Below are 53,071 nucleotides of genomic sequence, written 5' to 3' on the forward strand. Positions count from 1 at the left end.
CGGAAACGTCGCCCTCCCAGGTGCGCTGCACGTTGCCGTCGTAGTTCACGTAGAGCTTGCCGTCGACGATGCGCCAGAAGTTCGGGTCGCCCGGCGCGCGATAGCCCTCGGCGGCGGCCCAGGCACAATAGCCGCCGTACTGGGGCGCGTAGGCCTCCGGGTCGGCCTCGAAGGCGGCGAGGTTGTCGGCGCTCGCGAAGCGCCAGGTCGCGCCGTTCCATTCGGTCTCGTGCGCGCGGGTGCCCTCCACGGGGCGCCCCTCGCGGAAATACGCGACCGGGTCGTAGCCGCCGAGCGCGAGGCTCGAGAAGCGCCCGGTATAGACCGGGTCGGCATCGGCACGCGCCGGGCCGGTGCGCAGGAGGGCTGCGGCGCCCAATGCGAGGGGCAAGGCGAAGAGGGTGCGGCGGGTGAGGTCGGTCATGATCGTCTCTCCTCGATGTCGGAGCGATGGTCGTCAGGTCCAGCGCTGCAGGAAGCGCACGACCTTGCGCGTGCGCTCCGAGAACAGGCTCGGGGTGAAGTGCGCGCCGGCGGCGCGCTTGGAGACTTCCGACAGGGTCGGATAGGGCGCGATCGCGCTCGCGACCGCGGCGATCTTCAGCTTCTGCGTGACGGCAAGCACCCAGGGCAGGATCAACTCGCCCGCATGCGCACCCACGATCGTCGCGCCGAGCACCCGCCCGCCCTTGCCGACGACGACCTTGGCGAAGCCCTCCGTCTCGCGCTCGGCGCGGGCGCGGTCGTTCTCGGCGAAGGTGAAGCGCGCGACCGTGTGCGGCACGCCGCTTTTCTCGGCCTCCGCCGCCGTGAGCCCGACATGGGCGAGCTCGGGATCGGCATAGGTGACCCATGGCACGGCGGAATGGTCCGCCTTCGCCGGCAAATGGAAGAGCGCCTGGCGCACGACGATGCCCGCGTGATAGCCGGCGACGTGCGTGAATTGCGGGCCGCCGGCCACGTCGCCGATGGCGAAGACGCGCTTGTTCGTGGTGCGCAGGCGATCATCGACCGTGACGCCGCGGGGCGTGTAGGCGATGCCGGCGGCGTCCAGATCGAGCCCGGCGACGTTGGCGCGTCGCCCCGCGGCGACGAGGAGGTGCGAGCCCTCGATGCGCGTCGTCTCGCCGCCTTCCAGAATCGTCACCGCGACGCCGTTGCCGGCGCGCTCGACCCGCTCGATCTTCACGTATTCGCGGATGTCGACGCCCTCGGCCCCGAGGCGGTCGCGCACGATCGCCGCCGCCTCGGCGTCGTCGCGCACGAGGACGCGGCCCGCGTCGAGCACGGTCACGGCGGAGCCGAGCCGGCGGTGGGCCTGCGCCATCTCGAGCCCGATCGGCCCGCCGCCGACGACGATCAGCCGATCGATCCGCTCGGCGTTGTCGAACAGGGTCTCGTTGGTGAAGTACGGCGTCTCGGAGAGGCCGGGGATCGGCGGCACGGCGGGCGAGGAGCCCGTCGCGACGACGAAGCGGCGCGCCACGATCCGCCGCCCGCCGGCCTCCACCGTGCGCGCGTCGAGGAAGCGCGCGGGCGCCTCGATGACGGTGACGCCGAGCCCGCGGAAGCGCTCGGGGCTGTCGTGGGGCGCGATGCCGGCGATGACGCCCTGGACGTGATCGCGCACCTTCAGGAAGTCGATCGCCGGCTCGTGGCCGTTGACGCCGAAGCGTCCGGAGGTGCGCACCGCCTGCGCGGCGTGCGCCGCGGCCAGCAGCGCCTTCGACGGCACGCAGCCGTAGTTCAGGCAATCCCCGCCCATCTTGTGCTTCTCGACGAGCACGACGCGCGCGCCCATCTGCGCCGCGCCGGCCGCGACCGACAGGCCGCCCGAGCCGCCGCCGATGACGCAGATGTCCGCGTGCAGGATGTCGGAGGTCGCTGCGCTCATGATCCGTCTCCGCTCGTCGTCGCCGCGGATGGTGCGGCCCTCGTCGAGCGGAGAATGACGCAATCGGCCGCGCGCGCCAGAAAACCCTCGTTCACGCGCGGTGCCTTTTTCGTGATGCGTCCGCGAGGACGGATCACATCGTGTCGAGATCGTCCGAATTCGCGATCTTCACGTCGAGAAGCGCCGGTCCGTCGCGAAACGACAGCACCTCCTCGAGCGAAGACGCCATTTCGTCCAGCGTCTGCGCCCGCCGGCCCATGCAGCCGAGGCCCTCGGCGGCGCGGTCGAACCGTGTCTCGGCGAGCTCGGCCGGCACGCCCTCGCCCGTGGCATCGGCCGCGCCTTGCGCCGCGCTCGTGTCGGCGACGACGAGGTTGATCGGCACGCCCAGGCGCCGCGCGCTCTCGAGAATGCCGATGGCACGCGTCGCGCCTCGTTCGCCGGCGAGAGCCACGACGACCCGGCCGGGCACCGCCAGCGCTGCGCCGAGCGCCGCCGGGAAGGCGGCGCCCTCGGCGGCGGGTCCGCGCGCGACGAGGAGGCCGCGCCCGCAGCGCTTGACCGTGAAGCCGCGATGCGCCGCTTCCGCCACCGCGCCGGGCTCGACCAGGAGGAGCCCGTCGGCGGGCATGTAGGCGTCGAGAAGCGCGACGAGCCGCGCCAGCGACGGCGCCTCCGGCGTGCTCGCGAGCCGCGCGGCATGCGCCTCGCGCTCCTCGGCGCGCGCGGCGGCGAGCGATGCCGCCCAAGCGGCGCGCGCCTCGGGCACACCCGCCTCGCGCTTGTCGAGCACGTGCGCCAGCGCCTCGATCCCGGCGCGGGGATCGCCCCAGAGCGGCACGTCCACCGCCCGCACCCGCCCGATGGCTTCGGCCTGCGCCTCGAGCGCGATCACGCGCGCGGGAAAGCCGACGAGCTCGGGATGGCGCGCGGCGAGCTCGTCGAGGGCGCCGCCGATCGCGATCACGAGATCGGCCTCGGCGAGGGCCTTCGCCGCGACGCCCCCCGGCCGCACGAGACCGGCCGCGATCTCGCCCGTGCAGGCGACGGCGCCGATCCCGCCGGGCGTGTGCGCGACGGGCAGCGATTGCGCCTCCGCCAGCTCCTGGAGCGCCTTCGCGGCACGCGAGACGTGGACGTCCGGTCCCGCCAGGACGAGAGGGCGCTCGGCGCCCGCCAGCCGCTCCGCCGCCTCGTTCAGCGCCTCGAGATCGGGGCGCGCGCGCAGCGCCGAGGCGGCCTCGAAGCGCCCGTGCTCGACGAGATCGTCGGTGGCGACGTCCGCCTCCTGCGCGCGGACGGCCTCGGGCACCACGAGGGCGACGGGCCCGGGCCGTCCGGTCGTCGCCGCGATGAAGGCGCGACGCACGAGGCCCGGCACGTCGGCCGCGCGCGCGACGCGGATCGTCTCCTTGCAGCTCCCCGCGAGAATCGTCGCGTCGAGCGCGTCCGGCTCCGGCAGGATCGCCAGCACCGGCGAGCCGGCCTCGCGGGCCGCGAGGAGGCCCGCCGACGCCTCGGCGACGAGCGCGGAGCGTGCGAGCGAGACGAGCCCGACACGGCCGGAGGCCTGCGCATAGGCATCCGCCGCGAAGGCGGCCGCGCGGGCGTCGACGATGGGCGCGTGCGCGAGGCCGAGCTCGACGAGCGCGCCGTCGAGCGGAGCGCTGGAGAGCCCGCCCGACAGGAAGATCGGTCCCGCCCCGTGCGCCTGCAGCATGCGCGCCAGCGCCTCGGCCCCGCTCAGGCGCTCCATGGCGCGCTCGTCCTGCATCGTCCCGTGCCCTCGGTCATTGTCGAGGTCGACAGGTTTGGACCGGGAGGGGACCGGGTTCAAGGGGGGATCTCCCGGGCATGCCGGCCTCTTCCCTCGCCCGCGCCCCTCTGCTAGGTCCGCCCATCCTTCCAGACCGGACCTCGTCCACCATGCGCCCTCCCCCGCCTCGCCGCATCCTCTGCCTCGGCGGCGCGGCCGTGGATCGCACGTACGTGGTCCGCGATGCGGTGCGGCTCGGCACCTCGAACCCGGCCGGCGCGGGCGTCTCGCACGGCGGCGTCGCGCGCAACGTCGCGGAGAATCTGGCGCGCCTCGGCTCGCGCGTCGCCCTCGCCAGCGTCGTCGGCGACGACGCGCCGGGCGGGGAGATCGCGGAGGCGCTGGCGCGGCTCGGCGTCGACCTCTCGGGCATCGAGCGCATCGCGGGCGCGCGCACGGCGGAATACGTGGCCGTCCTGGCGCCCGACGGCGCGCTTCATGTCGGGCTCGCCGCCATGGACGTCCTCGCCGGGCTCGATGCCGGCTTCGTCGCCCGCGCGGCCTGCGACGACGCGGGCCTCGTCTTCGCCGACGCGAATTGCGGCGCGGACGCCCTCGGAGCGCTCCTCGCGCGCGCGCGGAGCGCGCCCTGGCGCCTCGCGATCGACGCCGTCTCCGTCGCCAAGTCCGCGCGCCTGCCGCGCGATCTGCGCGGCATCGACGTCCTGTTCTGCGCCCGCGACGAGGCGCAGGCGCTCGTCGGCGATAGCGGCCCGCCGGAAGATCTCGCCCACGCCCTCGTGGCGCGCGGCGCGGCGGCGGCGATCGTCACGCTGGGCGCCGACGGGCTCGTCCAGGCCGATGCGCAGGGCGCGATCCGGTGGCCTGCGCCGGCGGCTCGCGTCGTCGACGTCACCGGCGCCGGCGACGCGCTCATCGCCGGAACCTTGCATCGCCTCGCCTCGGGCGCGACGCTGACGGACGCGCTCGCGGCCGGCCAGGCGCTCGCCCGCCTCACCATCGCCCGCCCCGGCGCCGTGCGCGCCGACCTCTCGCCCGCCCTCCTCGCGGAGGCTTTGGCCGACGGAGCCCCGACATGACCGCTCGCCACCACGCCACCAATCTCCCGGCCTGCCTCGACGTCGCGCCCGAGGTCGAAGAGGCGCTCGCTGCCGGGCGGCCGGTGGTCGCGCTCGAATCGACCATCATCACCCACGGCATGCCCTGGCCGGCGAACCTCGAGACCGCGCGCGCGGTAGAGGACGTCGTGCGCACGGGCGGCGCGGTGCCCGCCACCATCGCCGTGATCGCGGGGCGCGTGCGCGTCGGCCTCGACGGCGCGACGCTCGAGGCGCTCGCTCGGAAAGCCGACGTGATGAAGCTCTCGCGGGCCGATCTCCCCTTCGCCGTCGCCACCGGGCGCGACGGCGCGACGACAGTGGCCGCGACCATGATCTGCGCCGCCCTCGCGGGCATCCGCGTCTTCGCCACCGGCGGCATCGGGGGCGTGCATCGCGGCGTCGAGGAGACGATGGACGTCTCGGCGGATCTGGAGGAGCTCGCGCGCACGCCGGTCTGCGTCGTCTGCGCCGGCGCCAAGGCGATCCTCGACCTGCCGCGTACGCTGGAAGCGCTGGAGACCCGCGGCGTGCCGGTGATCGGCTACCGCACCGACGATCTGCCCGCCTTCTGGAGCCGCTCGTCGGGCCTGCCGGCGCCGCTGCGCCTCGACGAGGCGGGCGCCATCGCGGCCATGATCGAGGCCAAGCGCGATCTCGGCCTCGAAGGCGGCGTGCTCGTCACCAACCCGGTGCCGGAGGAGGCGGAGATCCCGCGTGCGGAGATCGACGCGCACATCGCCACCGCGCTGGCGGAGGCGAAGGCGCAGCGCATCGCGGCCAAGGCGGTGACGCCCTTCCTGCTCGGGCGCCTCGTCGAGCTGACCGGCGGGCGCAGCCTCGCGACGAACGTCGCGCTGGTGAAGAGCAACGCGGCGCTCGCGGCTGGGATCGCGAGCGCGCTCTCGACCGGCGGCTGAGGGCGGGGCGCCTCAGCCCTCTCCGCGCGAGACGCTCGCCTGCTCGAACGTCGCCATGTCGGTGTGGCAGGCGCAGGCCGCCTTGATCACGCCGATGGCCATCGCCGCGCCGGAGCCTTCGCCCAGGCGCATGTTGAGCGCCAGCAGCGGCGTCTTGCCCATGCGCTCGAGCGCCTCGCGATGGGCGCCCTCCGCGGAGAGGTGACCGGCCACGCAATGGTCGAGCGCGCGCGGATCGAGAGCGTGCAGCACCGCCGCGGCGGCGGAGGCGACGTAGCCGTCGATGACGACGGGCACCCGCTCGGCGCGCGCCGCCAGGATGGCGCCGGCCATGGCGCAGATCTCGCGCCCGCCGAGGCGCCGCAGCACCTCCAGCGGATCGGACAGCGCTTCCCCGTGCAGCGCCAGGGCCTCCTCGATGACGCGCACCTTGCGCGCGAGGCCCTCGTCGTCGACGCCCGAGCCGCGGCCCACCCAGCGCGCCGGCTCGCCGCCGTAGAGCGCGCTGTAGATCGCGGCCGCGGAAGTGGTGTTGCCGATGCCCATCTCGCCGATGCCGAGCAGGTCCGTACCGCCGGCGATCGCCTCCATGCCGAAGGCCATGGTGGCGACGGCGTCCTTCTCGCTCATGGCGGGCTCGGCGCTGAAATCCTTGGTGGGAATGTCGAGGGCGAGGTCGAAGACCTTGAAGCCGATGCCGTAGGCGGCGCAGATCTGGTTGATGGCAGCGCCGCCCGCGGCGAAGTTCTCGAGCATCTGCCGGTTCACGACGTCCGGAAAGGCCGAGACGCCGCGCGCCGTGACGCCGTGGGCGCCGGCGAAGACCGCGACGAGGGGGCGCGCCACGCTGGGCTTGGGCTTCGCCTGCCAGGCGCCGAGCCACTCCGCCAGCCATTCGAGGCGCCCGAGCGAGCCCGCGGGCTTCGTCAGCTCCGCGTCGCGGGCGCGAACGGCGGCGACCGCCGCCTCGTCGGGCCCGGGCATCGCGGAGAGCAGCGCGCGAATGTCGTCGAAGGGCGAGCCGGAGGTCGGAGCGGGCGTGTCGGTCATCGAGCGTCTCCAGCAGGTGATCGAGGCGCGAAAGGCGGGGACGACCGCACGCGCCGGGTGAATCGGATCGTGCGCCGTCCTATAAAGGAGGCGCCCGGGCGGGTGAAGCCGCCCGTTCCGGAAGATTGCGTCTCCCATCGCCATGCACGCACCACGTGACGACCAGAGCGCCCCCGAGGAGGGGCCGATCAAAGGCGCGATCACCGACGTCGCGCGGGCGCTGCGCTTCTATTCGCGGCTGCCCGTGCCGGCCCTGCCGTGGGAGGCGGACCCGCACGCCATGCCCTCTTTCGCACGGATGGCGCGCGTTCTGCCCGTCGCCGGCGCGATCCTCGGCGCGCTCGCGGCATTCGTCGTCGCCGCCACCGCCCTCGCCGGCCTGCCGCCGCTCGTCGCCGCCACGCTTGGCATCGCCGCTCTCGCCGCGATGACGGGCGCGCTCCACGAGGACGGGCTCGCCGACGTGGCCGACGCCTTCGCCGGCGGCGCCACCCGCGAGCGCCGGCTCGAGATCATGAAGGACAGCCGGGTCGGCGCCTTCGGCGCGCTGGCGCTGATCCTCGCGGCGATCCTGCGCGTCGCCGCCCTCGCGGCGCTTCTCGAGGGGGCGGGCATCCTCGGCGCCGCGTGCGCCGTGATCGCCCTTTCCTGCCTTTCGCGCACCGCGACGCTCGTTCCTCTCGCGCTCGCGAGCCCCGCGCGGCGCGAGGGCGCCTCGGCCAGCGTGGGGCGCCTGCCGATGGCGACGCTGCTCTTTGCGAGCGGGCTCGCGGCGGCGATCGCGCTCGCCCTCGCCGCGGCGGGCGGGCTGTCCCTCCTCGGCATGGCGGGGGCGCTCCTCGCGGCGGCCCTCTCAGCGATCCTCCTCACCCGCTGGTCGGTGGCGAAGATCGGCGGCCAGACCGGCGACGTCGCCGGCGCCGCCCAGCAGGTCGCGGAGATCGCCGCCGCCTGCGCCCTCTTGATCGCGCTCGCGCGCTGACGATCTATGCAGCCATGACGACAGCCGCCGCTTCCACCCCCTGCATCAAGGTCTGCCTCATCGACGAGGAGACCGGCCTGTGCGAAGGCTGCGGGCGCACCCGCGCCGAGATCGCCACCTGGGGCCGCAAGCCGGAGGAGGAACGCCTCGCCATCATGGCCGGCCTGGAGCGGCGCATGCGCATCGCCTTCCTCGGCGAGGACGCGGACAGCGCTGCGAGCGGCCGATCGGGCGGGGCCGGCTGATGCCGGGCGCCATCGGCCTCGCGCTCCTCGCCTTCGGCATCGCCGCCCTCGTGTGGACGCACGGCGAGCGCGAGATCCTGGGCCTCGCCCCCGAGGACTTCGCGCGGCTCACGGCGCTCACCGCCCTCGTCCTGTTCATCTCGGGCTCGCTGTTCTCGCGCTATCGCGGCCGCTTCGCCGCCTTTGTCGGCCATCTGGTCTCGTGGGTGGTGATCTTCGTCTCGATCATCGCGCTCTACACCCACCGCTTCGAGCTCGAATCGGTGGCGATGCGGGTGATGGCGGAGCTGCGGCCCGGTAGCGCCGTGACGATCGCGCCGGGCGAGGTGAGCGTGCGGCGCGGCTTCGACGGCTCCTTCGTGCTGCGCGGCAGCGCCGAGGGGACGCCCCTCGACTTCATCTTCGACACCGGCGCGAACGTCGTCGTGCTCACCGCCGAGGCGGCCGAGCGGCTCGGCTATGCCGGCGAGGACCTCTCCTACCGCGTGCCGGTGCTCACCGCGAACGGGCGCACCATGGCCGCCCCCATCGTCCTCGACACCCTCGCCGTCGGCGACATCGTCGAGAGGCGCGTGCGCGCCCTCGTCGCCCGCCCCGGCGCCCTGCCGCAGAACCTTCTCGGCATGACCTTCCTCGACCGGCTCGAGTCCTACGAGGTGCGCCGCGACGAGCTGGTGCTGCGGGGGCGGGGGTAGAGGGGACCTCGACCAGCAATCGCCATGATATCCCTGAGCCCTTCTTGACATCATCGATCTCAGGCATAATCTCCGTGGACGGGTTCCGTCCGACGACGAGGGCATGATGGGCGAGCAGGCGCACTCCTACGCGATCGAGACGCTCGATCTCGCGCGTGAGGACTCACGGATCCTGCCGGCCGGCCACACGCTGATCGTGCACGCGGACAACGAACGGGATCTCGCTCTCGCGCGTCGTGCGATCCAGGCGCTGGACCGTGGCGCCGTTCCCGGGCGTGCAGCCCGCCGTGCGGAGCGAATCGAGCGTCTCGTCGAGGTATTGATTGCCGAGGAGCCGCTTTCCCAGGTCGAGGCCGACCTAGAAACCGACAACGCCGCTCTGCGCGCGCGCTATCTCGAAACGGTCCCGACGCTCACTGCCGCAGACCTGCATCTAGTGGCCGGCAGCGAAGCGGCCAATCGGAGCGCGCTGGCTGCGGGCTGGAAGAAGGACGGGCGCGTCTTTGCCGTCTCGCACAAAGGTGTCGACCGGTTTCCCGCTTTCCAGTTTTCCGACGGCCGCCCTCGTCCCGAGATCAAGCGCATCTTGCTGGCTCTGCCGCGAGAGCTGACCTCCTGGCAGATCGCTCTGTGGTTCGCATCCGGCAACGGCTGGCTCGGGGATAGAACACCGCAAGAGAGTCTTTCCGACATCGAAGCGGTCGTTCAGGCCGCCGCACGGATGCGGGAAGCGACGGTCGGGTGAACGGCGAGGTTCCTGCGCCTCCCGCGGATCTCGCCGCACCCAATACGGTGCGTGTCGCCGCAGAGAGCCGCTTCCACCGCATTCACCTATCGCGCTTCGAGGGGGCATCTTTCAACCCCTGCCTCGGCCGTCCGACCCGCTTCGCGCCGATCGTCGACCGCGAAGGATGCTGCGTTCCCTCGCTCTATGCTGCGACGACGCTCGAAGCGGCGATCTTCGAAAGCTTGTTTCACGACATTCCTGCTTCGTCGGGGTTCAGGACGGTTCCGCTCCATGACGCGCGGGATCGTAGCCACACAGAGCTCATGACGACACGCACGCTCGTGCTGGCAGAGCTCCGCACGCCCGACCTGGCGAAATGGGGCCTGACGCATCGCGAGCTCGTCTCGGCTCCCGCCAACATGTATGAAATGACGGCACAGTGGGCGCAGGCGCTTCACTGGCGCTTCACCGACCTCGACGGGCTCCTTTGGACATCGAACCGGTGCGATCCAGCCAGCGCGCTCGTCTTGTTCGGAGATCGCGCCGCCGACGCCGTCGCGGTCGTCTCGTCACGCCGAGCAGCGGACGACGACAGCTTGCTCTCGGACATGCGCGCAGCAGGCGCGAGAGCCGGAATCACGCTGACGTTCTGACGAGCGCAGCTCAACGAAAAACCGCCTTTTCGACCCCTCACATACGCCCCCGGCGAAAGCCGGACTTCCCCACGCGCGCCCTCCGGGCTATGACGCGCGCCGGAAGGGGGACGCGGAGGCGTTCCCATAGGTCACACACCGCGAAAGGTCGCACGATGGCGAAGATCAAGGTCGCAAACCCGGTGGTGGAGCTCGACGGCGACGAGATGACCCGGATCATCTGGGCCTACATCAAGGACAAGCTCATCCACCCCTATCTCGACATCGACCTGGAATATTACGACCTCGGCGTCGAGCATCGCGACGCGACCGACGACCAGGTGACCATCGACGCGGCCAACGCCATCAAGAAGCACGGCGTGGGCGTCAAGTGCGCCACGATCACCCCCGACGAGCAGCGCGTCGAGGAGTTCGGTCTCAAGCAGATGTGGCGCTCGCCCAACGGCACGATCCGCAACATCCTGGGCGGCGTGATCTTCCGCGAGCCGATCATCTGCAAGAACGTGCCGCGTCTCGTGCCCGGCTGGACGCAGCCGATCATCGTCGGCCGCCACGCCTTCGGCGACCAGTACCGCGCCACCGACTTCAAGGTGCCCGGCAAGGGCCGCATGACCATCAAGTTCGAGGGCGAGGACGGCACCGTCATCGAGAAGGAGGTGTTCCAGTTCCCGGGCGCCGGCGTCGCGATGGCGATGTACAATCTCGACGAGTCGATCCGCGACTTCGCCCGCGCCTCGATGAATTACGGCCTGAACCGCAAGTACCCGGTCTATCTGTCCACCAAGAACACCATCCTCAAGGCCTATGACGGGCGCTTCAAGGACCTGTTCCAGGAGGTCTACGAGAACGAGTTCGCCGATAAGTTCAAGGCGGCCGGGATCACCTACGAGCACCGCCTGATCGACGACATGGTCGCCTCGGCGCTGAAGTGGTCGGGCGGCTACGTCTGGGCCTGCAAGAACTACGACGGCGACGTCCAGTCCGACACGGTCGCGCAGGGCTTCGGCTCGCTCGGCCTGATGACCTCCGTGCTGATGACGCCCGACGGCCAGACCGTGGAGGCCGAGGCCGCCCACGGCACGGTGACGCGTCACTACCGCGAGCACCAGAAGGGCAAGGAGACCTCGACGAACTCCATCGCCTCGATCTTCGCATGGACGCGGGGCCTCGCCCACCGCGCCAAGCTCGACGGCAACGACGCGCTCGCCCGCTTCGCCGACACGCTGGAGAAGGTCTGCATCGACACGGTCGAGGCCGGCCACATGACGAAGGACCTCGCCCTCCTCGTGGGCCCGGATCAGCCCTGGCTGACGACGACGGGCTTCCTCGACAAGGTCGACGAGAACCTGAAGAAGGCGATGGCCGCGGGCTGAGCCGCTCGCCCCGTCTGCGTGATCCGAAGGCCCGGCCGGAAATCGGCCGGGCCTTTTTTTCGCGCGAGGACCTTTAAATCGACACGATTAGCGCGTATGTCAAAAGGATCGAGTTTAGGCCGGACGACTTGGCCAGACAGCGCATCACGATGCGCGGCTGACGACCCTTCCTCAAGACATCGATATCCCCATGGGTGGGCGCCTCGCGGCGTGCGCCCGACTGAAACTGCATGCCTCGAGAGGGAACGTCATGCATACCGGTACCGTGAAGTGGTTCAACGCGACCAAGGGCTTCGGCTTCATTCAGCCCGACGAGGGCGGTGCGGACGTGTTCGTCCACATCTCCGCCGTCGAGCGCGCGGGTCTGCGCGGCCTCAACGAGGGCCAGAAGATCTCCTACGAGATCGTCGCCGACCGCCGCACCGGCAAGTCGGCCGCCGACAAGCTCGCGCTCGCGTGAGCCAGAGCTGATCCGGCCGGGGCCGCTCGCGAGAGCGGCCTCGGACCTGGAACGCGAAAGGGCGCCGGCCGCGAGGCCAGGCGCCCTTTTTCGTTCATCGGAGGTCGGCAGGCGATGGTGCAGCGTCATCCACGATCGGCCAAAGACGCGCGGTGTGGACGATTGCGACGATCCAGACGATATCGCCATCCACCTCGTAGACGAGGCGATAGCTCGGATGAGGTATCGTTTCGCGAGTGCCGGGCACCCGACCGGCTTGGCCTGAAAACGGATGCGATTTCAAGCGTGATACGGCTCGAGAGAATCTCTGGTCGAGCCGGCGCGCAGCGCGAGGGTTGTGCTGCGCGATGTGCTCCAGGATGCGAGATCGATCGTCGGTCGCGTCATTCGTCCAGCGGACGATCAAGCCGAATCAGCCGCCAAGCGGCGCCTTCTCTCGGCGAACTCGGCCTCGACGTCCTCGTTGGAGCGCCACCTGCCGGCGTTGATAGAGGCGCGCGAACGTTCGACCTTCGCGCGCAGAAACGCGTCATATTCGGGCGGAACCTCGTCTCGGCACTTGCGCCGATCATCGACGTAGCTGCGAACGAGCTCACGCAAGATGTCTGCGGGCGGCACGTCCTGAAGCGCCGCCTCGCCGAGAAAAGCGTCACGGAGATCCGCATCCAGCTGGATCGTCAGCTCTGCCTCGTCCGGCATCTCGGCCTCCTTGCAATTCTCCCCGACGCTAGCTCATGACCGTCTTCGAGACCAGCCGATACCGTCACCGCCGGCGGGGGCCGCCGGGACGCGAGCCGCCGGGGCGCGGGCCCATCGGGCCGCGGTCGTCCTTGTGGCGGAACACGAGGCGCCCCTTGTCGAGGTCGTAAGGCGACATCTCGACGGTGACGCGGTCGCCGGCGATGGTCTTGATGCGGAACTTCCGCATCTTGCCGGCGGTGTAGGCGATCACCTCGTGGCCGTTCTCGAGCTCGACCCGAAACTTCGCGTCGGGGAGAACCTCGGTCACGATGCCCTCGAAGGTGATCAGCTCCTCTTTCGCCATACGGTCATCCTTTGATCAGCCAAAACGACCGTAGCGCCCCCGCGGGCGCCGGTCGGAAAAGTCATCTGCGCTTTAAACCCACGGCCGCGCAAGGTCAAACGCGTCGGGCTTCGCAAGCCCGAGCGGAGAGAGGCGGCCGCGCGCCCGCGGGCGCGCCGTTCGACATCACATATGGGGTGCGGGGAACGTCTGCGCAACCCTGCGAGCGGCGGGGCCTCGGAGCGGCTTGATCGAACGCACCAGCATCTGCAATCGTGGGCCGACAATTCGTCGACAAGCACGCGAGGAGAGCGGGTGATGGGTGATCTGGACCAGGTCCTGGAGAAGAGCCATCGCGCGCGGCTCTTCCCCGTCCTCGCCGAAACCTCGAAGGAGGGCCGCGCGACGTCGATCTATCTCGCCTGCCTCGCGAGCGTGAACGAGTTCGGTCGCGTCATGCTGGCGAGCCTGGGCCAGCGCGTCGGCAGCCGAGCGCAGATCGCGGCTTATACGGAGGTCGCCTTCCCGATGGGCAAGGGCGAGAAGGCGGCCCGGCCCGACGGCCTCGTCGTCCTGCGCGTCGGCGCGCGGCGCTGGACGGCGCTCGTCGAGGCGAAGGTCGGCAACGCGGATCTCTCGGTCGCGCAGGTGGAGCTCTATTGCGAGGTGGCGCGGCGCTACGGCATCGACGCGGTCGTCACGCTCTCCAACGAGTTCGCCTCGCTGCCCGCGCACCATCCGCTGGAGATCTCGGCGGCGGCGCGCAAGAAGGTGGAAGTGTACCACTGGTCCTGGATGAACGTGCTCACCCAGGCGACGCTCCTCATCGACGGTGCGGGCGTCGAGGACGCCGATCAGGCCTTCATCCTCGCCGAGCTGGTGCGCTTCCTCACGCATCCGAGCACGGGCGTGAAGGGCTTCGACCGCATGCCGGCGCCGTGGCCGGACCTAGTGGCGAAGGCGCAGGCGGGTGCGCCGATGTCGCCTGCGAGCGAGGCGGTGCGCGAGGTGGTCGGCGCCTGGCACCAGGAGGTGCGGGACCTGTGCCTCATCCTCAGCCGCCAGCTGACGACGGAGGTCGACCCGCATCTGCCGAGGGCGCAGCGTGCGGACGCGGAGGCGCGGCTGAGAGCGGACGCGGAGCGGTTGTGCGCCGAGCATTGCCTCGGCGCGAGCCTGCGGGTGCCGGATGCCGCGGCGCCCATCGAGATCCGCGCCGACCTGCGGGCGCGCGCCATCGTCGTCTCCATGAAGGTGCGTGCGCCGGAGGACCGCAAGAGCAACAAGGCGCGCCTCGGCTGGCTGCTGCGCCAGGTGGAGGCCAGCGATCCCGCCGGCATCCACGTGCGGCTGCACTATATCGGCCGCGCGCCCTCGCGGCAGGCGAGCCTCGCGGAGGCGCGAACCGACGCGGAGGAGCTCGCGGGCGGGCGGGACGCGCCCGAGCTCGTCTCGATGGAGATCCTGCTCGTCAGCGATCTCGCGGCGAAGTTCGCCCAGCGCAACAAGTTCATCTCCGAGCTGGAGGCCGCGGTGCCGAGCTTCTACGAGCGCGTCGGCCAGCACCTGAAGGGCTGGCAGCCCCGCCCGCCGCGCCTGCGCGAGGACCGCACGGAACCCGAGAGCGTCAGCGTGGAGGCGTTGGCGGAGGAGAGCGAGGAGGAGGCGTCCGCGACGCAGAACGTCTGGTTCGTTCCCGAGCCCGAATGAGAGAGTGTGACGACCCTCGAAACGAGAACGGCGGGCCCCTCTCCAGGACCCGCCGCCTCCATCTACATCGCCGAGGTCACGCGCCTCGGCGCGGCGCTCACTCGCCGCCGCCCAGCGTGTGGACGTAGACCGCCAGCGCCTTCACCGTGGCATCGTCGAGGCGCTCGCCGAAATGCGGCATCATCCCGCCGCGGCCGTTGACGAGACCCTCGAGGATCACCTCGCGGTCAGAGCCGTAGAGCCAGATGCCGTCGGTGAGGTTCGGCGCGCCCATCTCGCGGATGCCCTCGCCGGTCTCGCCGTGGCAGGCGGCGCAGTTCGTCGCGAAGAGCTCGGCGCCCTGAGCCGCGTCGAAGCCGGCCGTCGTCTCGAGACCCGAGAGCGAGCGGACATAGTCGGTGAGCACCACGGCGTCCTCCCGGCCGAACCAGCCGTCGCGGACGAAGGCCGGCATGTCGCCGATGCGGGTCTCCATGGGGGTGGAGCGGATGCCGTGGGTGATCGTCTGGTGGATGGCGTCGATGGAGCCGCCCCACAGCCAATCGTCGTCGACGAGGTTGGGAAAGCCCGTCGCCCCGCCGCCGCCAGCGCCGTGGCAGGCCGAGCAATTGTCGCCGAACGCCGCGCGACCGTAGGCCTGGGCGAAGGCGAGGAGCTGGGGATCCTCCTCGATGGCGACGAGCTCGACGTCCCGGAGCTTGGCGATCTCGCCGCCGCGCGACGCGTCGAGCCGCTCGAGATCGCTCACGACGGCCGAGCGCGAGTTCCAGCCCAGCAGGCCGCCCGTCGCCGAGTTGACGAGGGGGATCGCCGGGTAGAGCAGCACGTAGATCACCGAGAAGGCGATCGAGATGTAGAAGAGGTTCAGCCACCAGCGCGGGAGCGGGTTGTTGAGCTCCTTGATGCCGTCCCATTCGTGACCGGTCGTCGTGACGCCGGTCACCTGATCGATGTCCTGCTTGTTCTGGGCCATGGCCTCAATCCTCTTCGATCGGCGTCCGCGCGGCCTTGTCGAAGGTCGAGCGGTTGGACGGCATCAGCGCGTAGGCGAGGACGAGGGCGAACCCGAACACGAAGATCAGGAGGCCGCCCGTCTGCGCGAAGGAGGCGAGGATGTTGTACGTGTCCATTCTCCCCTCCTCAGCGCACGTTCGCCTGGCCGTCGTAGGTCGAGAAATCGACCAGCGTGCCGAGCGTCTGCAGGTAGGCGACGAGGGCGTCGCCCTCGGTGATGACGCCGTCGGAGCGGCCCGAGAACGAGCGCGCCTGCGCCTTGGGATAGCGCTCGAGGAGGTCGCCCTGCCCCGCATCGTCCGTCGTCGCCTGGGCGATGACGTCCGAGCGGGCGTTGAGGATCATGTCCTCGGTATAGGGTACGCCCATCGCCGCCTGGACGGAGAGGTCGCGGTCGATCGTGTCGAAATCGAGCGGCGTCTCGAACAGGAAGGGGTAGCCCGGCATGATCGAGGCCGGCACGACGGAGCGCGGATCGACCAGGTGCGCCACGTGCCAGGCGTCCGAATACTTGCCGCCGACGCGCGCGAGGTCGGGCCCCGTACGCTTCGAGCCCCATTGGAAGGGCTTGTCGTACATGGATTCCGCCGCCAGCGAGTAGTGGCCGTAGCGCTCGACCTCGTCACGCAGCGGACGCACCATCTGGCTGTGACAATTGTAGCAGCCCTCGCGGACGTAGACGTTGCGCCCCGCCAGCTCGAGGGGGCTGTAGGGCCGCATGCCCTCCACCTCCTCGATCGTGTTCTTGAGGTAGAAGAGCGGGGCGATCTCGACGAGGCCGCCGATGGCGACCACGCCCAGGATGCCGGCGACGAGGACGACCGAGTTCTTCTCGAAGATCGCGTGCTTGTTCCAGAGAGACATGTCTCGCCCCCCCCTTACTCGGCCGCGACCAGCGGCGACTTCGGCTCGGCCTCGGCGACCGGCTTGACCGCACGAACTGTCATGACCAGGTTGTAGACCATGATGAGAGCGCCCGCGAGGAACAGCAGACCGCCGAGCCCGCGAATGACGTAGTAGGGATGCATCGCCTCGGAGGTCTCGATGAACGAGTATTCGAGGAAGCCCAGCGCCGTGTACGCCCGCCACATAAGGCCCTGCATGATGCCGGCGACCCACATGGACGAGATGTACAGCACGATCCCGAGCGTCGAGATCCAGAAGTGCCAGTTGACCAGCTTGAGCGAGTAGAGCCGCTCACGGTTCCACAGCCAGGGCACGAGGCAGTAGATCGCGCCGAAGGAGATGTAGGCGACCCAGCCGAGCGCGCCCGAATGCACGTGGCCGACGGTCCAGTCGGTGTAGTGCGAGAGCGAGTTCACGACCTTGATCGACATCATCGGGCCCTCGAAGGTCGACATGCCGTAGAAGGCGATGGACACGACCATGAGGCGCAGCACTGGATCGGTCCGCAGCTTGTCCCAGGCGCCCGAGAGCGTCATCAGGCCGTTGATCATGCCGCCCCAGGAGGGCATCCACAGCATGATCGAGAACACCATGCCGAGCGTCTGCGCCCAGTCCGGCAGCGCCGTGTAGTGCAGGTGGTGCGGGCCGGCCCAGATGTAGAGGAAGATCAGCGCCCAGAAGTGGATGATCGAGAGGCGGTAGGAATAGACCGGCCGCTCCGCCTGCTTCGGGACGAAGTAGTACATGATCGCGAGGAAGCCGGCGGTGAGGAAGAAGCCGACCGCGTTGTGGCCGTACCACCACTGCACCATGGCGTCCTGCACCCCCGACCAGACCTGGTAGGACTTGGCCGAGAACAGCGACACCGGGATCACGGCGTTGTTGCCCAGATGCAGCATCGCGATCGTGACGATGAAGGCCAGGTAGAACCAGTTCGCCACGTAGATGTGGGGCTCCTTGCGCTTGCGCAGCGTGAGCATGAACATCAAGAGGTAGGCGACCCACACGACCGTGAGGAACAGGTCGGCGTACCACTCGGGCTCGGCGTATTCCTTCGACTGCGTGATGCCGAGCAGGTAGCCCGTGCCGGCGATCAGGATGAAGAAGTTGTAGCCCAGGACCACGAACCAGGGGGTGATGTCGCCGGCGAGCCGCGCGCGGCTCGTGCGCTGCACCACGTAGAGCGACGTCGCCAGCAGCACGTTGCCGCCGAAGGCGAAGATCACCGCCGAGGTGTGCAGCGGGCGCATCCGGCCGAAATTCAGGAAGGCGAGGTCGAAGTTCAGCGCCGGGAAGGCGAGCTGGAAGGCGATGAGAACGCCCACCGTGAAGCCGGCGATGCCCCAGACCATGGCCGCGACCGTCGCGAACTTGACGGGGCCCATGTTGTAGTTGGGCTTGCCGTCGATCTCCTGCGGCGGCAGCGCCGCCGGGCGATCGTTGTAGCGGTTCATGATCGCGAACACCGCCGCGACGGACCCCGCCGCGAACAGGTAGGCGTGGAAGGCGTAGGCCGCTTCGTAGGCCTTCGCGGCGACGACGATGGAGAGGAGGGCGAGCGCCGCGAGTGCGAGCGCGCTTCCCCCCTCGCCGAGCGTCATCCGCTTGGCCGGAGCGACCGGAGATGCGCCGATTGAGGCCATGGAAATCCCCTGGGTGAGCTGCCGTGTACTGACGTGCGCCCGGGCTTGGCAGTCCGGGCCTTGGCGGCACCATCGACGCATCGGGCCCCATCCGGCCTTGATCTCGGTCAACGAGCGGCCATTGTGGGAGCGGAAATCACAGGCAGATCGAGCGCTCATCCGTGACGTACCGGACCCTTCGCACGCGGCTCGCCGCTCCCCTCGCCGCGGCGGCGCTTCTCGCCCTCGCTCCGGCCGGCGCCGAGGCGCAGGTGCGCATCGCCGTGGTCGGCCCGCAGACGGGTCCGCTCGCGGCCTTCGGCGCCATGATGGAGACGGGCGCCGCCCTCGCGGCGGAGGCGATCAACGCCCGCGGCGGGATCGCGGGCGAGCCCCTCGAGATCCTGGTGCGCGACGATATCGGCGATCCCGCCCGCGCGCGCACGGTCGCGGGCGCTCTCGTCGCGGACGAGCCGGAGCTTCTCGGCGTCATCGGCCATCTCACGGCGGGTCCCTCGCTGGAAGCCGCGCCGCTCTATGCGGATGCGGGCATCCCGATGATCACGCCCGCCGTCACCGAGCCGCGGCTCACGGAGGAGCCCGCCTGGAACGTGCTGCGCCTCGCGCCCTCCGACCAGGTGCAAGGCGCGCTCGCGGCGCAGGCGGTGGCGCAGGCCGCTCCCGCGGCGCGGGTCGCCATCGTCCACGACAAGACGGGCTTCGGCAAAGGCGCCGCCGACGTCTTCCGCGCCACGCTCGAGGAAGCCGGCATCGTCGACGTCCTCTACGAGGGGCTCGACGCCGGCGAGCCGAGCTATCGCGGCCTCGCGGCGCGGGTCGCGGCGGCGGAACCGGACTTCGTCTATCTCGGCGGCCTCGCGCCCGAAGCCGCGCTCCTCCTGCGCGACCTGCGCGCGGCGGGCTCGCGGGCGCGGCTGGTCGGCACCGACGCCCTCGCCTCCCCGGTCTTCGCCAACCTCGACGCGGACGTCGCCGGCGGGACCTGGATGACGGCGGCGCCGGCCGCGCTCGACAACCCGGCGGCGACCACGATCGCGGGGGTGATCCTCTCGCAGGCCACGGCCACCGGCGAATCGGCCGAGAGCACCGCCGCACCGTCACCGGCGAGCGTGCTCCCGATCCTCGCCGCCGAGGACGTCATCGAGACGCTCCACCCCGTGGCCCTGCGCGCCTACGCCGCCGTGGAGGCGCTCGCCGACGCCGCGAGCGCAATCGGCACGACGGACGGCGAAGCCATCGCCGCACGCCTGCGCGAGGCGCCGGTGGACACGGCGCTCGGCCCCGTCCGGTTCGACGCCGCCGGCGAGGTCGAGATGCCGCTGATGGCCGTCCACGAATGGCGGCCGGGGCCGCTCGGCGCGCTGGATTACGTGGGGAACCGGGTCGGCGGGGACGAGTGAGCGTCCGAGAACATCAATAGGTGGCTACAAGCCGTTGCACGGGCTGGCGAATTCGGCGAAGAGGGCGACATCGTCATCCGCGAGCGGGGCATTGGCATGGACGCGTGGCTTCGTCGCCTGAGAGATGCGGTCGGCACCGATCTGCTCATGATCAAGTCCGCCGCCGGCTGGATCGAGGCCGAGGACGGGCGCGTCCTCATGCAGAAGCGACGGGAGCCCGAGGGCTCCTGGGGCTTTCCCGGGGGGATCGTGGACCTCGGCGAATCGGTCGCCGAGGCCGCGATCCGGGAGATCCGCGAGGAGACCGGCCTCGACGTCGTGCCCACCCGCCTCGTCGGGATCTACAGCAAGTATCTCGTCACCCTCGCGAATGGCGATCGCTGCCAGACGGTGACCTCGTTCTTCGCCTGCCGGCCCGTTGGCGGCCGGCTCGATCGCGAGAACGCCGAGAGCGCTGCGCTCAGATGGTTAGCGCCCGATGCGCTGCCGCCGCTCTATTGCGAGCAGCACCGTGACATGGCCCGCGACGCCGCGGCGGGCGCGACGGGGGTGTTCCGCTGACGGTCGGGGGTGCCTGTGCGCGAGTCTCGTTTCGCTTAGAAGTCTGTGTCCAAGGCCACGTCGAGCGTACCACGTGACGCCTTGAAATCTTCGAGCCATGCGCCGTCCAGCGCGACGTGCGCGAGGGCGAAGCGGATGAGTGTCTCGTCGTCCTCGATCCCGGTCTGGCGGCGGACCGTCTCCAGAAGCGTTCTGTCCACCTTGACGGCAAGCCGCGCCGCATCGGCTCCGACGAGACCGTCGCGTGCGGCGTTGCGCAGCACGACGGGAACGCGCTCGGCCAGCACGGCCCTCCCACCATCCTCCCAACCCTCGGCCCGATCCTTCACCGACCCGTCCATGTCCGCCTCTCCCGGCTGCGGAACAGTCATTGCCCGACCTTACGCTCGGCGCCGCCCCGTCGCAATCCGGTATTCGATCAGAAAACGTACATCCCCAGCGCGAACCACCCCCAATGCGCAGCCAGGATGGCCATGCCGACGACGAAGATCGGGCCGCGCTTCCTCACGTCGTTGGAGGTCACGAACACCGCCGCGTGGGCGATGCGCGCGGCGACGAAGGCCCAGGCGAGGACGAGGTCGACCATTCCGCCCTGCCCCGTCGCCAGGAGGAGGCCGATCAGGACGTAGAACAGGACCGGCAGCTCCAGCTGGTTCCGGTAGCAGTTCATCACCTTCAGGATGCGCGTCGGCCAGGCCGGCTCGCGCAGGGCGATGTCGCGCATCTTCACCTCGCCGCGGCCGACGGCGGCGAAGCGCATGCGCCCGCCCCAGAGCAGGAGCGCGAAGGTCATCGCGATCATGACGAGGACGGGCGCGACGAGCGCGCCCGAGGAGACGGCGCCCACCCGCTCAGACCCGCGAGGGGTAGTTCGGGCTCTCGCGCGTGATGGTCACGTCGTGGACGTGGCTCTCGCGAAGCCCGGCATTGGTGATGCGCACGAACTCGGCGCGCTCGGCGAAGTCGTCGAGGGTGCGCGAGCCCGTGTAGCCCATGGCGGCGCGCAGGCCGCCGGCGAGCTGGTGCAGCACGGCGCCCACGGGGCCCTTGTAGGGCACCTGGCCCTCGATGCCCTCGGGCACGAGCTTCATCTGGTCCTTGATGTCCTGCTGGAAGTAGCGGTCCGCCGAACCGCGCGCCATCGCGCCCACCGAGCCCATGCCGCGATAGGCCTTGTAGGAACGGCCCTGGTAGAGGAACACCTCGCCCGGCGCCTCCTCGGTGCCGGCCAGCAGCGAGCCGACCATCACCGTCGAGGCGCCGGCGGCGAGCGCCTTGGCGACGTCGCCGGAGAACTTGATGCCGCCGTCGGCGATGACGGGCGTCTTCGTGCTCTCGGCCGCGCGCACCGATTCCATCACGGCGGTGAGCTGGGGCACGCCCACGCCCGCGACGATGCGCGTCGTGCAGATCGAGCCCGGCCCGATGCCGACCTTCACCGCGTCCGCGCCCGCGTCGATCAGCGCCTTGGCGCCGTCGTAGGTCGCGACGTTGCCCGCGATGACCTGGACGTGGTTCGAGAGCGTCTTCACGCGGGTGACGGAGGCGAGCACGCCCGCCGAATGACCATGGGCGGTGTCCACCACGATCACGTCGCAGCCCGCCTCGACGAGCCGCTCCGAGCGCTCGAAGCCGGAATCGCCCGTCGTCGTCGCCGCCGCGCACAGGAGGCGTCCCTGCGCGTCCTTGGCGGCGTGCGGGTAGGCGACCTGCTTCTCGATGTCCTTGACGGTGATGAGGCCCGTGCAGCGGTAATGGTCGTCGACGACGAGCAGCTTCTCGATGCGGAACTGATGCAGGAGCCGCCGCGCCTCGTCCTGGGAGACGTCCTCGCGTACGGTGATGAGCCGATCCTTCGTCATCAGCTCGGCGACGGGCTGGCTCATCCGGTCGGCGAAGCGCACGTCGCGGTTCGTGAGGATGCCGACGAGCTTGCCCTTCTTGCCCGCGGGCCCGCGCTCCACCACCGGGATGCCGGAGATGTGGTTGCGCTTCATGATCTCGAGCGCATCCGCCAGCGTCTCGTCGGGATGGATGGTGATCGGGTCCATGACCATGCCCGACTCGTACTTCTTCACCATCCGCACCTGGCGCGCCTGCTCGTCGGGCTCGAGATTGCGGTGGATGACGCCGATGCCGCCCATCTGGGCCATGGCGATGGCCATGCGCCCTTCCGTCACCGTGTCCATCGCAGAGGCGACGATGGGCATGTTGAGCCGGATCTGGTTGGTGAGCCGGGTGCGGATGTCGACGTCGGAGGGCAGCACCTCCGAATGGGCGGGGCGCAACAGGACGTCGTCGAAGGTCAGCCCCTCGCTCAGTCGGTCTTCGATCAATCGGGCCATGGGAGCCAACTCTCCTGCGGGCGGATGGCCGGGAGATGCCGGCCACGAGTTGGCGTGGGTCCGTAGCACGCCGACCGGGGGCGGTCGAGAGGCTTGTGCGCCGCGGCATCGGAAGCTTGCGGGGGAGCGCGGCAGGCTCTACCTCGATTGGATGGACACCGACGCGCGCGAGCCGCCCGAGGCGGGGCGGCGCAAGAGCTATCATCACGGCAACCTGCGCGAGGCGCTGGTCGAGGCCGCGCGGGTGCTCATCGAGGAGAAGGGCCCGCTCGGCTTCACCATGGCGGAGGCGGCGCGCGCGGCGGGGGTGAGCCCGGCGGCGCCCTACCGGCATTTCGCGGGTCGCGAGGAATTGATCGAGGCGGTGGCGCTGCAGGGCTTCACGCTCTTCGCCGAGCAGCTGGAGCGGGCCACCGAGGGCGGCGAGCGCGCCCCGCTCGCGGCCTTCACGGCGGCGGGCAACGCCTATCTCGATTTCGCCCGGACCTACCCCGGCTACTACGTCGCCATGTTCGAATCGGGCGTCGCGATCTCCGCGAACGCGCAGCTGAACCGCATGGCGGATCGCGCCATGGCCGTCCTGCGGCTTTCGGCCGAACGGCTCTCAGCGCATCTACCGCCGGCGAAGCGCCCGCCGGCCGGCATGGTCGCCAACCACGTCTGGGCCTTCAGCCACGGCGTCGTCGAGCTCTTCGGGCGCGGCCGCCCGGGTTCGCGCGCCCCCTACTCCGCCGAGGAGATGCTGGAGAGCGGCACCGCGATCTACCTGCGCGGCCTCGGCCTCATCCCCTGATCCTCGCCGCGCGAGCATCACGGCGCATCGCGATTTTTCATCCACCGCGGCTTGACAGTTCGCGACGCCCAGCTCATCTATGTGAATGTGAATAACATTCACATAGAAAGGTGAGCTATGCAGACCGTGACCATGAGCATGAGCTCGGCGACGGATTGGATCGTCCGTTGTCGCGATTGGCTCGACGAACGCGGAAAAGGCGCCTGGATCGCCGCCATCGTGGCGGGCTTCATCGTCTTCTGGCCCATCGGCCTGGGCCTTCTTCTCTACATGATCGGGAGCAAGCGTATGGGCAAGGGCTGGGGCCGGCGGAACCGGCAGACGGTCTCGGGCGCGACGGGCAACGCCGCCTTCGACAGCTATCGCGCCGAGACCCTCAAGCGCCTCGAGGAGGAGCGCGACGCGTTCATGTCGTTCCTCGACGAGCTGCGCCAGGCCAAGGACCGCGCCGAGTTCGACCAGTTCATGGCGCGCCGCAACGGCAGCGGCACCAACGCCGCCTGACGAGCGACCGGCCGGCCGGTGAGCATCGAAAAAGGGGCCGCCCGCTCTCGCGGACGGCCCCTTCTCGTACTGAAGCGCTATCGGCGTGGCGTCGATCTCAGAAGTCCATGTCCGGCGCGCCGGCGGGCGCGGCGGCGGCCTTCTTGGGCTTCTCGGCGATCATCGCCTCGGTGGTGACGAGGAGGCCGGCGACGGAGGCGGCGTCCTGCAGCGCGGTGCGCACGACCTTGGCAGGGTCGATGACGCCGAACTTGAACATGTCGCCGTACTCGGCCGTCTGGGCGTTGAAGCCGAAAGCGTAATCGGCCGTCTCCAGCACCTTGCCGACGATGACCGAGCCGTCCTCGCCCGCGTTGAGCGCGATCTGGCGCGCCGGCGCCTGGATCGCGCGGCGCACGATCTCGATGCCGGTCTTCTGGTCGTCGTTGGCCGGCGAGAGCGCGGCGAGCGCCTTCGTCGCGCGCAGCAGGGCCACGCCGCCGCCGGGGAGGATGCCCTCCTCCACCGCGGCCTTCGTGGCATGCATCGCGTCGTCGACGCGATCCTTGCGCTCCTTCACCTCGACCTCGGTCGCGCCGCCGACGCGGATCACCGCGACGCCGCCCGCGAGCTTGGCGAGGCGCTCCTGCAGCTTCTCGCGATCGTAGTCCGAGGTGGTCTCCTCGATCTGCGCCTTGATCTGCGTGACGCGCGCCTCGATGTCGGCCTTGGAGCCGGCGCCGTCGACGATCGTCGTGTTCTCCTTCTCGATCACGACCTTCTTGGCGCGGCCGAGCATGTTCAGCGTGACGTTCTCGAGCTTGATGCCGAGATCCTCGCTGATCGCGGTGCCGCCGGTGAGGATCGCGATGTCCTGCAGCATCGCCTTGCGGCGATCGCCGAAGCCCGGCGCCTTCACGGCCGCGATCTTGAGGCCGCCGCGCAGCTTGTTGACGACGAGCGTGGCGAGCGCCTCGCCCTCGACGTCCTCGGCGATGATGACGAGCGGCTTGCCGGACTGGACCACCGCCTCGAGGACGGGGAGCAGCTCCTGGAGGTTCGAGAGCTTCTTCTCGTGGATGAGGACGTAGGCGTCCTCGAGCTCCACGCGCATCTTCTCGGCGTTCGTCACGAAGTACGGCGAGAGGTAGCCGCGGTCGAACTGCATGCCCTCGACGATGTCGAGCTCGGTCTCGAGGCTCTTGGCCTCCTCCACCGTGATCACGCCCTCGTTGCCGACCTTCGCCATGGCCTCGGCGAGGAATCGGCCGATCTCGGCGTCGCCGTTGGCGGAGATGGTGCCGACCTGGGCGATCTCGTCGTTGTTGGCGATCTTGCGGGCGTTGGCCTTGAGATCCGCGACGATGGCCTCGACCGCCATGTCGACGCCGCGCTTGAGGTCCATCGGGTTCATGCCGGCGGCGACCGCCTTGGCGCCCTCCTTCACGATGGCCTGGGCGAGAACGGTCGCGGTGGTGGTGCCGTCGCCGGCGAGGTCGTTGGTCTTGGACGCGACCTCGCGCACCATCTGGGCGCCCATGTTCTCGAACTTGTCGGCGAGCTCGATCTCCTTCGCCACCGACACGCCGTCCTTCGTGATGCGCGGGGCACCGAAGGACTTCTCGATCACGACGTTGCGGCCCTTCGGGCCGAGCGTGACCTTCACCGCGTCGGCGAGGACGTCGACGCCGCGCAGCATCTTCTCGCGCGCGTCGGCCGAAAACTTGACTTCCTTGGCAGCCATCTTCGTCACTCCGTAAGAGACATGACCTTGCGAGACGAGGGGATCAGGCGGCCTTCTTGGCCGCCTCGGCGGCGTCGAGCACGCCCATGATGTCGCTCTCCTTCATGATGAGGAGATCCTCGCCGTCGATGCGCACCTCGGTGCCGGACCACTTGCCGAACAGCACCCGGTCGCCGGCCTTCACGTCGAGGGCGACGAGCGCACCCGTCTCGTTGCGGGCGCCCGGACCGACCGCGACCACCTCGCCCTGCTGGGGCTTCTCCTTGGCGGTGTCGGGGATGATGATGCCGCCGGCCGTCTTCGTGTCGGCCTCGATGCGGCGAACGACCACCCGGTCGTGCAGGGGACGGAACTTCATGGCTTCTCAGTCTCCGTATGATGCGAGATCGTCATGATCCTCACGCGGCGGGTGCGCGCGGATGTCGCGCCGCTCCCGTCCGAGCGCGGAGGTAATCCGCCCATGGCCGCGCTTCAAGAGGGGTCCGCGAAAATTTTGGCACTCTCTCGGATGGAGTGCCAGACCGGGGAGCGGCAAGCGTGGCAGCACTCCTGAACCGATGCTGCCAAAGCCTTGTTTTCATGCATGAATCTTGTTTTGCAGGCTTGCGTGCGTCGCCCGCTGTGGCATCATTCCATAGCCGGCGCACGCGTCGGGTGTTGCGACCTGCGGGTGGCCGGCGGATGTCGCCACACGCATGGAGGCTACCCGATGGCGTGCACCGCGTTCGCGAAGCAGCTCGAAGGCTACGGCCTGACCACGGCTCATATCCTCTACCGGCTGCCGGACCACCCCGGCATCCTCCAGACCTACGTCTGGCAGGATTACGACCTCGCCCCGACCTTCCCCGAGCTCAACGACTTCCTCGCCTTCTGGCGCCGCGAGCTCGAGGGGCCGCTCCATTCCGTGCGCGTGGCGCATCAGGGGCTGATCCGGCCGGCGGAATTCAAGGCGGTGGACGGCATCGTGACGCTGCACTGACGCGCTGGCGCCGGGGGCGGCGGCCCCCTATCTGAGGGGCGTCTCGAGACCCTCGACCCCCGGCGGGAAGCGTGCAGCGCACATCGGAAATCCTGGAACGGCTCGTCGAGAACGAGACCGCCCCCACCCTCACGCTCGGCGAGATCGTCGCGCGGCTGCGGGCGCGCTCGTTCGGCGTGCTGCTGATCCTGTTCGCCGCGCCCATGCTGATCCCCACCCCGCCGGGCTTCTCGACGGTGGCGGCGCTGCTCATCGTCCTCGTGGCGCTCCAGTTCGTCGCCTTGCGTCGCGCGCTCTGGCTGCCGCGCCGCCTCGCCCGCCGGCCGGTGCAGACCGCCTTCCTCAAGCGCGTCGTCGGCTGGACGACGCCGAAGCTGCGGCGCATCGAGCGCTGGTCGGAGCCCCGCGCGGTGTCCTTCACGCGCCTGCGCGCGCGCCGGCCGCTGGGCCTCCTCATCCTGGTTCTGGCCGCCATCATGGCGCTGCCCATCCCCGTCATCGGCAACACGCCGCCGGCGATCGCCATCGTGCTGATGGGCTTCGGCATGATCGAGCGCGACGGCGCCTTCGTCGGCGCCGGCGTCGCCGTGGGCCTCCTCGCCATCGGCCTCATCGCGGGGCTGGGGCTCGGCCTGACGGCGGCGGTGGAGGCCTGGGTGCCCGCGAGCTGGCTGGCGATGCTGCCGTTCGCCGGGTGATGGGCGCCCAGTAGCGGCCGCTGGTTCGATCGAACCGGATGCGGTATATGACTATAATGATGGTCAGCAGCGCGGAGGGGACCACGATGGATTCGGTCAAGCTGGCTGACGCCAAGGCGCATCTGAGCGAGCTCATCGACCGCGTGGAAGCGGGCGACACGATCGAGATCACCCGCCGCGGGAAGCCTGTCGCGCGGTTGATCGCACCGACGCCCCCGCGCAAGCCCATCGATCGCGATCTGCTACGGTCGGTGACGGACGCGACGCCACCGCAGACGATCAGCGCCGCGGATCTGGTGCGATCGATGCGGGACGGTGACCGCTATTGATGCTCTATCTGGACACGTCCGTGTCCGTGTCGCGGTGAGGCCAGCGCCGCCCCGCTCCTTCCCTGTAGGGGAAGGTGGCTCGGCGCAGCCGAGACGGATGGGGCGCGGCGACAGCCGCGTTCCGCGAAGCGGAAATCTCGGTGTCAGGATGGAGCCGTCGGTTTCGGCTACGCCGAACGCGCGTCGCGCGCCCCATCCGTCACGCCGCTCCGCGGCGCGCCACCTTCCCCTATAGGGAAGGAGATCTGGTGCCGCGGACGGCGTCGACGCGATCCCGGCCGGCGAGGATCTTGGAGCGGGTGGCCGCGACGAGCTCGGCGAGGCCGTTGCGATCGGGGCCGTCCAGGGTCTCGACCGCCATCTGGAGCGCGACCAAGAGATTGAGCCCGCGATTCAGCTCGTCGATGGCGTCCAGCAGCCCGAGTGGGCGCGAATCATCGTGCGCGCCGGCGGGCGGCGCGGTATGGATTGTGCCGGGCACAGCAGGGTCCCCCGTCCTCGATAATTCTTCGTATACGAGAAATATGGCCGACAAGTCAATTCCCGTAGAAGGAAAAAAGCGCGGCCGCCCGCCGGGCAGCGCCTACGCGGACCCGATCCCCGTGCGCCTCACCCCCGAGCAGATCGCCGAGATCGACGCATGGCGGGCACGCCAGGCCGGCGAGCCGTCGCGATCGGAGGCGATTCGGCGGCTGGTGGGGCTGGCGCTGGCAGGCTCGCGCTGAGGCCTCTCCTTCCCTGTAGGGGAAGGTGGCTCGGCGCAGCCGAGACGGATGGGGCGCGGCGGAAGCCGCGTTCCGCGAAGCGGAAACCTCGGTGTCAGGATGGAAACGGCAGTTTCGGCTGCGCCGAACGCGCGTCCCGCGCGCCCCATCCGTCACGCCGCTTCGCGGCGCGCCACCTTCCCCTACAGGGAAGGAGGTTGGGTGGTCGTTCCGCTGGCGAAACGCGGCCGACGCCCCTATCCTCTTCGCAGAACGTGTATTTGCATGGAGGGCGCTGCCATGACCGCCGTCACCATCCACGACCTCCCGGAGGAGACGCACCGCGCCCTGGAGCGTCGCGCCGCGCAGAACAATCGCAGCATGGAAGCCGAGATGCGCGCCATCCTCGAAGCCGCGGTGCGCCCCCGAGACGAGGTCGGGCTCGGCACCATGTTGGCGGAGATCAGCCGCAGGATGGGTCTCACCAACGCGGACGTCGAGGCGCTGGAGCAAGTCCGAGATCGGAAGCCCGCCGAACCAATGCGTTTCGAATGATTCTGCTCGATACGAACATCGTCTCGGAGGCAATCAAGCCGCAGCCGCAGGCTTCGGTTCGGACCTGGCTCGACTCACAAGCCGAGGAAACACTTTTCCTGTCGAGTATCACGGTCGCCGAGCTCCTGTTCGGCCTCGGCGTGCTGCCCGAGGGCAAGCGTAAAGCCATTCTGGCATCCCGGGTCGACCGTCTGCTGGTTCAGTTCGCAGCCCGTATCCTGCCCTTCGACACTAGGGCTGCCGAGCGATACGCAGAGCTCGCAGTCGCTGCCCGCACGGCCGGGAGGGGCTTTCCGACACCCGACGGCTACATCGCCGCCATTGCCGCGGCACACGGTTTCGCTGTCGCAACGCGTGACGCGAGCGCATTCAAAGCTGCTGGCTTGACGGTGATCAATCCTTGGACGGCGCCGCACTGAAGCGCAGGATCATCGAGGAAGAGCCCCCCTCACTCCCACTCGATCGTCCCAGGCGGCTTGCTCGTCACATCATACACAACCCGATTCACCCCCCGCACCTCGTTGATGATGCGCGTCGCCACCTTGCCGATGAAGGCCATGTCGAAGGGGTAGAAGTCCGCCGTCATGCCGTCGACCGAGGTCACGGCCCGCAGCGCGCAGACGTATTCGTAGGTGCGGTAGTCGCCCATCACGCCCACCGTGCGCACGGGCAGCAGCACCGCGAAGGCCTGCCAGATGTCGTCGTAGAGGCCGGCGCGGCGGATTTCCTCCAGGTAGATCGTGTCGGCCTTGCGCAGGATGTCGAGCTTCTCGGGCGTGATCTCGCCGGGGCAGCGGATGGCGAGGCCGGGGCCGGGGAAGGGGTGGCGGCCCACGAAGCTCTCGGGGAGGCCGAGCTCGCGGCCGAGCGCGCGCACCTCGTCCTTGAAGAGCTCGCGCAGCGGCTCGACGAGCTTCATGTTCATGCGCTCGGGCAGCCCGCCCACATTGTGGTGGCTCTTGATCGTCACCGAGGGGCCGCCGGTGAAGCTGACGCTCTCGATCACGTCCGGGTAGAGCGTGCCCTGGGCGAGGAAGGCGGCGCCGCCGACCTTCTTGGCCTCGGCCTCGAACACGTCGATGAAGAGCTTGCCGATGGTCTTGCGCTTCGTCTCGGGGTCGGTGACGCCGTCCAGCGCGCCGAGGAAGGTGTCCTGCGCCTCCACGTGGACCAACGGGATGTTGTAGGCGAAGCGGAAGAGGCTCACGACCTCCTGCGCCTCGCCGGCGCGCATCAGGCCGTGGTCGACGAAGACGCAGGTGAGCTGGTCGCCGATGGCCTCGTGGATGAGGACCGCGGCCACCGCGGAATCGACGCCGCCGGAGAGGCCGCAGATCACGCGCTCGGAGCCCACCTGCTCGCGGATGCGCGCGATCGCCTCCTGGCGGAAGGCGGCCATGGTCCAATCGCCCGTGCAGCCGGCGATCCGGCGCACGAAGTTGCGCAGGAGGCGCCCACCGTGGGGCGTGTGCGCCACCTCCGGATGGAACTGGACGGCGTAGAAGCCCCGCTCCTCGTTCGCCACCGCGGCGAAGGGCGCGTTGTCGGAGACGCCGACGATCTCGAAGCCCTCGGGCAGGCGCGTGACGCGATCGCCGTGGCTCATCCAGACGGGATAGCGCTGGCCCACCTCCCAGACGCCCTCGAAGAGGGGGCTCGGCTTGACCACCTCGACCTCGGCGCGGCCGAACTCGCGATGGTGCCCGCCCTCCACGGCGCCCCCGAGCTGGTCGGCCATGAGATGCTCGCCGTAGCAGATGCCCAGCACCGGCACGCCCGCCTCGAAGATCTCCTGGGGCGCGCGGGGCGAGGCCCCTTCCGTCACCGAGGCGGGACCGCCCGAGAGGATCACGCCCTTGGGGTTCATCGCCCGGAAGGCCTCGGCCGCGGACTGGAAGGGCACGATCTCGGAATAGACCCCCTCCTCGCGCACGCGCCGCGCGATCAGCTGCGTCACCTGCGAGCCGAAATCGACGATGAGGATCTTGTCGTGGCTCGTCGCGGCGGCGGTCTCGGTGATGGGGGCGTCGGTCATGGGATCGGCTTTCGTCCGGAGCGCTGTCGCCCCGGGATTACGCCAAGCGGGCACGGGGCGCAACGCCGCCGAAAGCCGCCGCGCCGCCGGCCTCCCGCTCCCGCGCCGCCGGCCCGCGCCACGATCGTCGGGTGGAGTCGCCGGGGGTCATGGACCCCGGCGACTCCGGTACCGGGCCCGCCGGCTCTGAGCCGACGGGAGAGCTCGATGAGTGCGCGTGATCGGCCGGGCGGCCGTGCGGCATCACGTGCGTCACGCGAGCCGGCGGGCCGGCCTCGGTGACCCCGGCGCCCCTCACGAGGGCGCCGGGGTCGATCTCGGATCAGGCGTCATCCATGAAGAGGACGCGCTCCACGTCACGGGCCACATCGGTGATGCTCCCGTCCTCGCGTCCGGTGTAGCGACGGATGTCCTCGAGCTCCTCGATGTCATAATCGTCCGCGCGACCGGAGAACATCAGCGTGTCGTCGCCGTCACCGCCGAAGATGCGGTTGTAGCCGCCCTCCGTGCCCGGGACGATGAAGAGGTCGTCGCCGCCGTCACCCATCAGCACGTTGTCGCCCGTGCCGCCGGTGATCGTGTCGTCGCCCTCGCCGCCGGAGATCATGTCGTCACCGGCGCCGCCGTGGATGAAGTCGTCGCCGTCACCGCCCATGGCGCTGTCGTTCCCGGCGCCCAGGCGGATGTCGTCGTCACCGGCGTCGCCCGTCACCGTGTCGTCGCCCTCGCCGGCTTCGATGACGTCGTCACCGTTTCCGCCGGAGACGCGGTCGTTACCGGCGTCCGCCACGATCCGGTCGTCGCCGTCCTCGCCGAGCACGAGGTCGTCACCCTCGCCGGCGTTCACCACGTCGTCGCCGCTGCCCGCGAAGACGTCGTCGTCACCGGCTCCCGCCTCGACGGTGTCGTTGCCGCTCCCGGCATCGATCCGGTCGTTGCCGTTGCCGCCCCGGGCGACGTCGTTACCGGCTCCGGCGAGGATCTCGTCGTTCCCTTCGCCGCCGTCGACGGTGTCGTCACCCTCGCCGCCGCGGAGCTGGTCGTTCCCGTCCCCACCGTCGATGGTGTCGTCACCGACGCCGCCGTCGATCGCGTCGTTGCCGGCGTCACCGCTCAGCTGATCGTTGCCCTCCCCGCCGTCGATGGTGTCGTCGCCCTCGCCGCCGGACGCGACGTCGCTACCGTACCCGGCGACGATCTGGTCGTTGCCCGCGTTACCGTTCAGGGTGTCGTCACCGGCCTCGCCCGTCAGGACGTCGTCACCGCCGCCGCCGTGGAGCTCGTCGTTGCCGTCACCGCCGTTCAGCTGGTCGTTGCCGCCACCACCGCGGAGGCGATCGTTGCCCGCCTGACCGTTGATCACGTCATTGCCGGAGCGACCCTCGATCGTGTCGTCACCCTCGCCGCCGTTCAGCGTATCGTTACCGGCGCCGCCGTCGATCGTGTCGTCACCGACACCGCCGTCGATCGTGTCGTTGCCGGCGTCACCGTTCAGCTGGTCGTTGCCCTCGCCCCCGTCGATGGTGTCGTCACCCTCGCCGCCCGAGGCGACGTCGTTGCCGTAGCCGGCCACGATCTGGTCGTTACCGTCGTCGCCGTTGATCGTGTCGTCCCCGGCCTCACCGTTCAGGACGTCGTCGCCGCCGGCACCGTGGAGCTCGTCGTTGCCGTCACCACCGTTGACCTGGTCGTTGCCGCCACCGGCGCGGAGGCGATCGTTACCGGCCTGGCCGTTGAGGACGTCATTTCCGGAGCGACCCTCGAGGTAATCGTCACCCTCGCCGCCGTTCAGCTCGTCGTTACCCGCACCGCCGTCGAGGGTGTCCTTCCCCGCCTGGCCGTTCAGGACGTCGTCGCCATTGGCACCGGTGAGCGTGTCGTTCCCGTCGCCGCCGTCGAGCGTGTCGTTGCCGTCGCCACCGTCGATCGTGTCGTCGCCGCCCTGGCCGTAGACCGTGTCGTCGCCGGCGTCGCCGGTCACGGTGTCGTTCCCGTCGCCGGCATAGGCGGTGTCGTTGCCGTCGCCGCCGGAGATCTCGTCGTCGCCGGTTCCGCCGTCGAGGACGTCGTTGCCCGCGCGACCCTTCAGGACGTCGTTGCCGGCCTTGCCGAGCAGCTCGTCGTTGCCGTCGCCACCATCGAGCGTGTCGTTGCCCTCGCCACCGTCGACGGCGTCGTCGCCGCCCTGGCCGTAGAGCACGTCGTCGCCGGCGTCGCCGTTCACGGCATCGTGGCCCTCGCCGCCGTAGGCCGTGTCGTTGCCGTCGCCGCCGGAGATCTCGTCGTCGCCGGTGCCGCCGTCGAGGACGTCGTCGCCCGCACCGCCGGTCAGCACGTCGTCGCCGGCCTGGCCGAGGAGCTCGTCGTCGCCGTCGCCGCCGTCGAGCGTGTCGTTCCCGTTGCCGCCCTCGAGGGCGTCGTCGCCTTCCTGGCCGCTGAGAGCATCGTCGCCGTCGCCGCCGTGGAGGTAATCGTGGCCCGATCCGCCCTCGAGCGTGTCGTTGCCCGCCTCGCCCGTCAGCTCGTCGTCGCCGGAGCCGCCGAGCAGCGTGTCGTTTCCGTCACCACCTTCCAGCACGTCGTCGGCGGATCCGCCGTCGAGCGTATCGTCACCGGCCTCGCCGACGAGCCGATCGGTGCCCGAGCCGCCGACCAGCGTATCGTTGCCGCCGCCGCCCACCAGCGTGTCGTTGCCCGAGCCGCCCGTCAGGGTGTCGTCGCCGCCGTTGCCCATGAGCACGTCGTCGCCCGACCCGCCGTCGACCGTCTCCGCCTCGTCGTTGCCGACCATCAGGTCGCGCTGCGACGTCCCCATCTGCTGGAGCATCGTCGAGAGGGTGGCCGTGAAGATGTTGTCGAAATGCGCCCGCGTGAAGCCGAACCGGTCCAGAGGACCGCCGTCATTGAAGATGGACATGATCTTCTCCCGTCTCGAGATCATGAGTGCCGCGCACCCATGTATGCTCAAGAGTGAGATACGATCAAGTCAAATCTGCATCGACGATGGTATCATGCATTTTGATTATGTCATAGCGTATCTCGCATCAGTCTTTTTCAGAGCCGCCACGTAGAACCCGTCCACCCCCGTGCGCGACGGCGACATCTGCAGGCCGTGGCGGGTCTCGCGCACGTGCGACGAGAGCGCCCCGAGCCCGGCCTGCGCGAGGAGGTCGGCCGCCGGCACGGGCGAGAAGCCGGCATGGCGGCCGAGAAAGGCGCTCACCGCTTCGTCGTTCTCCGCCGGCAGGACCGAGCACGTCACGTAGACGATGCGCCCGCCCGGCTTGACGAGGCGCGCGGCGCGGTCGAGCACCGTTTCCTGCTCGCCCTTGCGCTGGGCGAGCGAGCCCGGCCGCAGGCGCCACTTGGCGTCCGGGTTGCGTCGCCAGGTGCCCGTGCCGGTGCAGGGCGCATCGACGAGGACGAGATCGGCGCGCCCGTCGAGGTCCTCCACCGCGTCCGCCTTGCCGCGGGGGCTCCTGATCTGGACGTTGCGCACGCCCGCGCGGGCGAGGCGCTCGTGGATCGGCGCGAGGCGGCGGGTGTCCGAATCCGTCGCGTAGATCTGCCCGGCATTCTCCATCGCCGCCGAGAGCGCGAGCGTCTTGCCGCCGGCCCCGGCGCACAGGTCGACGACCTGCGCCTTCTCGCCCGGTGCGGCGAGGAGCGCCGCGAGCTGAGAGCCCTCGTCCTGGATCTCGAAGAAGCCCTTGAGGAATTCCGGCTCGCTCTGCAGCGCGGGGCCGCGCCCGTCGTCGCCGAGCCCGATCCTCAGGCCGTGCGGCGCGAGCGGCGTCTCGACGGGGGAGAGGAAGGCGAGCGCGTTCTGCACCTCCTCGCGATTGGCGAGCAGCGTGTTGACGCGGATGTCGAGGGGCGCGCGCTCGCTGAGCGCGCGGGCCTCCGCCACGAGCTCCTCGCCGAAGACCGCGGCGAGCTCGCCCTCGATCCATTCGGGATAATCGCCCTGCACGTGCGCCGGCGCGTCGGCCAGATCGGGGTGCGCGAGCCGCGCGCGCTCGTCCTCGGAGAGCGGCGCCGGCGCGAAGCGCGAGCCGTCGCACATGGCCGAGATCGCGTCGACCGCGAGCCCGCGCTGGAGCGCGAGCATGCCGAGCACGAGGGCGCGCCCCGTTTCGGGCGCCTCGCCACGCTCGCCCATGATCCAGGCGGCGGAGGCGCGGCGGCGCAGGGCGTCGTAGACCAGCGTCGCGATGGCGGCGCGGTCCTTCGATCCGGCGAAGCGGTGGGACAGTCCCCAATCCTTGAGGGCGTCCGCGGCGGGGCGGCGGCGGGCGAGGAGGTCGTCGAGGACCTCCATCGCCGCGGAGAGGCGTGCGTTCGGCGTCATGGGAGCGCATGTGGCAGGTTCCCCCGCCGCCCGCAAGCGCCGCGCCGGACGGAAGCCCCGGCTCGTCGCCCGCTCTCTCGGCCCGCGTTTCCGCCCCGTGCTCGCACGGATTGCCCCGTGCCGGCCTCGCGTGCAGGGTGGCGGCGAAACGAGGAGGCTCCCCATGAGCGAAGACCAGGCCCACGCCGTCGACGACTATCTCGCCGAGGCGCTCGGCTTCTCCGACCCCGCGCTGGAGGCCGCGCTCGCGGCGAATGCCGAGGCGGGCCTGCCCGCCATCGACGTCTCGCCGGCACAGGGCAAGCTGCTGCATCTCCTCGCGCGCGTGGCCGGCGCGCGGCGTATCCTGGAGATCGGGACGCTCGGCGGCTATTCCACCATCTGGCTCGCCCGCGCGCTCCCCGAGGGCGGGCGCATCGTTTCGCTGGAGCTGGAGCCCGAGCACGCGGCCGTCGCGCGCGAGAACGTCGCCCGCGCCGGCCTTTCCGATCGCGTGGAGATCCGCGTCGGCCGCGCGCTCGACAGCCTCGCCGCTCTGGAGGCGGAGGGCGCGGGGCCGTTCGACCTCGTCTTCGTCGACGCCGACAAGCCTTCGAACCCGGACTACCTCGCCGCCGCCCTGCGGCTGTCGCGGCCGGGTACGGTGCTCGTCTTCGACAACGTGGTGCGGCGCGGGCGCGTGGTGGAGACCGACGGTGCCGATTCGAGCATCGTCGGCTCGCGCGCGGTGCTGGAGGCGCTTGGCCGCGAGCCGCGCATCACCGCCACCGCCATCCAGACGCTCGGCGTGAAGGGCTGGGACGGGTTCGCGCTGGCGATCGTGGGCGAGGGCTGATAACGCTGCCGCCGCGCACGCCAGACCAGGGCCGGGATCGACGGCCCCGGGGCGACGACGGGATCATGCGGGAAGAGGGACCGGGTTCGTGCAGACCGTGATGCGGCTCGCGGCGGGGAGCATCGCCGTCGGCCTCCTCGTGCTCGGGCTCAAGCTCGTCGCGTGGTGGCTGACGGGCTCCGTCGCGCTCTATTCGGATGCGCTGGAGAGCACGGTCAACGTCGCCGCGGCGGTCGCGGCGCTCGTCGCCATCTGGCTCTCGTCGAAGCCCGCGGACCGCAATCATCCTTACGGCCATCACAAGGCGGAGTACTTCTCCGCGGTGCTGGAGGGCGTGCTCATCATCGTCGCGGCGCTCTCGATCGCCCGCGCGGCCTGGGGCGCGCTGACGGAGCCGTTCGCGCCGGATTTCAGCGTCCCGGGTCTCGCGGTCAACGCCGCTGCGAGCGTGATCAACGGGATCTGGGCGACGATCCTGATTCGGGTCGGGCGGTCTCGGCGCTCTCCAGCCCTCGCCGCCGACGGGCGCCATCTCGTCACCGACGTCGTCTCGTCGGTGGGCGTCCTCGCCGGCGTCGGCCTCGCGGCCGTGACCGGGTGGTTCATCCTCGACCCGATCCTGGCGCTGCTGGTGGCCGCGAACATCCTCTGGTCCGGCTGGGGCCTCGTGAAGTCGTCCGTGTCGGGGCTGATGGACGAGGCGGTGGCGCCGGAGGAGCTCGAGGCGATCCGCACCGTCATCTCGCGGCACGCCGACGGCGCGCTAGAGGCCCACGACCTGCGCACGCGTCATGCCGGGCGCGTCACCTTCATCGACTTCCACCTCGTCGTCCCCGGCGAGATGAGCGTGTGCGAGGCGCACGAGATCTGCGACCGCATCGAGGCGGCCCTGCGCGCCGTCGTCGGCGAGGCGGTGATCACGATCCACGTCGAGCCCGAGGACAAGGCCAAGCACACCGGCGTGGTCGTGCTCTGACTTCAGACGATGTTCATCGCCTCGATCCAGGCGAGCCCCGCCGCGGTGTCGCCGCGCGGCTTGTACTCGAGGCCGACGAGGCCCTCGTAGCCGCTCCCCGCGATCTCCTCGAAGATCGCGCGATAGGCGATCTCGCCGCCGTCCGGCTCGCCGCGATCCGGCACCGCCGCGACCTGGACGTGGCCGATCAGGGGGAGGAGCCGCCGGAAGCGACGGACGAGGTCCCCCTCCCCGATCTGCACATGGTAGAAATCGAAGAGCAGCTTCACGTTCGGCCGGTCGATCTCGGCCAGGATCGCCGCGATCTCGTCCGCGCGCGAGACGAGGTAGCCCGGCCGGTCGTAGCCGTTGAGCGGCTCGAGCAGGAGCGTGATGCCGTCCGCCGCGGCGCGGTCCGCCGCCTCGCGCAGGTTGGCGACGTAGGTCGCGACCGCCGCCTCGCGATCGCTCGGCAGCGGGTGGCCCGCCATGACGTGGATCGCCTTCACGCCCAGCGCTCGCGCGTAGGTGAGCGCCTCGTCGAGATCGGCGCGGAACGCCTCCTCGCGGCCCGGCAGCGCCGCGCGGCCCCATTCGCCGGGCCCGCCGGGGCGGGTGTTGAGCCCCGTCATCCGCACGCCCGCCGCGGAGAGCCGCTCGGCCAGCGCCTCCACGGGGTGCTCGTAGGGGAAATGGCACTCCACCATGTCGAAGCCGCAGGCCGCGGCCGCGTCGATGCGGTCGAGTAAGGGGCGGTCCGGGAAGAGGAGCGCGATGTTCGCGGAGAACCGCGCCTTCAGCGAAATCGGGGTCACGGCCTCTCCTCGTCCACGCTCCAGCGCCAGAACGCATCGCCCTCGGCGGCGAGGTGGCGGTTGAGCACCATCTTGTGCACCTCGTCGGCGCCGTCGACCAGACGCGCCTGGCGGGCGTATCGGTAGATCCATTCGAGGACCGTGTCCTTCGAATAGCCGCGCGCGCCGTTGATCTGGATGCCGACGTCCGCCGCCTCGTGCAGGAGGTTCGCCACCGCGATCTTCGCCATGGAGATCTCCTTCCTGGCGAAGGAGCCCTGGTCGAGCGCCCAGGCGGCCTTCATCACGAGGAGGCGCCCCACCTCGATCTTCATGGCGAGGTCACCCAGCATCAGCTGCACGCTCTCGCGATCGGCGAGGCGCACGCCGAAGCCCTCGCGCTCGGCGGCGTAGGCGTTGGCGATCTCGACGCAGCGCTCGGCGAGGCCGAGCCAGCGCATGCAATGGGTCAGCCGTGCGGGGCCCAGCCGGATCTGCGTCGCCTTGAGCCCGTCGCCGACCTCCATCAGCACGGCGTCGTCGGCGACCTCGAGCCCCTCGAAGACGAGCTCGCAATGCCCGCCGTGCTCCTCGGGACCCATGATCGGGATGCGCCGCGCGATGCGCCAGCCCGGCTGGTCGGCATGGAAGAGGAAGGCGGTGAGGCCGCGGCGCGCGTCGTCGGAGGTGCGCGCGATCAGGATGAAGTGGCGCGCCTCCGCGGCGCCGGTGATGAACCATTTGCGCCCGGTGATCCGCCAGCCGCCGGCGATCCGCTCGGCGGACGTGCGGATCATGCCGGGATCCGAGCCCCCGCCGGGATGGGGCTCGGTCATGGCGAAGGCGGAGCGCACCTCCCCCGCCACGATCGGCGCGAGCCAGCGGGCCTTCTGCGCGGGCGTCGCGACCTTCTCGAGCAGCATCATGTTGCCGTCGTCCGGCGCCGCCGAGTTGAAGACGACGGGCCCGAAGATCGAGCGGTTCATCGCCTCGTAGCAGACCGCCATGCCCTGCTTGTCGAGGCCGCCGCCGCCGGTCTCGGGGGCGAGCTGCAGGCACCAGAGCCCCTCGGCCCGCGCCTTCTCGCGCATGGCGGCGAGGGCGTCGTGGGCGATGTTCTCGTGGGCGTCGTAGGCGGCCGGATCGCTCTCCAGCGGGATCAGCTCGCGCGCGACGAAGTCCGTGATGCGGGCGCGCAGGCTCTCGACCCGGGCCGGGATGGTGAAGTCCATGGTCAGCCTCGTCTCCTCACAGCCCGGACACCAGATGCCCGCCGTCCACGGGAAGCACCGCGCCGGTCATCCAGGGCGCGGCGTCGCTCGCCAGCAGCAGGAAGGCCGCGTCGAGATCCTCCGGGCGGCCGAGCCGGCGCATGGGGATGCGCTTGACGAGCGCCTCCCCCGCCGGCGTCGCGAAGAAGTCGGCGTTGATCTCCGTCTCGACGTAGCCGGGCGCGAGCGCGTTCACGCGGATGCCGAAGCGCGCCCATTCGAGCGCGAGCGCCGCGTTCATCTGGATGAGGGCGGCCTTCGACATGCAATAGGGCCCCACCGCGCCCGACACGCGGATGCCGAGGATCGAGGCGATGTTGACGATCGTGCCCTCGCGCCCCGCCGCGCGCCAGGCGCGCGCCGCGTGGGTGGAGGTGAGCCAGGGCCCGCGCAGGTTCGTCGCCACGACCGCGTCGAAGGTCTCGATCGCGAGGTCGGCGGCGGCGCCCGGGCCGCTGACGCCCGCATTGTTGACCAGCACGTCGAGGGGCGCGGGCAGCGCGGCGAAGCAGTCGGCGACGGATTCCTCCTCGGTCACGTCGAGGTCGAGCGCCGTCGCCGCGGCAGCGCCGTCCCGCTCGAGCTCGGCGAGGAGCGCCGAGAGCCGCTCGCGGCGGCGTGCGGCGATGGTGACGCGGGCGCCGTGGCGCGCGCACAGCCGCGCGAAATGCGCCCCGAGCCCGCTCGACGCGCCCGTGATCAGCACGTGCCGTCCCGCGAGCCGCGCCCCGAGATCCATGCCGTCCTCCCCTGCCGCGATCCGACGTCGCCGATCGCCGCCACGGTCGCCCGCCGCGCGGCCCCGGTCAAGCCGCGGGCCGGTGCGGGCGCGGCAAGGCCACCCTTCTCACGCCGCGCGTCCTCGGATAGGACGGCGAGGTCGCCCCGTCTCGGTCGACGTCTGCCGGAGGGCTCGCGCGCGTGCTCGATCTCGTCATCGCCAACCTCACCTCGCCCATCGTCCTGTTCTTCGCGCTGGGTCTCGCGGCGGCGCTCGCGCGCTCGGACCTCGTCGTGCCGGAGGCGGTGGCGAAGGCGCTGGCGCTCTACCTGATGATGTCGATCGGCTTCAAGGGAGGCGCGAGCGTTGCCGGGCACGGCATCGACGCGCGCCTCGTCGGCGCGGTGATCGCGGGCGCGCTCCTCTCCTTCTCCATCCCTTGGGTCGCCTTCCAGATCCTGTCGCGCACGACGAAGCTGCCGACCCTCGACGCCGCGGCGGTCGCTGCGCATTACGGCTCGATCTCCATCGTCACCTTCGTCGCGGCGTCGGAATCGGTACGGCTGTCGGGGCTCGTGGCGGAGGGCTACCTCGTCGCGGTGGCCGCCGTGATGGAGGCGCCCGCCATCCTCACGGCGTTGTGGCTCGCGCAGAAGGCGCGCAAGAAGGCCGGCACGGGCGCGGAGGGAGACGAGCCGCAGGGCGCGCTCCTGCGCGAGATCCTGCTCAACGGCTCGATCGTGCTCCTCACCGGAGCCTTCGTCATCGGCTGGATCACCGGCGCGCGCGGGCTCGAGATCGTCTCGCCCTTCCTGGTCGCGCCCTTCCAGGGCGTCCTGTGCCTCTTCCTCCTGGACATGGGCCTCGTCGCGGGCCGGGGGCTACGCGCCGGCTGGCGCGAGCTGCGCGGCCCGGTGCTCGCCTTCGGCCTCTACATGCCCCTCGTGGGTGCGAGCCTCGCGGCGCTCGTGGCGCTGCCGCTCGGCCTCTCGGCGGGCGGGACCGCGCTGCTCATCACGCTCGCGGCCTCGGCCTCCTACATCGCCGTTCCAGCCGCGATGCGTCTCGCGCTGCCGGAGGCGCGCCCGGCGATCTACCTCACGCTCTCGCTCGGCGTCACCTTCCCCTTCAACCTGACGCTCGGCATCCCGCTCTACATCGCGCTCGCGGAGGCGCTGACATGACCGAGACCTCGAACGCCCCCCGGCTCGCGACCCACCCGAAGAAGCGCCTCGACATCATCGTCGAGGCGCCGATCATGAACCGTCTGCTCGACCTCCTCGATCGCCTGGCGGTGACGGGCTACACCGTCGTGCCGGCGCTCGCGGGGCGCGGGCGCGACGGCTCGTGGCGCCGCGCGGGCCTCGTCTCGGATGCGGGCCAGATGGTGATGGTCATCTGCGTCCTCGACGAGAGCCGCGTCCCGGAGGTGCTGGAGCCCGTCTACAAGCTCCTCTCCCGCCAGATCGGCATCGTCACGGTGTCGGACGTGGCGGTGATCCGGCGGGAGCACTTCTGAGGCTGGCGCGCCGCCTTACGGCAACATCACCTTGTCGATGACGTGGATGACGCCGTTCGACTGCATCACGTCGGCGATCGGCACGCGGGCCGTGTTGCCCTGGTTGTCGGCGATGTAGGGGCCGTTGCCGTTGCGGTCGAGCAGGACGGCGAGCGTGCCGCCCTCGACCGTCGTCAGCTCCGCCTGGCCGTCCGATCGCTGCGCGAGCGCGAGGAGCTCGGCGGCGGTGTAGGTGCCGGGCACGACGTGGAAGGTCAGCACGTCGGTGAGCTGGCCCCGGTTCTGCGGCTCGAGCAGCGTGTCGACCGTGCCCGCCGGCAGGCGCGAGAAGGCGCGGTTCGTCGGCGCGAAGACCGTGAACGGCCCCGGCCCCGAGAGCGTGTCGGCGAGGCCCGCGGCCTGGACCGCCGCGACGAGCGTGGTGTGATCGGCGGAGTTCACCGCGTTCTCGACGATGGTGCGCGTGGGAAACATCGGCGCGCCGCCCACCGTCTTCACGGCCTGCGCGGAGGCGGCGCCGGCGCCGAGCGACAGCACGGCCCCGAGGGCGGCGGCGGAGGCGAGGTTCTTCAAGGTCTTGCTCATGGGAGGCTCCTCGTGGCTGCGATCCTCTCCTTCGGATCGAGGGCAGCTACGGAGCCCACGTCGCGCGGGTTTCGGAGGGCCCGGCGCGCGGGGGAGAAAAATTTCCGGCCTCCTGTCGATCGGCCCTCCCCTCGCGGCTCATACGGTCGAGCGCACCGTCGTGCGCCGGCCGTGGCGCGCACGAGGCCGCCGGGCTAAGCTTCGATCAGGAGACCCGAGCCATGCAGTACATGCTGATCTTCCGCGAGGAGGAAGAGTGCTTCTCGGCCCGCACCGACCCCGAGCGCTCCGGCGCCTATTGGGGCGCGTGGGGCGCCTACATCGCCGCGCTGAACCAGGCGGGAATCGTCGTGAAGGGCGACGGCCTGCAGCCGCCGCACACGGCGACGACGGTGCGCCTGCGCGACGGGCGTCGCGACGTCCAGGACGGGCCGCATCCCGACACGAAGGAGCAGCTCGGCGGCTATTTCGTCATCGAGGTGCCGACGCTCGACGCCGCCATCGACTGGGCCGCGCGGGCGCCCTCCGCCTCCGCGGGAAGCGTCGAGGTGCGTCCCGTCCTGCCGCCGATGGCGCCGCCCGCATGAGCCCGGACGCGCGCCGCGCCGCCGACGCCGCGGCGCGCGCCTCCTACGGTCGCCTCGTGGCGATCCTCGCCTCGCGCAGCCGCGACATCGCGGCGGCGGAGGACGCCCTCGCAGACGCCTTCCGCCTGGCGCTCGAGACGTGGCCCGAGCGCGGCGTCCCCGATCGCCCGGAGGCCTGGCTTCTCACGGTCGCGCGGCGCGGGATGGGCCGCGCCACGCGCCATGCCGCCGTGCGGGGCGCAGCGGCCGCGACGCTCGCGCTCCTCGCGGAGGAGACCCGGGACCGCGAGCCCGACACGATCCCCGATGCGCGCCTCGCCCTGCTCTTCGTCTGCGCCCATCCGGCCATCGACGAGACCGTGCGCACGCCGCTCATGCTGCAGACGGTGCTCGGGCTCGAGGCGGCGCGGATCGCACCCGCCTTCCTCCTCGCGCCGGCGGCAATGGCGCAGCGGCTGGTGCGGGCCAAGGGCAAGATCCGCGACGCCGGCATCCCCTTCGAGACGCCCGACCTGGCCGAGCTGCCCGAGAGGCTCGACGCCGTGCTGGCCGCGATCTACGCCGCCTTCGGCACCGCATTCGACGAGACGCCGGGCGTCGCCGGCACGACCGAGCGCGAGGGTCTCGCGGGCGAGGCGATCCACCTCGCGCGCCTCCTCGCGGCGCTCCTGCCCGGCGAGCCGGAGCCGCTCGGCCTCCTCGCCTTGATGCTCTACGTCGACGCGCGGGCACCGGCGCGACGCGGCGCGTCCGGCGCCTATGTCCCGCTCTCCGAGCAGGACCCGCGGCTCTGGTCGCGCGAGGCCGTGATCGAGGCCGAAGCGGCGCTCGTGCGCGCCGCGCGCATGGGGCGGCCCGGGCGCTACCAGACGGAAGCCGCGATCCAGGCCGTCCACGCGCAGGCGCGCATGACCGGCCGGCACGAGCCGCGGGCTCTGTGCATGCTCTACGACCACCTCGCGCGCGAGACGCCGTCGCTCGGCGTCGCCGTGGCGCGCGCGGCGGCGCACGGGGACGCGTGGGGGCCCGATGCCGGCCTCGCCCTCCTCGCCGCCCTGCCGCCGGAGCGGGTCGCCGGCTACCAGCCCTTCCACGCCACGCGCGCGCATCTCCTCTCGCTGGCGGGCCTCGGCGCGGAGGCGCACGCCGCCTTCGATGCCGCCCTCGCGCTGACGCGGGACGAGGCCGTGCGCGATCATCTCGCCCGCCGGCGCGACGCGCTCGTCACGGACGCCGGGTACATGTCCGCGTGACTTCCATGCCGAAGCGGCGTGACTTCCGCGCGCATCGCGCTATGTCTGCCACGACCGTGTGCCGAGCGACGAGGATCGCGTGCGTCATTCCCCCGAATCGGAGGAGCCTCTCGAGGCTCTTCTCGCGGCCGTCGCGGGCGAGGATCGCGCCGCCTATCGCCGGCTCTACGAGCGCACCAGCGCGAAACTCTTCGGCGTCGTGCTCCGTATCGTCAAGGATCGGGGCATGGCCGAGGAGGTGCTGCAGGAGGTCTATCTCGGCATCTGGCGCGGCGCCTCGTCCTATGCGGCGGAGAAGGCGCGGCCCATGACCTGGATGATCACCATCGCGCGCAACCGCGCCATCGACGCCGTGCGCGGCCGCCGCGAGGTTCTGCTCGATCCCGGCGAGGACGGCGAGGACCGGATCGCCGCGATCCCCGACCCGTTCGACGCCGCCGCGACCTTCGCGGATCGCGACGCGCTGACGCGCTGCCTCGATCTGCTCGAGGAGGCGCATCGCCATTGCATTCTCCTCGCCTATTGCGAAGGCTGGTCGCGCGAAGAGCTCGCCGCCCGCACGGGCAAGAACGTCAACACGATCAAGACCTGGCTGCATCGCGGCCTCGCCACGCTCCGGGGGTGCCTGTCGTCATGAGCGCCGGGACGGACATGTTCGAGGGAGAGGACGACGCGCTCGCGGGCGAGTACGTCCTCGGCACGCTGCCGCCCGCCGAGCGCGTCGCCTTCGAGGCGCGCCTGCCGCGCGAGCCCGCGCTCGCCCGCGCCGTCGCCGACTGGCAGGAGCGCCTCGCGCCGCTGGCGGAGGCCGTGGACCCCGTCGAGCCGCCGGCCGATCTCCTCGCGCGCATCGAGGCGCGGCTGGAGGGACGGGCCGCGGGCTCGGTGGCCACGGCTGCCGGGGCTGCGGGCGAGCGCGGAGGCGACGTGGTCTCGCTCGACGAGGTGCGCCGCCTGCGGCGCTCGCTCGCCGGCTGGCGCCTCGCCGCCGGCGGGCTCGGCGTGCTCGCGGCGGCGCTCGTCGCCGTGGCGATCCTGGCACCGGGCACCTTCGCGCCGCTGCCGCCGGACGAACCGGCGGCGGAGCGCTACGTCGCCGTCGTCGATCGCGGCGGGGAGCTTCCCGCGCTCATCGTGCAGGTGGACGTGGCGAGCGGCCTCGTGCGCGTGCGCGCGCCGGCCGCGGAGGCGCCGCCCGAGCAGGCGCTCGAGCTGTGGCTCGTGGCCGATGGCGACGCGCCCCGCTCGCTCGGCCTCGTCGAGGACGCGAGCGACATCCGCATCGAGCCCGCCGTCGCCCGCTCCGCCCCCGGCGCCACCCTCGCCGTCAGCGTCGAGCCCCCGGGCGGCTCCCCCACCGGCGCCCCGACGGGCCCGGTGGTCTACACGGGCGTGCTGATCCCGCAGTGAGGAGCGTGGCGGTTCACCCCACCGCCCGCGGCACGCGCGGGACGCCGCGGGCGCATTCGAGGGCGGCGCGGTCCCAGGCGGCGGTCTCGGCGGCGGCGGTGTAGGTGCTCTCCAGGAAGGCGAGGAGCGTCGCCTGCGGGTCCTCGGCCGTGCGCACCGCCTCGTAGGGCAGGAGGAACTCGCCCAGCGTCGCGTTCCACGTCGCCGCCGCGGGCGTGACCGGCGCGCGGGCGAAGGCCTCCGGCGTCGGGTAGGCGTACGAGTAGAAGGCCGCGTCCATCCCGTTGCCGCCCGGCCAGAAGCCGGCGGAGGAGACCTCGTGGGAATAGGCCTCGCGGGTGACGCTGTCGGGCAGGTTCGGGATGCCGCCGGGATGAGGCGGCGCGCGCCGCCCCGAGAAGCGCGTCACCGCGAGATCGAACGAGCCCCAGAACAGGTGCACCGGCGAGACCTTGCCGAGGAAGCTCGTGCGGAAGAGCTGGAACACGCCCTCGATCGACAGGAGCGCCCGGTGGAAGCGCTCGACCGCGTCCGCGTCGTAGGGGCGCGGGCGCAGGTCCTCGGCGAAGGGCACGGCGTCCGGGATCTCGTTCGGCCGGCCGTGGATGGCGAAGGTGCCGCCGAGCGCGCCCACCGCGTCGCGGGCGCGGGCGAGGAACGCCGCGACGCTCATCGGGCCGAGCGGCACCTCCTCGCGGGCGCCGGACGCCGCCTCGGCGACGAGGAGATGATCGCGCAGATCGAGCGTCAGCGCGATGGCGCCGGCGGGATCGGGCACCGGCCCCGTGGTGAGGCCGCGGGGGGAGACGTAGAGCGTGGCGTGCCAGGAATGGTTCACCCAAGGCGCATGGGCGAGGCGGTACTTGCCGAGGATCTGGCACCAGAGGTGCAGCGCGCCGCAGGTCTCGCGCCAGGGCTCGTAGGGGAGCGGCGGCCAGCGTTCGTCCATTGGGGGTCCCTCCCCTCGCGCCGGGCGGGACGCCCGCACGCTCAGCGTTTCACGACGTCGTGGAATTCGGGATGGCGCTCGATCGTCGCCTTGGCGAACGGGCAGAGAGGTATGATCGTCTTGCCGGCCGCCCGCGCGTCCTCGACGGCGCGGCGCACCAGGACGAGGCCGAGCCCGCGTCCGCGCAGCGCGTCCGGCACGCCGGTATGGTCGATGATGATCAGGCTCTCGCCGGCGCGGGTGTAGGTCATCTCCGCCTCGTGCCCGTCGAGAGCGACGACGTAGCGACCCTTGGAGCCGTTGTCCTCGTGGCGGACCGGCGGGTCCTCCGCTTCGGGCGTGGCGGCGCTCTCCTGGGACATGCCTCGACCTCCGGCGCACGGCCACGCTCGATCGTCCGCGAGGGTACAGGAGATCGCCCGGGGCGCAAGCCGGCCCGCGCCGCTCAGAGCGCCGCGAGCGCCCTGCGCCCGGTCTCGACCGCGTCGACGATCCGGTCGCGCCCGCCCTCCTTCGCCGCGTAGAGCGCGCGGTCCGCCCGCTCGATGGCGCCGTCGAGCCCGGGCTCCCGGAACACGTCGAGAGCGGTGAAGCCTCCCGAGATCGTGATCGCGCGTCCCGGGCAGGCCTCGACCTCGAGCCGCGCCACGGCCGCGCGGACGCGCTCGGCGACGTCGCGGGCAGCAGCCGCGTCCGTGCACGGCAGGAGGAGCGCGAATTCCTCCCCGCCGAGCCGCCCGGCGAAGGCGCCCTCCCCCGCGACGTCGGCGATGATCCCCGCGACGGCCGCGATGACGGCGTCGCCCGCGGGATGGCCGAACGTATCGTTGATCGACTTGAAGCGATCGATGTCGAATAGGACGAGCGCCGTCTCGGTCCCGGCGCGCCGCGCCGCGTTGAGGATGCGCACCGAGCCGTCGAAGAAGCCCATGCGGTTGGCGAGACCCGTGAGGGCGTCGGTCGAGGCCTGGTGCTCGCGCCGGCGCAGCTCCACCTCGAGCCGCTCGCAGACGATGCGCACGGTCGCCATCAGCTCGGACGCCTCGTCGTCGTCCCGCAGCGGCAGGTCGGGCAGGATGCGTGCGGTGTTGTAGGCGCGCAGCGCCCCGATGGAGCGCACGATGGGAGCCAGCGCGGCGCGCACGGCGACGAGCGTCATCCCCGTGCCGACCAGCGTCGCGACGAGCAGCGTGATCAGAGCCGGCGCGCTCTGCTCCAGCGGAACCGCGCCGCCGAGCAGCACCGTCACCGTGAAGGCGACGAGGGGGACGTGCGTGCCGACGAAGCAGACGAGGAACAGCCGCAGGACGTAGCTGCGCCCGAGAGGAAGGCGGCGGAGGATGTCGTAGAAGGTGAGGTCGTCCCGGGCTGCTGCACTCGCTGACATGCTGGTCTCCTGCGCGAACAGGCGACGATGAGGCACGCCAGGGGTGAAAACGCCGGTTAACAGAACCACCGAATCTTAGGCGATCGGTTCCGTTCCGGAGCGATGTGGCGGGGGAACGTCGCTCGTACGCGCTGCTAAGCTTCGAAACGGAGTGTTCGAACAGCAGGCGGGTGGCTCAGGGCGTCGGGGCGACGCGCTCGAAGAGGTGCTCGTAGGTCACGACGAGCCCCTCCCCGTCCACCCGCAGCTCCGCCTCGAAGCCGCTGGCGCGGCCGAGATCCACGTAGCGCAGCCTGTCCGGGCCGAGCCGGTCGTAGCGCTGGCGCGATCGCTCGACGCGCATCGTCGCGCCGTCGAGATAGCAGACGTCGAGCGTCAGGCTGGCGCCCGGAGCCCGAGGCGTCCGGCGGATGGGCAGAGTGTTGCAGAACGGGGTGACCGACAGGTCCGGCTCCTCGGCGCCGTCCAGGTCCGGCCGGTGGGCGCCGTCGACGCTCCAGCAGTCGCCGATGCGCTCGAGGACGACGTGCGCACGGCCCGCGGCACCCCAGCGCTCGACCTCGAGCCTCCTGGTGCGCCAATCCCCGGAGAGAAGCCAGCGATAGTCGAGCCGATAGCCACCGTCGTCGCTGCCGACGACGCAGGAGCAGGCCTCGACGGCATCGGGAGCGACATCGAGCGAGAGGCGCTCGAGGGCGGGGACGTCGATGCGCCGCCAGAACAGGATCTCGTGCCCCACGCCCGCATCTCCATAGCGTGCGCCGCGTTCCGCCGAGGTCCTCGGAGACCACCGCGCGGTCATGAGTATTCCGCGGCCGAAGGCATCGGCGAAAACGTGTTCGTTGACATATCTTGAAAAGAAGTGGCGCGCCCGAAAGGATTCGAACCTCTGACCCCCAGATTCGTAGTCTGGTGCTCTATCCAGCTGAGCTACGGGCGCCTGCCGTCGCGGCGATGTCGTTGCGTCGTCGCGAGGCCGGCTGAATAGAAAATCGCGGGCGGCTTGGCAAGCGGGTTTTCGCGTCGCGACGAACTTTTTTCCACGCGACCTGCCGCCCGGCGCGCGTCCCGCGGGCGCAAAGCCCGTTCAGGCCTCGCTTCTGCGTCGATCGGGGATCTCGATGCGAAAGCACGCACCCGGCTCTTCGGGCTCGTGCACGATGCGCCCGCCGTGAAGGCGCACGATCTCGGCGCAGATGGCGAGGCCGAGCCCGGTACCGGAGGCGCGGGTCGCGCCCTTGAAGGCCTCGAACAGGTGCTCGACGGCCTTGGGCGGCAGGCCGGGGCCGGTGTCGGAGACGCGCACGACGCAGGTCGCGCCGGTGCGGAAGGCCTCGATCTTCAGGATGCGCTCCGCGCCGGGCGCGCGGGCGAGCGCCTGGACCGCGTTGCGGGCGAGATTGACGAAGACGCGGGCGATCTGCTCGCGGTCGGCGTCGATCGTCACGTCGGGCGCGATCTCGAGCACGAGCCGCGCGGCGCCCTCCGGCACGCTCTCCGCGTCCGGCACGGCGAGGCCCGGCACGGCGTGGAGATCCGTGAGCACGTCGAGCAGCGGCAGCACCTGACGGCTCGGCGTCGGCTCGACGGCGCGGCCGTAGGCGAGCGTCGCCTCCGAGAAGTCGATGGCGCGCTGCAGCGTGCCGATGAGGCGCGGCGCGATGCGCTGGACGGTGGGGTCCTCCACGTCCGACAGGCGATCCGAAATCAGCTGCGCGGAGGCGAGCATGTTGCGCAGATCGTGGTTGATCTTGGCGACGCCCAGGCCGAGCTCGGCGAGGCGGCGCTTGGATCGCAGTTCCTCGGCGAGCGCCTTCTCCGTGCGCTCGAGCGCCCGCTCGGCGGTGCCGATCTCGTCGGTGCGCCGGCTCGGCGCGATGATGCGCGAGGCGTCCTCCGGCGCCTGCGAGAACTGGGCGAGGTTCGCCGAGAGGCGCCGCACCGGGCGCACGATCAAGGCCTGGAGCGCGAGGTAGACGAGCCCGGCGGTGATGCCGGAGATGATCAACGAGAGAACGAGGATGTTGCGCGAGAAGGCGAGGAGCGCCTCGCGCAGGGGCGCGGGATCGAGGACGATCTCGACGAAGTCGATCGCCTCGGCGTCCGGGCCCGTCCCGTCGCCGACGACGCGCAACATGCCGGGCGCGCGGCCGAAGAGCGTGTCGAAGGCCGAGCCGATCGCGGCGAAGGCGCCCTGGCTGCGCAGGTCGACGGTGCGCGAGACCTCGGGCGGCATGCTGACGTCGACGGCGAGGAGACGGCGCGTGCCCCCGCCGCGCACGGCGACGAGCTCGGCGCCGACGCCGGCCAGCAGCTTCTCCTGCAGCTGCGGCATGTCCGCGTCGCCCGCGTCGAGGACGAGGGCGGCGATCTGGGCGGCGGCGAGCCGGTCCGAGAGCCAGTTGCGCTGGAAGTTCGCGACGGAGGGTACGTAGATCAGCACCTCCGCGACCATCACGAAGGCGATGGTGAGGAAGAGCAGGCGCCCCGAGAGGCCGATGCGCAGGCGGCGCGGGGCGCGCGCAGCCGCCGAGAGCGCCGCGCCCGCGTCCTGCGGCGCGATCTCCCGCGGCCTTTCGGCGATGCCCGCCTCCTCCATGCGCCCTCCGTCCGCGCGTCAGCCGAGCGTCCGGACGAGACGCCGCCAGCGCTGCACCCACGGGTTCGTCGCGAAGGGCCGAAGAGTTTCGACGGCGGCGCGTTTCGTCAGCTCGGAATAGGTCGGATACGGCATGACGATCCCTGCGATATCCCGCGCCTTCAGGCCCTTGGCCATGGCGAGCGTCCAGAGAGCGATCAGCTCCCCAGCGTGCGGGGCGGCGATGGTGCAGCCGAGCACGCGCCCGTCGCGCCCCACGAACGCCTTGACGAGGCCGTGCGTGCTCCGCTCGGCCTGCGCGCGGTCGTTCTCCGCGACGGGCCAGCGCAGGATACGCGCCCTCTTGTCCTTGCGAAAGGCCTCCTCCTCCGAAAGGCCGACGGCGGCGATCTCCGGGTCGGTGTAGACGACCCGCGGGATCGTGGTGGGATCGACCTTCGCGGGCAGGCGGAAGAGCGCGTCGCGCACGACGAGGGAGGCGTGGTTGCTCGCCGCATGAGTGAAGCGCAGGCCGCCGGTGCCGCCGGTGGCGCAGTCGCCGATGGCGTAGACGCGCCGGTTGGACGTCCGCAGCCGCGCGTCGACGGCGATGCCGTCCGGCCCGTGGGCGATGCCGGCCGCCTCGAGGCCGAGCCCCTCCACCGTGGGCTCGCGCCCGGTGGCGACGAGGAGGTGCGAGCCCTCGATGTGCTCCTGGCGGGCGCCCTCCCCCGCGCGCAGGCGAAGCCGCACGCCCTCCCCCGCGCGCTCGGCGCCCAGCACCTCGACGCTCTCGCGCAGATCGACGCCCTCCGCGCGCAGCGCGGCGGCGAGGATGCCCGCGACCTCGCGATCCTCCCGCGGCAGGACGGGGCCGTTCGACAGGAGCGTGACGGCGGCGCCGAGGCGCCGATGCGCCTGGGCGAGCTCGAGCCCGATCGGGCCGGCGCCGACCACGAGGAGCCGGCTCGGGCGCTCGGCGAGGTCGAACAGCGTCTCGTTCGTGAGGAAGGGCGTCTGCGCGAGGCCCTGGATCGGCGGCACGAGCGGGCGCGATCCCGTGGCCAGCACGAAGCGGCGGGCACGGATGCGCGCGGCGCCGGCTTCCATCGTGCGCGCGTCGACAAAGCGGGCCTCCTCGGCGAGCACGGTGACGCCCATGGCGCGGTAACGCGCGACCGAATCGTTGGGCGCGATCGCGGCGATGACGGCGCGCACGTGGTCGCGCAGCGCCGCGTAGTCGACCTCGGGCTCGTGCGTCGCGACGCCGAACGGCCCGCCGGTGCGCGCCGCATGGGCGTGCGCCGCCGCGGCGATCACGGATTTCGAGGGAACGCAGCCGTTGAAGAGGCATTCGCCGCCCATGAGGCCGCCGCCGGCGCCCTTCTCGACGAGGACGACGGAGGCGCCCAGCGATGCGGCCACGGCGGCGACGGAGAGGCCCGCGGCGCCCGCGCCGACGACGCACAGATCGGGCTCTAGGAGGTCGGTCATCTGAATCCTCGCTGTGGCTCTCGCATGCGGGGGTGAAGGAGGCAAGGGAGCGTGAGAGGCTGGAGCGGTGGTGCCGCAAGCCGCGATCATTTTGCCGGCGAGAAATGGCGATGAACGAGACAGCGGATTCGGCTGCAGAAGATTTGTTGACGCAAAGTCGTTCCGCCCGCCGTTCAAGTCCCGAGCACGTCGCTCGCAGTCGATGCTGTCTTATGAATGTCACAACTCTGCAGAACGAAGATCTGCATACTATACCATTTCACCGCTGTGTGGGGCATCTTTTGATTGCAGACCCTCATGGCTTGGCGGTCACTCGGATTCATTGTTGAGAATTTTGAGCAAACTTGAACGAGAGGGCGGCGGGAGAGCGGCAATGGTGCCCATTCGGCCGCGCAGATTCGCACGAATCGGCCAAATCGTTGCGCAGCAACGGGTTACTCGGCCAGCGGACGCCTCTGGACCGTCTGTTGCCGCCCAGCGTCACGGTTGGAGACCCGACGCATTTCGTGCATTTACCCAAAATCAAGATATGGATATGCGCACGAACCTTCAGCGAAACCCCACATTCTGCCTCTGCTCAGATGCGGGCCGAGACGCCCTATGCGCCTGCGCTCTCGGCGATTTCAGCGTTTGTCGATTAATTCTCTGCAATTCCGTGCACGTGGCGCTAAACTACCCACGACAGGCATCGCGAGACTCGGACCAACGGATTTCTGCACCCCTTCCATTTACAGGACCGGAAAAAAGCCATATCAGTGTCTGCACACTCAACCCGAGATCAGTGGAAGATCATGTCAACTCGTTGCCCCACCGACATCGACCGCTTCGTCGGTCAGCGTATTCGCCTGGCGCGCCGTATCGCCAAGATGAGCCAGCAGAAGCTGGGCGAGCAGATCGGCGTGACCTATCAGCAGATCCAGAAGTACGAGAACGGCACCGACCGCATCGGCGCCGGGCGCCTGCATCAGGTGTCCCTGTCGACCGAGCAGCCGATCGAGTTCTTCTTCTCGTTCTCGGACGACGTCGAGCCGACCCAGAGCGATCGCCAGGACATCCTGGCCGACGACGGCGTGCAGCGCCTCATCGTCTCGGCCTCGAAGATCAAGTCGCGCAAGCTGCTCGACAACCTGGCCCAGATCGCCGAGACGTTCGCCTCCGCCGAGGTGACCGAGGCCCCCAAGGCCTGACGGCCGGTTCCGCATCGCCTGCGGCTTCGCGGCGCGCTCCACCGTTCCCCGGAGCCGCGCGCCGCGACGCATCCTTCCGATCCTGTGCGATAGTTCTTCTGCACGAGTTCGGAGAAACGAGCAATGCGGGCCTTTCATGACGCGCGCGCCCTCGCGCACGATCCCGATAGCTATTTCCGGCGCGGCACCATCGTCGCGCATCCGGAGCAGGGCGAGCGCTGGACGCTCCTGCGTGACGCCATCGCCGACGCGCACGATCTCGTCGCGCCCGCCGATCACGGCGAAGCGCCGATCCTCGCCGTCCACGACGCCGCGTACGTCCGCTTCCTGCGCGAGGCATGGTCTCGCCGCGGCGAGCTGCCGGGCGGAGCAGACGCGGCCGAGATCCTGTCGGGACAT

At 70.8% G+C, this 53,071-nt stretch carries 60 protein-coding genes and 1 tRNA gene (2 of these 61 only partly in view); 30 read left to right on the forward strand and 31 right to left on the reverse strand.

Annotation, left to right across the window (positions count from 1 at the left end):
• The 3 genes from IEX89_RS03890 to IEX89_RS03900 all read right to left on the reverse strand — a co-directional run.
• A protein-coding gene (locus IEX89_RS03890) for a YHS domain-containing (seleno)protein (protein WP_188909781.1) crosses the window boundary here: on the reverse strand, positions 1-424 show its 5' portion. Its footprint begins 50 nt before the window's first position; only the first 424 of its 474 coding nucleotides appear in the window; it begins with the start codon at positions 422-424; its stop codon lies off the left edge, out of view.
• Between the two features lie 33 nt (positions 425-457).
• Positions 458-1,894, reverse strand: a complete 1,437-nt coding sequence (locus IEX89_RS03895; protein ID WP_188909783.1) for a dihydrolipoyl dehydrogenase family protein — start codon at positions 1,892-1,894, stop codon at positions 458-460.
• A gap of 133 nt (positions 1,895-2,027) precedes the next feature.
• Positions 2,028-3,668 (reverse strand): thiamine pyrophosphate-dependent enzyme, encoded by a 1,641-nt coding sequence (locus IEX89_RS03900; protein ID WP_188909785.1) that lies wholly within the window; start codon positions 3,666-3,668, stop codon positions 2,028-2,030.
• 200 nt (positions 3,669-3,868) lie between these two features.
• On the opposite strand from IEX89_RS03900, the gene IEX89_RS03905 reads away from it, so the two are divergent.
• Both IEX89_RS03905 and IEX89_RS03910 read left to right on the forward strand, forming a co-directional pair.
• The gene (locus IEX89_RS03905) at positions 3,869-4,750 is read left to right on the forward strand and encodes a PfkB family carbohydrate kinase (protein ID WP_188909787.1); all 882 of its coding nucleotides are present in this window, start codon (positions 3,869-3,871) and stop codon (positions 4,748-4,750) included.
• Positions 4,747-5,688: a pseudouridine-5'-phosphate glycosidase gene (locus tag IEX89_RS03910; protein WP_188909789.1), complete on the forward strand. Its 942-nt coding sequence runs from the start codon at positions 4,747-4,749 to the stop codon at positions 5,686-5,688. Before IEX89_RS03905 ends, IEX89_RS03910 begins: the two co-directional genes overlap by 4 nt.
• A 12-nt stretch (positions 5,689-5,700) precedes the next feature.
• On the opposite strand, the gene cobT is transcribed toward IEX89_RS03910, so the two are convergent.
• Positions 5,701-6,738: a nicotinate-nucleotide--dimethylbenzimidazole phosphoribosyltransferase gene (gene cobT / locus IEX89_RS03915; RefSeq protein WP_188909791.1), complete on the reverse strand. Its 1,038-nt coding sequence runs from the start codon at positions 6,736-6,738 to the stop codon at positions 5,701-5,703.
• A gap of 142 nt (positions 6,739-6,880) precedes the next feature.
• Between cobT and IEX89_RS03920 the strand changes: the two genes are divergently transcribed.
• The 7 genes from IEX89_RS03920 to IEX89_RS03950 all read left to right on the forward strand — a co-directional run bounded on the left by IEX89_RS03920 (position 6,881) and on the right by IEX89_RS03950 (position 11,873).
• On the forward strand, positions 6,881-7,720 hold the full coding sequence (locus tag IEX89_RS03920) for an adenosylcobinamide-GDP ribazoletransferase (protein ID WP_188909794.1): 840 nt from the start codon (positions 6,881-6,883) through the stop codon (positions 7,718-7,720).
• A gap of 14 nt (positions 7,721-7,734) precedes the next feature.
• On the forward strand, positions 7,735-7,965 hold the full coding sequence (locus IEX89_RS03925; RefSeq protein WP_188909796.1) for a DUF1289 domain-containing protein: 231 nt from the start codon (positions 7,735-7,737) through the stop codon (positions 7,963-7,965).
• Positions 7,965-8,660, forward strand: a complete 696-nt coding sequence (locus IEX89_RS03930) for a retropepsin-like aspartic protease family protein (RefSeq protein WP_188909798.1) — start codon at positions 7,965-7,967, stop codon at positions 8,658-8,660. The genes IEX89_RS03925 and IEX89_RS03930 overlap by 1 nt, the downstream gene beginning before the upstream one ends.
• Before the next feature lie 103 nt (positions 8,661-8,763).
• Positions 8,764-9,405 (forward strand): hypothetical protein, encoded by a 642-nt coding sequence (locus IEX89_RS03935; RefSeq protein WP_188909799.1) that lies wholly within the window; start codon positions 8,764-8,766, stop codon positions 9,403-9,405.
• Positions 9,402-10,040 carry an RES family NAD+ phosphorylase gene (locus IEX89_RS03940; protein WP_188909802.1) on the forward strand — a complete coding sequence of 213 codons (639 nt, stop codon included), beginning with the start codon at positions 9,402-9,404 and terminating at the stop codon, positions 10,038-10,040. The genes IEX89_RS03935 and IEX89_RS03940 overlap by 4 nt, the downstream gene beginning before the upstream one ends.
• 155 nt (positions 10,041-10,195) lie before the next feature.
• On the forward strand, positions 10,196-11,413 hold the full coding sequence (locus tag IEX89_RS03945; RefSeq protein ID WP_188909804.1) for an NADP-dependent isocitrate dehydrogenase: 1,218 nt from the start codon (positions 10,196-10,198) through the stop codon (positions 11,411-11,413).
• Positions 11,414-11,663: 250 nt separating this feature from the next.
• A complete protein-coding gene (locus tag IEX89_RS03950) occupies positions 11,664-11,873 on the forward strand; it encodes a cold-shock protein (protein ID WP_188909806.1) in 210 nt (69 codons plus the stop codon).
• 94 nt (positions 11,874-11,967) lie between these two features.
• Here the strand turns inward: IEX89_RS03950 and IEX89_RS03955 are convergent, their stop codons facing one another.
• The 3 genes from IEX89_RS03955 to infA all read right to left on the reverse strand — a co-directional run bounded on the left by IEX89_RS03955 (position 11,968) and on the right by infA (position 12,918).
• Complete coding sequence (locus IEX89_RS03955; RefSeq protein ID WP_188909808.1) at positions 11,968-12,279, reverse strand: type II toxin-antitoxin system RelE/ParE family toxin; 312 nt, start codon at positions 12,277-12,279, stop codon at positions 11,968-11,970.
• Positions 12,276-12,572, reverse strand: a complete 297-nt coding sequence (locus IEX89_RS03960; protein WP_188909810.1) for an antitoxin of toxin-antitoxin stability system — start codon at positions 12,570-12,572, stop codon at positions 12,276-12,278. The genes IEX89_RS03955 and IEX89_RS03960 overlap by 4 nt, the downstream gene beginning before the upstream one ends.
• 64 nt (positions 12,573-12,636) lie before the next feature.
• Complete coding sequence (gene infA, locus IEX89_RS03965) at positions 12,637-12,918, reverse strand: translation initiation factor IF-1 (RefSeq protein ID WP_188909813.1); 282 nt, start codon at positions 12,916-12,918, stop codon at positions 12,637-12,639.
• A gap of 297 nt (positions 12,919-13,215) precedes the next feature.
• Between infA and IEX89_RS03970 the strand changes: the two genes are divergently transcribed.
• Positions 13,216-14,607, forward strand: coding sequence for a hypothetical protein (locus tag IEX89_RS03970; protein WP_188909815.1), 1,392 nt, complete (start codon positions 13,216-13,218; stop codon positions 14,605-14,607).
• Between the two features lie 97 nt (positions 14,608-14,704).
• Here the strand turns inward: IEX89_RS03970 and ccoP are convergent, their stop codons facing one another.
• From ccoP to ccoN, 4 genes are read right to left on the reverse strand one after another with little or no spacing between them, the layout of a single operon-like run.
• Complete coding sequence (gene ccoP, locus IEX89_RS03975; protein ID WP_188909817.1) at positions 14,705-15,580, reverse strand: cytochrome-c oxidase, cbb3-type subunit III; 876 nt, start codon at positions 15,578-15,580, stop codon at positions 14,705-14,707.
• A gap of 4 nt (positions 15,581-15,584) precedes the next feature.
• On the reverse strand, positions 15,585-15,737 hold the full coding sequence (locus tag IEX89_RS03980) for a cbb3-type cytochrome c oxidase subunit 3 (RefSeq protein ID WP_188909819.1): 153 nt from the start codon (positions 15,735-15,737) through the stop codon (positions 15,585-15,587).
• A gap of 10 nt (positions 15,738-15,747) precedes the next feature.
• Positions 15,748-16,485: a cytochrome-c oxidase, cbb3-type subunit II gene (gene ccoO / locus IEX89_RS03985; protein ID WP_188909821.1), complete on the reverse strand. Its 738-nt coding sequence runs from the start codon at positions 16,483-16,485 to the stop codon at positions 15,748-15,750.
• A 14-nt stretch (positions 16,486-16,499) separates the two neighbouring features.
• On the reverse strand, positions 16,500-18,170 hold the full coding sequence (gene ccoN / locus IEX89_RS03990; protein ID WP_188909823.1) for a cytochrome-c oxidase, cbb3-type subunit I: 1,671 nt from the start codon (positions 18,168-18,170) through the stop codon (positions 16,500-16,502).
• A gap of 161 nt (positions 18,171-18,331) precedes the next feature.
• Here ccoN and IEX89_RS03995 point away from each other — a divergent pair, with 161 nt between their 5' ends.
• Positions 18,332-19,570 (forward strand): branched-chain amino acid ABC transporter substrate-binding protein, encoded by a 1,239-nt coding sequence (locus IEX89_RS03995; RefSeq protein ID WP_188909825.1) that lies wholly within the window; start codon positions 18,332-18,334, stop codon positions 19,568-19,570.
• Between the two features lie 147 nt (positions 19,571-19,717).
• Positions 19,718-20,131 (forward strand): NUDIX domain-containing protein, encoded by a 414-nt coding sequence (locus IEX89_RS04000; protein WP_188909828.1) that lies wholly within the window; start codon positions 19,718-19,720, stop codon positions 20,129-20,131.
• A gap of 35 nt (positions 20,132-20,166) precedes the next feature.
• Here the strand turns inward: IEX89_RS04000 and IEX89_RS04005 are convergent, their stop codons facing one another.
• The 3 genes from IEX89_RS04005 to guaB form a co-directional block, all read right to left on the reverse strand.
• Complete coding sequence (locus IEX89_RS04005; protein ID WP_188909830.1) at positions 20,167-20,472, reverse strand: hypothetical protein; 306 nt, start codon at positions 20,470-20,472, stop codon at positions 20,167-20,169.
• 77 nt (positions 20,473-20,549) lie between these two features.
• Positions 20,550-20,978 (reverse strand): MAPEG family protein, encoded by a 429-nt coding sequence (locus tag IEX89_RS04010; RefSeq protein WP_244645081.1) that lies wholly within the window; start codon positions 20,976-20,978, stop codon positions 20,550-20,552.
• A 4-nt stretch (positions 20,979-20,982) separates the two neighbouring features.
• Positions 20,983-22,476 carry an IMP dehydrogenase gene (gene guaB / locus IEX89_RS04015; protein ID WP_188909832.1) on the reverse strand — a complete coding sequence of 498 codons (1,494 nt, stop codon included), beginning with the start codon at positions 22,474-22,476 and terminating at the stop codon, positions 20,983-20,985.
• Between the two features lie 151 nt (positions 22,477-22,627).
• On the opposite strand from guaB, the gene IEX89_RS04020 reads away from it, so the two are divergent.
• The gene (locus IEX89_RS04020) at positions 22,628-23,269 is read left to right on the forward strand and encodes a TetR/AcrR family transcriptional regulator (protein ID WP_188909834.1); all 642 of its coding nucleotides are present in this window, start codon (positions 22,628-22,630) and stop codon (positions 23,267-23,269) included.
• Between the two features lie 117 nt (positions 23,270-23,386).
• Entirely contained in the window at positions 23,387-23,773 is a 387-nt protein-coding gene (locus tag IEX89_RS04025) for a DUF2852 domain-containing protein (protein ID WP_188909836.1), read from the forward strand.
• A 97-nt stretch (positions 23,774-23,870) separates the two neighbouring features.
• On the opposite strand, the gene groL is transcribed toward IEX89_RS04025, so the two are convergent.
• Positions 23,871-25,496, reverse strand: coding sequence for a chaperonin GroEL (gene groL, locus IEX89_RS04030; RefSeq protein ID WP_188909838.1), 1,626 nt, complete (start codon positions 25,494-25,496; stop codon positions 23,871-23,873).
• 43 nt (positions 25,497-25,539) lie between these two features.
• A complete protein-coding gene (groES, locus tag IEX89_RS04035) occupies positions 25,540-25,854 on the reverse strand; it encodes a co-chaperone GroES (RefSeq protein ID WP_188909839.1) in 315 nt (104 codons plus the stop codon).
• A gap of 351 nt (positions 25,855-26,205) precedes the next feature.
• Between groES and IEX89_RS04040 the strand changes: the two genes are divergently transcribed.
• The 3 genes from IEX89_RS04040 (at position 26,206) to IEX89_RS04050 (ending at position 27,502) form a co-directional block, all read left to right on the forward strand.
• Positions 26,206-26,475, forward strand: a complete 270-nt coding sequence (locus IEX89_RS04040; RefSeq protein ID WP_188909840.1) for an usg protein — start codon at positions 26,206-26,208, stop codon at positions 26,473-26,475.
• 71 nt (positions 26,476-26,546) lie between these two features.
• Complete coding sequence (locus tag IEX89_RS04045; RefSeq protein ID WP_188909841.1) at positions 26,547-27,173, forward strand: exopolysaccharide biosynthesis protein; 627 nt, start codon at positions 26,547-26,549, stop codon at positions 27,171-27,173.
• Positions 27,174-27,259: 86 nt separating this feature from the next.
• Positions 27,260-27,502, forward strand: a complete 243-nt coding sequence (locus IEX89_RS04050; protein ID WP_188909842.1) for a type II toxin-antitoxin system Phd/YefM family antitoxin — start codon at positions 27,260-27,262, stop codon at positions 27,500-27,502.
• Positions 27,503-27,731: 229 nt separating this feature from the next.
• On the opposite strand, the gene IEX89_RS04055 is transcribed toward IEX89_RS04050, so the two are convergent.
• The gene (locus tag IEX89_RS04055; protein WP_188909843.1) at positions 27,732-27,983 is read right to left on the reverse strand and encodes a hypothetical protein; all 252 of its coding nucleotides are present in this window, start codon (positions 27,981-27,983) and stop codon (positions 27,732-27,734) included.
• Positions 27,984-28,026: 43 nt separating this feature from the next.
• Here IEX89_RS04055 and IEX89_RS04060 point away from each other — a divergent pair, with 43 nt between their 5' ends.
• From IEX89_RS04060 to IEX89_RS04070, 3 genes are all read left to right on the forward strand, one after another.
• A complete protein-coding gene (locus IEX89_RS04060; protein WP_188909844.1) occupies positions 28,027-28,227 on the forward strand; it encodes a ribbon-helix-helix domain-containing protein in 201 nt (66 codons plus the stop codon).
• A gap of 279 nt (positions 28,228-28,506) precedes the next feature.
• Complete coding sequence (locus IEX89_RS04065; RefSeq protein ID WP_188909845.1) at positions 28,507-28,761, forward strand: FitA-like ribbon-helix-helix domain-containing protein; 255 nt, start codon at positions 28,507-28,509, stop codon at positions 28,759-28,761.
• Entirely contained in the window at positions 28,758-29,180 is a 423-nt protein-coding gene (locus IEX89_RS04070) for a type II toxin-antitoxin system VapC family toxin (RefSeq protein WP_188909846.1), read from the forward strand. The genes IEX89_RS04065 and IEX89_RS04070 overlap by 4 nt, the downstream gene beginning before the upstream one ends.
• A 29-nt stretch (positions 29,181-29,209) precedes the next feature.
• Here IEX89_RS04070 and guaA read toward each other — a convergent pair whose 3' ends face one another.
• The 3 genes from guaA to IEX89_RS04085 form a co-directional block, all read right to left on the reverse strand.
• Entirely contained in the window at positions 29,210-30,796 is a 1,587-nt protein-coding gene (gene guaA, locus IEX89_RS04075) for a glutamine-hydrolyzing GMP synthase (RefSeq protein ID WP_188909847.1), read from the reverse strand.
• A 322-nt stretch (positions 30,797-31,118) separates the two neighbouring features.
• Positions 31,119-33,713: a calcium-binding protein gene (locus tag IEX89_RS04080; RefSeq protein ID WP_188909848.1), complete on the reverse strand. Its 2,595-nt coding sequence runs from the start codon at positions 33,711-33,713 to the stop codon at positions 31,119-31,121.
• Between the two features lie 105 nt (positions 33,714-33,818).
• Positions 33,819-35,147, reverse strand: coding sequence for an RsmB/NOP family class I SAM-dependent RNA methyltransferase (locus IEX89_RS04085; RefSeq protein ID WP_188909849.1), 1,329 nt, complete (start codon positions 35,145-35,147; stop codon positions 33,819-33,821).
• A gap of 163 nt (positions 35,148-35,310) precedes the next feature.
• Between IEX89_RS04085 and IEX89_RS04090 the strand changes: the two genes are divergently transcribed.
• Together IEX89_RS04090 and IEX89_RS04095 are read left to right on the forward strand one after the other, a co-directional pair.
• A complete protein-coding gene (locus IEX89_RS04090; protein WP_188909850.1) occupies positions 35,311-35,982 on the forward strand; it encodes an O-methyltransferase in 672 nt (223 codons plus the stop codon).
• A gap of 100 nt (positions 35,983-36,082) precedes the next feature.
• Positions 36,083-36,958, forward strand: a complete 876-nt coding sequence (locus tag IEX89_RS04095; protein ID WP_188910079.1) for a cation diffusion facilitator family transporter — start codon at positions 36,083-36,085, stop codon at positions 36,956-36,958.
• Between the two features lie 2 nt (positions 36,959-36,960).
• On the opposite strand, the gene IEX89_RS04100 is transcribed toward IEX89_RS04095, so the two are convergent.
• Genes IEX89_RS04100 through IEX89_RS04110 form a run of 3 tightly spaced genes read right to left on the reverse strand, consistent with a single transcriptional unit; the run spans position 36,961 to position 39,741 of the window.
• Complete coding sequence (locus tag IEX89_RS04100) at positions 36,961-37,752, reverse strand: hydroxypyruvate isomerase family protein (RefSeq protein ID WP_188910095.1); 792 nt, start codon at positions 37,750-37,752, stop codon at positions 36,961-36,963.
• A complete protein-coding gene (locus IEX89_RS04105) occupies positions 37,749-38,963 on the reverse strand; it encodes an acyl-CoA dehydrogenase family protein (RefSeq protein ID WP_188909851.1) in 1,215 nt (404 codons plus the stop codon). Before IEX89_RS04105 ends, IEX89_RS04100 begins: the two co-directional genes overlap by 4 nt.
• Before the next feature lie 16 nt (positions 38,964-38,979).
• Entirely contained in the window at positions 38,980-39,741 is a 762-nt protein-coding gene (locus IEX89_RS04110) for an SDR family NAD(P)-dependent oxidoreductase (protein ID WP_188909853.1), read from the reverse strand.
• Positions 39,742-39,923: 182 nt separating this feature from the next.
• On the opposite strand from IEX89_RS04110, the gene IEX89_RS04115 reads away from it, so the two are divergent.
• Both IEX89_RS04115 and IEX89_RS04120 read left to right on the forward strand, forming a co-directional pair.
• Positions 39,924-40,907 (forward strand): sodium-dependent bicarbonate transport family permease, encoded by a 984-nt coding sequence (locus IEX89_RS04115; protein WP_188909855.1) that lies wholly within the window; start codon positions 39,924-39,926, stop codon positions 40,905-40,907.
• A complete protein-coding gene (locus tag IEX89_RS04120; protein ID WP_188909857.1) occupies positions 40,904-41,242 on the forward strand; it encodes a DUF190 domain-containing protein in 339 nt (112 codons plus the stop codon). The genes IEX89_RS04115 and IEX89_RS04120 overlap by 4 nt, the downstream gene beginning before the upstream one ends.
• A gap of 15 nt (positions 41,243-41,257) precedes the next feature.
• Here the strand turns inward: IEX89_RS04120 and IEX89_RS04125 are convergent, their stop codons facing one another.
• Complete coding sequence (locus tag IEX89_RS04125; protein WP_188909859.1) at positions 41,258-41,827, reverse strand: fasciclin domain-containing protein; 570 nt, start codon at positions 41,825-41,827, stop codon at positions 41,258-41,260.
• 221 nt (positions 41,828-42,048) lie between these two features.
• Here IEX89_RS04125 and IEX89_RS04130 point away from each other — a divergent pair, with 221 nt between their 5' ends.
• The 4 genes from IEX89_RS04130 to IEX89_RS04145 all read left to right on the forward strand — a co-directional run bounded on the left by IEX89_RS04130 (position 42,049) and on the right by IEX89_RS04145 (position 45,077).
• Positions 42,049-42,414, forward strand: a complete 366-nt coding sequence (locus IEX89_RS04130; protein WP_188909861.1) for a YciI family protein — start codon at positions 42,049-42,051, stop codon at positions 42,412-42,414.
• Positions 42,411-43,667 carry an RNA polymerase sigma factor gene (locus IEX89_RS04135; protein WP_188909863.1) on the forward strand — a complete coding sequence of 419 codons (1,257 nt, stop codon included), beginning with the start codon at positions 42,411-42,413 and terminating at the stop codon, positions 43,665-43,667. The genes IEX89_RS04130 and IEX89_RS04135 overlap by 4 nt, the downstream gene beginning before the upstream one ends.
• 79 nt (positions 43,668-43,746) lie before the next feature.
• Positions 43,747-44,304, forward strand: a complete 558-nt coding sequence (locus tag IEX89_RS04140) for a sigma-70 family RNA polymerase sigma factor (RefSeq protein WP_188909865.1) — start codon at positions 43,747-43,749, stop codon at positions 44,302-44,304.
• Positions 44,301-45,077, forward strand: a complete 777-nt coding sequence (locus tag IEX89_RS04145; RefSeq protein ID WP_188909867.1) for an anti-sigma factor — start codon at positions 44,301-44,303, stop codon at positions 45,075-45,077. Before IEX89_RS04140 ends, IEX89_RS04145 begins: the two co-directional genes overlap by 4 nt.
• Positions 45,078-45,090: 13 nt before the next feature.
• On the opposite strand, the gene IEX89_RS04150 is transcribed toward IEX89_RS04145, so the two are convergent.
• The 7 genes from IEX89_RS04150 to IEX89_RS04180 form a co-directional block, all read right to left on the reverse strand.
• The gene (locus tag IEX89_RS04150) at positions 45,091-46,026 is read right to left on the reverse strand and encodes a DUF5996 family protein (RefSeq protein WP_188909869.1); all 936 of its coding nucleotides are present in this window, start codon (positions 46,024-46,026) and stop codon (positions 45,091-45,093) included.
• 41 nt (positions 46,027-46,067) lie between these two features.
• Positions 46,068-46,388 carry a GNAT family N-acetyltransferase gene (locus IEX89_RS04155; protein ID WP_188909871.1) on the reverse strand — a complete coding sequence of 107 codons (321 nt, stop codon included), beginning with the start codon at positions 46,386-46,388 and terminating at the stop codon, positions 46,068-46,070.
• 83 nt (positions 46,389-46,471) lie between these two features.
• Positions 46,472-47,413 carry a GGDEF domain-containing protein gene (locus IEX89_RS04160; RefSeq protein WP_188909873.1) on the reverse strand — a complete coding sequence of 314 codons (942 nt, stop codon included), beginning with the start codon at positions 47,411-47,413 and terminating at the stop codon, positions 46,472-46,474.
• Positions 47,414-47,588: 175 nt separating this feature from the next.
• The gene (locus IEX89_RS04165) at positions 47,589-48,152 is read right to left on the reverse strand and encodes a putative glycolipid-binding domain-containing protein (protein ID WP_188909874.1); all 564 of its coding nucleotides are present in this window, start codon (positions 48,150-48,152) and stop codon (positions 47,589-47,591) included.
• A 124-nt stretch (positions 48,153-48,276) separates the two neighbouring features.
• Positions 48,277-48,353 (reverse strand) — tRNA-Arg (locus tag IEX89_RS04170).
• 147 nt (positions 48,354-48,500) lie between these two features.
• Positions 48,501-50,012: a sensor histidine kinase gene (locus tag IEX89_RS04175; RefSeq protein ID WP_188909875.1), complete on the reverse strand. Its 1,512-nt coding sequence runs from the start codon at positions 50,010-50,012 to the stop codon at positions 48,501-48,503.
• An 18-nt stretch (positions 50,013-50,030) separates the two neighbouring features.
• Entirely contained in the window at positions 50,031-51,485 is a 1,455-nt protein-coding gene (locus IEX89_RS04180; RefSeq protein WP_188909876.1) for a dihydrolipoyl dehydrogenase family protein, read from the reverse strand.
• Positions 51,486-52,276: 791 nt separating this feature from the next.
• Between IEX89_RS04180 and IEX89_RS04185 the strand changes: the two genes are divergently transcribed.
• Positions 52,277-52,672: a helix-turn-helix domain-containing protein gene (locus IEX89_RS04185; RefSeq protein WP_188909877.1), complete on the forward strand. Its 396-nt coding sequence runs from the start codon at positions 52,277-52,279 to the stop codon at positions 52,670-52,672.
• 123 nt (positions 52,673-52,795) lie between these two features.
• Positions 52,796-53,071: the 5' portion of a histone deacetylase family protein gene (locus tag IEX89_RS04190; protein WP_188909878.1), read on the forward strand. The gene runs 753 nt beyond the window's last position; only the first 276 of its 1,029 coding nucleotides appear in the window; the start codon lies at positions 52,796-52,798; its stop codon lies off the right edge, out of view.

This window comes from Salinarimonas ramus, assembly GCF_014645695.1.
GTDB lineage: Bacteria > Pseudomonadota > Alphaproteobacteria > Rhizobiales > Beijerinckiaceae > Salinarimonas > Salinarimonas ramus.

Excerpts from the sequence above, each read along its gene's own strand:
- IEX89_RS04070 (WP_188909846.1), top strand. The coding sequence starts at position 28,758 with ATGATTCTGCTCGATACGAACATCGTCTCGGAGGCAATCAAGCCGCAG.
- IEX89_RS04110 (WP_188909853.1), bottom strand. The coding sequence starts at position 39,741 with ATGGATCTCGGGGCGCGGCTCGCGGGACGGCACGTGCTGATCACGGGC.
- IEX89_RS04135 (WP_188909863.1), top strand. The coding sequence starts at position 42,411 with ATGAGCCCGGACGCGCGCCGCGCCGCCGACGCCGCGGCGCGCGCCTCC.
- IEX89_RS04020 (WP_188909834.1), top strand. The coding sequence starts at position 22,628 with ATGGACACCGACGCGCGCGAGCCGCCCGAGGCGGGGCGGCGCAAGAGC.
- ccoO (WP_188909821.1), bottom strand. The coding sequence starts at position 16,485 with ATGTCTCTCTGGAACAAGCACGCGATCTTCGAGAAGAACTCGGTCGTC.
- IEX89_RS04150 (WP_188909869.1), bottom strand. The coding sequence starts at position 46,026 with ATGGACGAACGCTGGCCGCCGCTCCCCTACGAGCCCTGGCGCGAGACC.
- IEX89_RS04060 (WP_188909844.1), top strand. The coding sequence starts at position 28,027 with ATGGCCGACAAGTCAATTCCCGTAGAAGGAAAAAAGCGCGGCCGCCCG.
- IEX89_RS03945 (WP_188909804.1), top strand. The coding sequence starts at position 10,196 with ATGGCGAAGATCAAGGTCGCAAACCCGGTGGTGGAGCTCGACGGCGAC.
- guaA (WP_188909847.1), bottom strand. The coding sequence starts at position 30,796 with ATGACCGACGCCCCCATCACCGAGACCGCCGCCGCGACGAGCCACGAC.
- IEX89_RS03910 (WP_188909789.1), top strand. The coding sequence starts at position 4,747 with ATGACCGCTCGCCACCACGCCACCAATCTCCCGGCCTGCCTCGACGTC.
- IEX89_RS03970 (WP_188909815.1), top strand. The coding sequence starts at position 13,216 with ATGGGTGATCTGGACCAGGTCCTGGAGAAGAGCCATCGCGCGCGGCTC.
- ccoN (WP_188909823.1), bottom strand. The coding sequence starts at position 18,170 with ATGGCCTCAATCGGCGCATCTCCGGTCGCTCCGGCCAAGCGGATGACG.
- IEX89_RS04125 (WP_188909859.1), bottom strand. The coding sequence starts at position 41,827 with ATGAGCAAGACCTTGAAGAACCTCGCCTCCGCCGCCGCCCTCGGGGCC.
- cobT (WP_188909791.1), bottom strand. The coding sequence starts at position 6,738 with ATGACCGACACGCCCGCTCCGACCTCCGGCTCGCCCTTCGACGACATT.
- groL (WP_188909838.1), bottom strand. The coding sequence starts at position 25,496 with ATGGCTGCCAAGGAAGTCAAGTTTTCGGCCGACGCGCGCGAGAAGATG.
- IEX89_RS04130 (WP_188909861.1), top strand. The coding sequence starts at position 42,049 with ATGCAGTACATGCTGATCTTCCGCGAGGAGGAAGAGTGCTTCTCGGCC.
- IEX89_RS04000 (WP_188909828.1), top strand. The coding sequence starts at position 19,718 with ATGATCAAGTCCGCCGCCGGCTGGATCGAGGCCGAGGACGGGCGCGTC.
- IEX89_RS04050 (WP_188909842.1), top strand. The coding sequence starts at position 27,260 with ATGGATTCGGTCAAGCTGGCTGACGCCAAGGCGCATCTGAGCGAGCTC.
- IEX89_RS03900 (WP_188909785.1), bottom strand. The coding sequence starts at position 3,668 with ATGCAGGACGAGCGCGCCATGGAGCGCCTGAGCGGGGCCGAGGCGCTG.
- IEX89_RS03895 (WP_188909783.1), bottom strand. The coding sequence starts at position 1,894 with ATGAGCGCAGCGACCTCCGACATCCTGCACGCGGACATCTGCGTCATC.
- IEX89_RS04185 (WP_188909877.1), top strand. The coding sequence starts at position 52,277 with ATGTCAACTCGTTGCCCCACCGACATCGACCGCTTCGTCGGTCAGCGT.
- IEX89_RS04065 (WP_188909845.1), top strand. The coding sequence starts at position 28,507 with ATGACCGCCGTCACCATCCACGACCTCCCGGAGGAGACGCACCGCGCC.
- IEX89_RS04095 (WP_188910079.1), top strand. The coding sequence starts at position 36,083 with ATGCGGCTCGCGGCGGGGAGCATCGCCGTCGGCCTCCTCGTGCTCGGG.
- IEX89_RS04090 (WP_188909850.1), top strand. The coding sequence starts at position 35,311 with ATGAGCGAAGACCAGGCCCACGCCGTCGACGACTATCTCGCCGAGGCG.
- infA (WP_188909813.1), bottom strand. The coding sequence starts at position 12,918 with ATGGCGAAAGAGGAGCTGATCACCTTCGAGGGCATCGTGACCGAGGTT.
- IEX89_RS03930 (WP_188909798.1), top strand. The coding sequence starts at position 7,965 with ATGCCGGGCGCCATCGGCCTCGCGCTCCTCGCCTTCGGCATCGCCGCC.
- IEX89_RS03960 (WP_188909810.1), bottom strand. The coding sequence starts at position 12,572 with ATGCCGGACGAGGCAGAGCTGACGATCCAGCTGGATGCGGATCTCCGT.
- IEX89_RS04025 (WP_188909836.1), top strand. The coding sequence starts at position 23,387 with ATGCAGACCGTGACCATGAGCATGAGCTCGGCGACGGATTGGATCGTC.
- IEX89_RS03980 (WP_188909819.1), bottom strand. The coding sequence starts at position 15,737 with ATGGACACGTACAACATCCTCGCCTCCTTCGCGCAGACGGGCGGCCTC.
- guaB (WP_188909832.1), bottom strand. The coding sequence starts at position 22,476 with ATGGCCCGATTGATCGAAGACCGACTGAGCGAGGGGCTGACCTTCGAC.
- IEX89_RS04145 (WP_188909867.1), top strand. The coding sequence starts at position 44,301 with ATGAGCGCCGGGACGGACATGTTCGAGGGAGAGGACGACGCGCTCGCG.
- IEX89_RS03920 (WP_188909794.1), top strand. The coding sequence starts at position 6,881 with ATGCACGCACCACGTGACGACCAGAGCGCCCCCGAGGAGGGGCCGATC.
- ccoP (WP_188909817.1), bottom strand. The coding sequence starts at position 15,580 with ATGGCCCAGAACAAGCAGGACATCGATCAGGTGACCGGCGTCACGACG.
- IEX89_RS03925 (WP_188909796.1), top strand. The coding sequence starts at position 7,735 with ATGACGACAGCCGCCGCTTCCACCCCCTGCATCAAGGTCTGCCTCATC.
- IEX89_RS04160 (WP_188909873.1), bottom strand. The coding sequence starts at position 47,413 with ATGTCAGCGAGTGCAGCAGCCCGGGACGACCTCACCTTCTACGACATC.
- IEX89_RS04155 (WP_188909871.1), bottom strand. The coding sequence starts at position 46,388 with ATGTCCCAGGAGAGCGCCGCCACGCCCGAAGCGGAGGACCCGCCGGTC.
- IEX89_RS04080 (WP_188909848.1), bottom strand. The coding sequence starts at position 33,713 with ATGTCCATCTTCAATGACGGCGGTCCTCTGGACCGGTTCGGCTTCACG.
- IEX89_RS03935 (WP_188909799.1), top strand. The coding sequence starts at position 8,764 with ATGATGGGCGAGCAGGCGCACTCCTACGCGATCGAGACGCTCGATCTC.
- IEX89_RS04105 (WP_188909851.1), bottom strand. The coding sequence starts at position 38,963 with ATGGACTTCACCATCCCGGCCCGGGTCGAGAGCCTGCGCGCCCGCATC.
- IEX89_RS04175 (WP_188909875.1), bottom strand. The coding sequence starts at position 50,012 with ATGGAGGAGGCGGGCATCGCCGAAAGGCCGCGGGAGATCGCGCCGCAG.
- groES (WP_188909839.1), bottom strand. The coding sequence starts at position 25,854 with ATGAAGTTCCGTCCCCTGCACGACCGGGTGGTCGTTCGCCGCATCGAG.
- IEX89_RS04180 (WP_188909876.1), bottom strand. The coding sequence starts at position 51,485 with ATGACCGACCTCCTAGAGCCCGATCTGTGCGTCGTCGGCGCGGGCGCC.
- IEX89_RS04085 (WP_188909849.1), bottom strand. The coding sequence starts at position 35,147 with ATGACGCCGAACGCACGCCTCTCCGCGGCGATGGAGGTCCTCGACGAC.
- IEX89_RS03950 (WP_188909806.1), top strand. The coding sequence starts at position 11,664 with ATGCATACCGGTACCGTGAAGTGGTTCAACGCGACCAAGGGCTTCGGC.
- IEX89_RS04040 (WP_188909840.1), top strand. The coding sequence starts at position 26,206 with ATGGCGTGCACCGCGTTCGCGAAGCAGCTCGAAGGCTACGGCCTGACC.
- IEX89_RS04005 (WP_188909830.1), bottom strand. The coding sequence starts at position 20,472 with ATGGACGGGTCGGTGAAGGATCGGGCCGAGGGTTGGGAGGATGGTGGG.
- IEX89_RS04120 (WP_188909857.1), top strand. The coding sequence starts at position 40,904 with ATGACCGAGACCTCGAACGCCCCCCGGCTCGCGACCCACCCGAAGAAG.